General features: G+C 43.1%; 50 protein-coding genes, 1 tRNA gene and 1 pseudogene (1 of these 52 only partly in view). 22 read left to right on the plus strand and 30 right to left on the minus strand.

What is annotated here, in order from left to right; translation table 11 throughout:
• Positions 1-303 carry the 3' portion of a DUF3696 domain-containing protein gene (locus AC1DV1_RS15065; protein WP_477360562.1) on the plus strand. 816 nt of this gene lie to the left of the window's left edge, so the window shows 303 of its 1,119 coding nt (coding positions 817-1,119); its start codon lies off the left edge, out of view; the stop codon is at positions 301-303.
• A gap of 12 nt (positions 304-315) precedes the next feature.
• Positions 316-1,230, plus strand: coding sequence for a hypothetical protein (locus tag AC1DV1_RS15070; protein WP_477360564.1), 915 nt, complete (start codon positions 316-318; stop codon positions 1,228-1,230).
• Between the two features lie 749 nt (positions 1,231-1,979).
• Here the strand turns inward: AC1DV1_RS15070 and AC1DV1_RS15075 are convergent.
• On the minus strand, positions 1,980-3,290 hold the full coding sequence (locus tag AC1DV1_RS15075) for a hypothetical protein (RefSeq protein WP_477360566.1): 1,311 nt from the start codon (positions 3,288-3,290) through the stop codon (positions 1,980-1,982).
• A gap of 836 nt (positions 3,291-4,126) precedes the next feature.
• Here AC1DV1_RS15075 and AC1DV1_RS15080 point away from each other — a divergent pair.
• Together AC1DV1_RS15080 and AC1DV1_RS15085 are read left to right on the plus strand one after the other, a co-directional pair.
• Positions 4,127-4,891 (plus strand): putative periplasmic lipoprotein, encoded by a 765-nt coding sequence (locus AC1DV1_RS15080; RefSeq protein WP_477360568.1) that lies wholly within the window; start codon positions 4,127-4,129, stop codon positions 4,889-4,891.
• Between the two features lie 110 nt (positions 4,892-5,001).
• Complete coding sequence (locus AC1DV1_RS15085; RefSeq protein ID WP_477360570.1) at positions 5,002-5,781, plus strand: hypothetical protein; 780 nt, start codon at positions 5,002-5,004, stop codon at positions 5,779-5,781.
• Between the two features lie 154 nt (positions 5,782-5,935).
• Here AC1DV1_RS15085 and AC1DV1_RS15090 read toward each other — a convergent pair whose 3' ends face one another.
• From AC1DV1_RS15090 to AC1DV1_RS15120, 7 genes and pseudogenes are all read right to left on the minus strand, one after another.
• Positions 5,936-6,409, minus strand: coding sequence for an SRPBCC family protein (locus tag AC1DV1_RS15090; protein ID WP_477360572.1), 474 nt, complete (start codon positions 6,407-6,409; stop codon positions 5,936-5,938).
• A 40-nt stretch (positions 6,410-6,449) separates the two neighbouring features.
• Positions 6,450-7,286 (minus strand): sulfurtransferase, encoded by an 837-nt coding sequence (locus AC1DV1_RS15095; RefSeq protein ID WP_477360574.1) that lies wholly within the window; start codon positions 7,284-7,286, stop codon positions 6,450-6,452.
• 62 nt (positions 7,287-7,348) lie between these two features.
• A complete protein-coding gene (locus AC1DV1_RS15100; protein ID WP_090652302.1) occupies positions 7,349-7,822 on the minus strand; it encodes a ribonuclease H-like YkuK family protein in 474 nt (157 codons plus the stop codon).
• A 298-nt stretch (positions 7,823-8,120) separates the two neighbouring features.
• A complete protein-coding gene (locus tag AC1DV1_RS15105; protein WP_477360577.1) occupies positions 8,121-8,855 on the minus strand; it encodes a lysophospholipid acyltransferase family protein in 735 nt (244 codons plus the stop codon).
• A 39-nt stretch (positions 8,856-8,894) separates the two neighbouring features.
• The gene (locus AC1DV1_RS15110; RefSeq protein WP_477360579.1) at positions 8,895-9,455 is read right to left on the minus strand and encodes an NUDIX domain-containing protein; all 561 of its coding nucleotides are present in this window, start codon (positions 9,453-9,455) and stop codon (positions 8,895-8,897) included.
• 80 nt (positions 9,456-9,535) lie between these two features.
• Positions 9,536-10,054 carry a protease gene (locus tag AC1DV1_RS15115; protein ID WP_477360581.1) on the minus strand — a complete coding sequence of 173 codons (519 nt, stop codon included), beginning with the start codon at positions 10,052-10,054 and terminating at the stop codon, positions 9,536-9,538.
• Between the two features lie 192 nt (positions 10,055-10,246).
• A pseudogene (locus AC1DV1_RS15120) lies at positions 10,247-10,377 on the minus strand (IS630 family transposase); the annotation flags it as partial.
• 58 nt (positions 10,378-10,435) lie between these two features.
• On the opposite strand from AC1DV1_RS15120, the gene AC1DV1_RS15125 reads away from it, so the two are divergent.
• The 3 genes from AC1DV1_RS15125 to AC1DV1_RS15135 all read left to right on the plus strand — a co-directional run bounded on the left by AC1DV1_RS15125 (position 10,436) and on the right by AC1DV1_RS15135 (position 14,822).
• Positions 10,436-10,714, plus strand: coding sequence for a glycoside hydrolase family 95-like protein (locus AC1DV1_RS15125; RefSeq protein WP_477360583.1), 279 nt, complete (start codon positions 10,436-10,438; stop codon positions 10,712-10,714).
• Between the two features lie 419 nt (positions 10,715-11,133).
• Complete coding sequence (locus AC1DV1_RS15130) at positions 11,134-13,080, plus strand: hypothetical protein (protein WP_477360585.1); 1,947 nt, start codon at positions 11,134-11,136, stop codon at positions 13,078-13,080.
• A 302-nt stretch (positions 13,081-13,382) separates the two neighbouring features.
• Entirely contained in the window at positions 13,383-14,822 is a 1,440-nt protein-coding gene (locus AC1DV1_RS15135; protein ID WP_477360587.1) for a glycoside hydrolase family 125 protein, read from the plus strand.
• 124 nt (positions 14,823-14,946) lie between these two features.
• On the opposite strand, the gene AC1DV1_RS15140 is transcribed toward AC1DV1_RS15135, so the two are convergent.
• Entirely contained in the window at positions 14,947-15,351 is a 405-nt protein-coding gene (locus tag AC1DV1_RS15140; RefSeq protein ID WP_477360589.1) for a hypothetical protein, read from the minus strand.
• A 413-nt stretch (positions 15,352-15,764) separates the two neighbouring features.
• Between AC1DV1_RS15140 and AC1DV1_RS15145 the strand changes: the two genes are divergently transcribed.
• Positions 15,765-16,496 carry a hypothetical protein gene (locus AC1DV1_RS15145; RefSeq protein WP_477360591.1) on the plus strand — a complete coding sequence of 244 codons (732 nt, stop codon included), beginning with the start codon at positions 15,765-15,767 and terminating at the stop codon, positions 16,494-16,496.
• 102 nt (positions 16,497-16,598) lie between these two features.
• On the opposite strand, the gene AC1DV1_RS15150 is transcribed toward AC1DV1_RS15145, so the two are convergent.
• From AC1DV1_RS15150 to AC1DV1_RS15160, 3 genes are all read right to left on the minus strand, one after another.
• Positions 16,599-17,363 carry a hypothetical protein gene (locus tag AC1DV1_RS15150; RefSeq protein ID WP_477360593.1) on the minus strand — a complete coding sequence of 255 codons (765 nt, stop codon included), beginning with the start codon at positions 17,361-17,363 and terminating at the stop codon, positions 16,599-16,601.
• Positions 17,360-17,776, minus strand: a complete 417-nt coding sequence (locus tag AC1DV1_RS15155) for an ABA4-like family protein (RefSeq protein WP_477360595.1) — start codon at positions 17,774-17,776, stop codon at positions 17,360-17,362. The genes AC1DV1_RS15150 and AC1DV1_RS15155 overlap by 4 nt, the downstream gene beginning before the upstream one ends.
• 205 nt (positions 17,777-17,981) lie before the next feature.
• On the minus strand, positions 17,982-18,563 hold the full coding sequence (locus tag AC1DV1_RS15160) for a Crp/Fnr family transcriptional regulator (protein WP_477360597.1): 582 nt from the start codon (positions 18,561-18,563) through the stop codon (positions 17,982-17,984).
• A gap of 523 nt (positions 18,564-19,086) precedes the next feature.
• Here AC1DV1_RS15160 and AC1DV1_RS15165 point away from each other — a divergent pair.
• A complete protein-coding gene (locus AC1DV1_RS15165) occupies positions 19,087-19,266 on the plus strand; it encodes a histone H1 (RefSeq protein ID WP_090652322.1) in 180 nt (59 codons plus the stop codon).
• Positions 19,267-19,335: 69 nt separating this feature from the next.
• Here the strand turns inward: AC1DV1_RS15165 and AC1DV1_RS15170 are convergent, their stop codons facing one another.
• The 6 genes from AC1DV1_RS15170 to AC1DV1_RS15195 all read right to left on the minus strand — a co-directional run bounded on the left by AC1DV1_RS15170 (position 19,336) and on the right by AC1DV1_RS15195 (position 27,495).
• On the minus strand, positions 19,336-20,133 hold the full coding sequence (locus AC1DV1_RS15170) for a Fic family protein (protein WP_477360599.1): 798 nt from the start codon (positions 20,131-20,133) through the stop codon (positions 19,336-19,338).
• Positions 20,134-20,235: 102 nt separating this feature from the next.
• Positions 20,236-21,114 carry a 4-hydroxy-tetrahydrodipicolinate synthase gene (dapA, locus tag AC1DV1_RS15175; protein ID WP_477360601.1) on the minus strand — a complete coding sequence of 293 codons (879 nt, stop codon included), beginning with the start codon at positions 21,112-21,114 and terminating at the stop codon, positions 20,236-20,238.
• A gap of 212 nt (positions 21,115-21,326) precedes the next feature.
• Complete coding sequence (locus AC1DV1_RS15180) at positions 21,327-23,777, minus strand: DUF5686 and carboxypeptidase regulatory-like domain-containing protein (protein ID WP_477360603.1); 2,451 nt, start codon at positions 23,775-23,777, stop codon at positions 21,327-21,329.
• Positions 23,778-23,880: 103 nt separating this feature from the next.
• Positions 23,881-24,114 carry a hypothetical protein gene (locus tag AC1DV1_RS15185; protein WP_477360605.1) on the minus strand — a complete coding sequence of 78 codons (234 nt, stop codon included), beginning with the start codon at positions 24,112-24,114 and terminating at the stop codon, positions 23,881-23,883.
• Between the two features lie 165 nt (positions 24,115-24,279).
• The gene (gene ligA / locus AC1DV1_RS15190; RefSeq protein ID WP_477360607.1) at positions 24,280-26,295 is read right to left on the minus strand and encodes an NAD-dependent DNA ligase LigA; all 2,016 of its coding nucleotides are present in this window, start codon (positions 26,293-26,295) and stop codon (positions 24,280-24,282) included.
• A 294-nt stretch (positions 26,296-26,589) separates the two neighbouring features.
• A complete protein-coding gene (locus tag AC1DV1_RS15195) occupies positions 26,590-27,495 on the minus strand; it encodes a DUF6263 family protein (RefSeq protein ID WP_477360609.1) in 906 nt (301 codons plus the stop codon).
• A gap of 153 nt (positions 27,496-27,648) precedes the next feature.
• Here AC1DV1_RS15195 and AC1DV1_RS15200 point away from each other — a divergent pair, with 153 nt between their 5' ends.
• Entirely contained in the window at positions 27,649-27,897 is a 249-nt protein-coding gene (locus AC1DV1_RS15200) for a hypothetical protein (RefSeq protein WP_147053111.1), read from the plus strand.
• Positions 27,898-28,193: 296 nt separating this feature from the next.
• Here the strand turns inward: AC1DV1_RS15200 and AC1DV1_RS15205 are convergent, their stop codons facing one another.
• Positions 28,194-29,978, minus strand: a complete 1,785-nt coding sequence (locus AC1DV1_RS15205; RefSeq protein ID WP_477360611.1) for a DUF885 domain-containing protein — start codon at positions 29,976-29,978, stop codon at positions 28,194-28,196.
• Between the two features lie 88 nt (positions 29,979-30,066).
• Between AC1DV1_RS15205 and AC1DV1_RS15210 the strand changes: the two genes are divergently transcribed.
• Complete coding sequence (locus AC1DV1_RS15210) at positions 30,067-30,537, plus strand: DinB family protein (RefSeq protein ID WP_477360613.1); 471 nt, start codon at positions 30,067-30,069, stop codon at positions 30,535-30,537.
• A 263-nt stretch (positions 30,538-30,800) separates the two neighbouring features.
• Here the strand turns inward: AC1DV1_RS15210 and AC1DV1_RS15215 are convergent, their stop codons facing one another.
• Positions 30,801-32,117: an alpha/beta hydrolase gene (locus AC1DV1_RS15215; protein WP_477360615.1), complete on the minus strand. Its 1,317-nt coding sequence runs from the start codon at positions 32,115-32,117 to the stop codon at positions 30,801-30,803.
• Between the two features lie 277 nt (positions 32,118-32,394).
• Between AC1DV1_RS15215 and AC1DV1_RS15220 the strand changes: the two genes are divergently transcribed.
• Positions 32,395-34,833: a TonB-dependent receptor domain-containing protein gene (locus AC1DV1_RS15220; RefSeq protein ID WP_477360617.1), complete on the plus strand. Its 2,439-nt coding sequence runs from the start codon at positions 32,395-32,397 to the stop codon at positions 34,831-34,833.
• Between the two features lie 103 nt (positions 34,834-34,936).
• On the opposite strand, the gene AC1DV1_RS15225 is transcribed toward AC1DV1_RS15220, so the two are convergent.
• The 4 genes from AC1DV1_RS15225 to AC1DV1_RS15240 form a co-directional block, all read right to left on the minus strand.
• Positions 34,937-35,167, minus strand: coding sequence for a KTSC domain-containing protein (locus AC1DV1_RS15225; RefSeq protein WP_477360619.1), 231 nt, complete (start codon positions 35,165-35,167; stop codon positions 34,937-34,939).
• Positions 35,168-35,219: 52 nt separating this feature from the next.
• Positions 35,220-35,600, minus strand: coding sequence for a DUF1634 domain-containing protein (locus tag AC1DV1_RS15230; protein ID WP_477360621.1), 381 nt, complete (start codon positions 35,598-35,600; stop codon positions 35,220-35,222).
• Positions 35,601-35,798: 198 nt separating this feature from the next.
• Positions 35,799-36,635, minus strand: coding sequence for a sulfite exporter TauE/SafE family protein (locus AC1DV1_RS15235; protein WP_477360623.1), 837 nt, complete (start codon positions 36,633-36,635; stop codon positions 35,799-35,801).
• A gap of 126 nt (positions 36,636-36,761) precedes the next feature.
• A complete protein-coding gene (locus AC1DV1_RS15240) occupies positions 36,762-37,154 on the minus strand; it encodes a rhodanese-like domain-containing protein (protein ID WP_477360625.1) in 393 nt (130 codons plus the stop codon).
• A gap of 123 nt (positions 37,155-37,277) precedes the next feature.
• On the opposite strand from AC1DV1_RS15240, the gene AC1DV1_RS15245 reads away from it, so the two are divergent.
• From AC1DV1_RS15245 to AC1DV1_RS15265, 5 genes are all read left to right on the plus strand, one after another.
• Complete coding sequence (locus AC1DV1_RS15245; protein WP_477360627.1) at positions 37,278-38,165, plus strand: LysR family transcriptional regulator; 888 nt, start codon at positions 37,278-37,280, stop codon at positions 38,163-38,165.
• The gene (locus AC1DV1_RS15250; protein ID WP_477360629.1) at positions 38,155-38,619 is read left to right on the plus strand and encodes an N-acetyltransferase family protein; all 465 of its coding nucleotides are present in this window, start codon (positions 38,155-38,157) and stop codon (positions 38,617-38,619) included. Before AC1DV1_RS15245 ends, AC1DV1_RS15250 begins: the two co-directional genes overlap by 11 nt.
• Positions 38,620-38,748: 129 nt before the next feature.
• Positions 38,749-40,122 (plus strand): M16 family metallopeptidase, encoded by a 1,374-nt coding sequence (locus AC1DV1_RS15255; RefSeq protein WP_477360631.1) that lies wholly within the window; start codon positions 38,749-38,751, stop codon positions 40,120-40,122.
• Positions 40,123-40,222: 100 nt separating this feature from the next.
• Positions 40,223-41,524 (plus strand): M16 family metallopeptidase, encoded by a 1,302-nt coding sequence (locus tag AC1DV1_RS15260; protein WP_477360633.1) that lies wholly within the window; start codon positions 40,223-40,225, stop codon positions 41,522-41,524.
• Positions 41,525-41,680: 156 nt separating this feature from the next.
• Positions 41,681-43,528 carry a UbiD family decarboxylase gene (locus AC1DV1_RS15265; RefSeq protein WP_477360635.1) on the plus strand — a complete coding sequence of 616 codons (1,848 nt, stop codon included), beginning with the start codon at positions 41,681-41,683 and terminating at the stop codon, positions 43,526-43,528.
• A gap of 59 nt (positions 43,529-43,587) precedes the next feature.
• Here AC1DV1_RS15265 and AC1DV1_RS15270 read toward each other — a convergent pair whose 3' ends face one another.
• On the minus strand, positions 43,588-44,631 hold the full coding sequence (locus AC1DV1_RS15270; protein ID WP_477360637.1) for a quinone-dependent dihydroorotate dehydrogenase: 1,044 nt from the start codon (positions 44,629-44,631) through the stop codon (positions 43,588-43,590).
• Between the two features lie 168 nt (positions 44,632-44,799).
• Between AC1DV1_RS15270 and AC1DV1_RS15275 the strand changes: the two genes are divergently transcribed.
• The 5 genes from AC1DV1_RS15275 (at position 44,800) to AC1DV1_RS15295 (ending at position 53,462) form a co-directional block, all read left to right on the plus strand.
• On the plus strand, positions 44,800-45,570 hold the full coding sequence (locus tag AC1DV1_RS15275; RefSeq protein WP_477360639.1) for an SGNH/GDSL hydrolase family protein: 771 nt from the start codon (positions 44,800-44,802) through the stop codon (positions 45,568-45,570).
• Positions 45,571-45,706: 136 nt separating this feature from the next.
• Positions 45,707-47,629: an ABC-F family ATP-binding cassette domain-containing protein gene (locus AC1DV1_RS15280; RefSeq protein WP_477360641.1), complete on the plus strand. Its 1,923-nt coding sequence runs from the start codon at positions 45,707-45,709 to the stop codon at positions 47,627-47,629.
• Positions 47,630-47,755: 126 nt separating this feature from the next.
• Positions 47,756-49,117 (plus strand): type IX secretion system plug protein, encoded by a 1,362-nt coding sequence (locus AC1DV1_RS15285; RefSeq protein ID WP_477360643.1) that lies wholly within the window; start codon positions 47,756-47,758, stop codon positions 49,115-49,117.
• A 664-nt stretch (positions 49,118-49,781) separates the two neighbouring features.
• Positions 49,782-52,214: a beta-galactosidase GalB gene (gene galB / locus AC1DV1_RS15290; RefSeq protein WP_477360645.1), complete on the plus strand. Its 2,433-nt coding sequence runs from the start codon at positions 49,782-49,784 to the stop codon at positions 52,212-52,214.
• Between the two features lie 150 nt (positions 52,215-52,364).
• Positions 52,365-53,462: an AI-2E family transporter gene (locus AC1DV1_RS15295; protein ID WP_477360647.1), complete on the plus strand. Its 1,098-nt coding sequence runs from the start codon at positions 52,365-52,367 to the stop codon at positions 53,460-53,462.
• A 123-nt stretch (positions 53,463-53,585) separates the two neighbouring features.
• On the opposite strand, the gene AC1DV1_RS15300 is transcribed toward AC1DV1_RS15295, so the two are convergent.
• The 5 genes from AC1DV1_RS15300 to AC1DV1_RS15320 all read right to left on the minus strand — a co-directional run bounded on the left by AC1DV1_RS15300 (position 53,586) and on the right by AC1DV1_RS15320 (position 57,665).
• A complete protein-coding gene (locus AC1DV1_RS15300; protein WP_477360649.1) occupies positions 53,586-54,923 on the minus strand; it encodes a M16 family metallopeptidase in 1,338 nt (445 codons plus the stop codon).
• Positions 54,924-54,939: 16 nt separating this feature from the next.
• A complete protein-coding gene (locus AC1DV1_RS15305; RefSeq protein WP_477360651.1) occupies positions 54,940-56,319 on the minus strand; it encodes a M16 family metallopeptidase in 1,380 nt (459 codons plus the stop codon).
• Between the two features lie 119 nt (positions 56,320-56,438).
• Positions 56,439-57,137: a hypothetical protein gene (locus AC1DV1_RS15310; RefSeq protein ID WP_477360653.1), complete on the minus strand. Its 699-nt coding sequence runs from the start codon at positions 57,135-57,137 to the stop codon at positions 56,439-56,441.
• Positions 57,138-57,387: 250 nt separating this feature from the next.
• Complete coding sequence (locus AC1DV1_RS15315; protein ID WP_090652361.1) at positions 57,388-57,561, minus strand: spore protein; 174 nt, start codon at positions 57,559-57,561, stop codon at positions 57,388-57,390.
• A gap of 33 nt (positions 57,562-57,594) precedes the next feature.
• A tRNA-Cys gene (locus AC1DV1_RS15320) sits at positions 57,595-57,665 on the minus strand.
• Between the last annotated feature and the right edge of the window lie 6 nt (positions 57,666-57,671).

A 57,671-nucleotide genomic window follows, 5' to 3' on the forward strand; every position in this document is an offset into this window, starting at 1 on the left:
CACCCATATGGCCAAGGAAAAATGGCAGAATTGATGTGTTTGGCTGCGCAAGCGGGTATACAGTTAATTGTTGAAACACATTCTGACCATATCATTAATGGTATTTTGGTACAGTCTAAAAATTATGAACAACAACAAGCAGGCATAAATAAAGAAAATATTAAAGTCTATTCATTCGAACGAAACGAAGCTGAACATAGAACAGTCGCAACAGAGGTATTAATTGATGAACGGGGGCGTTTAAAAAATCGACCAAATACTTTTTTCGATCAGGCCGGAAAAGATTTGCGAGCTTTAATTTAACCTACAAAAACCTTGGATACAATTTATTTCTACATTCATTTTACTGAATTTCCAGAGAGGATAGTCACATCACCAACAGAATATGAAGAACTGGTTGGACAGGTTACTTATCTGCTCGACAGAGCTGACTGCGAAAGGGGCGCAGTTTTATCCATTGAAGAAAGTAACGCTACGCAATTTGTCGCTAATTTGGAAGCACTAAGCCAGTTTGAGGAATTCATTGGAACCTATTCATCTGCTGAAGCTATCACACTGGTACTTCAAGAACTGAGTGTTCAAAACTGGCGAGATAAGCAATTACACGAAACATCTGAGTGGAAAAAATTCTATAGGCACTTTTCCCCTGATACTAAACTTGTATCGGATAGTTGCCCAGATGTCCTGAAAGAGACGGCCGAAAGAATAGCCATGAACATTCAACAAGGTAGAGACAAGCTATTAATTATTGATATTGGAAACTCTTTTCCTGACTTTGACCATCTATCGGTTATTAGAGGAGAGCTTGGTGGGCAACCGCAAATGATAAACATCAGCAAGGTCAACAATTTCATAGAACTCGAGAAATGGATATATGCAAATATTCCCGAAAGAAGTTATAACTATAGTGATAACCGACATACTGAGGGGCATCCAGATTATATTGGGGGGAAGTCGCCTATACTGGGAGGCATTGGTGGCAAACCAAGGCTAGCTGAATTACTTAAGAAAGCTATTGGAGATGCCCGGCAAAGACCTTTACTGGTGAATTACGATCCTGAAAATGGCGCTTATATTAGGTACGAGTACGAAAATGTCGAGCATCAGAATCGATACCATGGATATCATCTGGTTCTACCAAATACACATGAGATAGATGAACGGGAGATCAGGAAACTTCCTCATAGGATAATCAAGTTGTTGAATTATAGGTTAGAAGTCGAAAAATAATTGATTTATTCTTTACTGTATCAGGCTGCGGATCTTCGTTAAACTTCAGCCTACGTGATAATTAACGAGTATAGGCTGTCCGCACTTTGTTGTGTTGCCACCTCCAACAATGGCATCGCTTAAATTTTCCGTATTCTTCCGCGAAAGGGATAGCAGCGAATACCGGCCTCGCGCCTAATGCCTGAGGCCGTATAAGCGTATAGCCCGACACCGCTTCTATCGGCGGTGTTACGCCATAATCATTATTGCCTGCATAGTTCAATTAACCCCTACCTTCCCTTCCCAAGGGAAGGAATCGCACGTGTCCGCGGCTTTTTTTTATAGTCGAAATCGATGGAGACAACAGCAACAAAGGAAAAGGGGAGCGATCTGTGAGGACACAGATTGCGGAGAAAGCCTTTTGCTAAATCGTTCTCCCTAAAAATAAAAAGTTCATTAAACCCCTCCCTGCCTTTGCCCGCATTTCCATTGCGCCCCTGCCGGGGGCTACTGTGTGTACACATCATTAAAACAAAAGAAAATGTCATTTCGAACGAGGTACGAGGAGAAATCCTATACGTCATGCTTTCAACCACGCAAGTTTGCAAGCATGACGTATAGGATTTCTCCTCACGCCAACACTCAAAGCCCTCCCCGGTTCGTTCGAAATGACTTTTTTTATTATTGGTACGTTTCCAAAAGATGTGTAGACACAGTAGCTCCCGAGGGAGGGAATTGAAAAAAAGCGATTTTGGAAACAGGAACAATACTTAATTTACCACTTTCACCGGTACCGCAGCAACCCAAACCGCCTTCCTGTCGTGTGTTTTAGCAAATTGCTTTTTGAAAAAATTGTCATCAGCCTTTACTTTGCCGGTAAAAGCTGTTTTTCCGTTTACTATTATTTTTACTTCTTTGGTTATATCAACCATTTGCGGGCTTATTAAAACTTCAAAAGCGGTTACCCGCGAGGTGTAAATTTCAAATACGTTGTTATTGTAAGCCCCTTTTATAGCGGCACTGGGGTTATAATCGTAATTGTTTCTGTTGTACCAGGTCTTGTTGATTTTATTGTAACTGTTTACAAAATAGGATTTGTGCCACCCGGCTGTAGGTAAGGCAAGGTCCCAATTATTGATGACGAGCCAATCGCAGCTATTAAAGATATGGCTGCCGGTTTCCCAGAACACGGTATGGGGGTATGGGTTCCGCCCGGTGCTTTTTATAAACTCGAGGGCGTTGGGATAGTCCAGGTCCAGGTGTTTATCAAAGTGCTGGTAACCATAGTATTCCTTATATTTAACGTTTACCCTTAACGAATCGAGCACTTTAATAATTGCCCTTGCCTGTTCAATGGGCCGTATATCGTCTTGATCAGAATGAACGGCATACAGCGGCCGGTTGCCAGCATTGGGCAGGTAAATATCATTGGCAAAAATATTGGTCAGCATAGAATTATAGCACAAAAAGCCCGCAAACGGCGTGGGATTATACACATCTAACGCAAATGTCCCGTCGGACCCATCAGAATGCCCCATTGCAAAAACCTTATCATCGTCGATATTTACAGATCGTTTAACTTCATTGATGATATTGAGCAGTGTTTTAAAAGTGAGATTATCCCCGGGCCTCCATTGGTTAACCACCCAGCTAAACTTTTTGGTTGCATCGCCGTAAGGCATAATAATGATGTTGCCTGTTTTACACAAATGGCCAATAAAGGGATCGTCGTCGGCCTCGGTGGCCTTGTGCTGTCCCATGGCGTCGCTAAAATGAGATGCCCCGACAGCCCCGTGCAGCAATAAAACCAGCGGCGTTGCCACCGATGGGTCATACGTTTGGGGGATAAACAACCTGAAGGGCACCGCGCCAAAAACAGAATCGTTGATGGTAAAAATGTGCATATCGCGGTATTCCTTGAGCAAAGGAAAATGGCTGTGGCCGAGATCGGCAGGCTTACCGTTTTTCAACAGCTTGTCTGAATTGCTTTTAGGAATGCTGTTAAAATCGGTTACCTGGGCAAATGCCGGCCCCGTAAATAACAGGAATAAGGTAGCAATAAGGCGGTAATATTTTAACACAGGCAATGTTTTTTAAGGTGCAACCATTAGGTAACTGCGTTGGTAAAATAGTTAATATTTGATGGAATGGCAAATTGGTGGAGGGGGAAGCGGGTGGTGTTACCCGATGGAGTAGTTGGTTTTACCTTAACATTGGCTTTGAACGCCGGCGAAGACTCACCCGGTCGAGGCTACGCCCGACCACCCTCTCTCCGGCTGCGCCGGAAAGAGGGTTGAGATCGTTTTTTGTTTCTTTTGCCCCTCTATGCGACGCGCTATTTCTTTGTTTTCTCGAAAGTATCTCGTTTTACTCAAAGTGTCAGCAGAGGGAGCTTCGGGCGAAAACGTCCAAAACAATGGTGGGCTTGTGCGGCTGCAGGGCATAGGAAGTCCAGAGGCACGAAGGATCTATCAGTTGTACATCACCGATAGAAAAGTCTGCGAATAGATCCTTCGTGCCTACTCATGACATGTTGTACTTTCGAGGTGCGCAGGCCTGTCACCCTGAGCCTGTCGAAGGGTCGCGCGGAGAGGCCTTTGCCCGCTATGCTTCGACGGGGCTCAGCATGACAACGCTCTTTAGTATATCATTCTACCTTTAAAGTTTCTTGAAATTTTACAATTCAGTATTGACAGTCTTTTATTTTCCAACGTCATTTCCCCTTTATAATTCGTAAATTTTATCATTAGGTGTTACCATAGCCTTTAATCCCGACACTTAATTCTTGACGCTATTCAAAAAAATTTGTAACATCGTATTACATCTTGCATCTAAATAAAAAACAAATACAAAAAAAGCCAGCCGGCGTAACCCAAACCAGAAACCGCCATGCCGGCAAACAACCCATAAAATCATCATGAAAAAAATATTCATAGCGCTTACAGGTTTAGTGGTTAGTCTTTCGGCCTGCAGCCAAAACCCGCCGCAGCAAAACAACGTTACTATCGAAAACAATACTACTGCCGGTTTTGACGTAAATAAGCTTGCCCAGTTTGTAAAAAACAGTACCGACCCGCAAACTCTTGAAAAAGCCATTAACAACCCCGCCAACCAGATCAACAATCTGGACCTGGATAAGGACGGCAACATTGATTACCTGAAGGTACAGGAGGCCGATAACAACAAGCTGAACATTATTGACGATGTTAGCAATTCGCAATCGGTAACGGTGGCCAGTGTTAATATTCAGCCTACCGGCAATAATAGTACCGCCAACCTGGATATCCAGGGTAACCCAACTTACGTGGGGTATAACAACTATTATCACTCGTCATTTGGCTTAACCGACTTTTTGATATTAAGCTACTTTTTGCGCCCGCACAGCTACTATGTACCGATGTACCATTATGGATATTATCCGCATTATTATACCCGCACGCGTACCTATACTACATTCAGGCCAACTACCTCGTCTTACATGTCGTCGAGGAGCAGCAACCGGAGCAGTTTGAGCCAGCCAACCAGGTCGCAAAGATCATTCAGCAACCGCAGCTCGGGCAGCAGGGTAAGGAGTGGTGGTTTTGGCAGCAGCAGTTCGGGCAGCAGCTTTGGCAGCGGCAGAAGTTCGGGCAGCAGGTCCGGGTTCGGTCGTAGCCGTGGTGGTTTTGGCCGCAGGCGATAATCTCATTTTTCAAATTAGTTTTACATTTTAATTAGCTTGAATTCCGGGCAATCCTGAAGTCTCCCCTACCGCGGAAGATTTAGAGGGGGCTTACATTACCAATAATAGATATGGCTATCCAATTAAGAAAAAATACCCTTTTATCTGACGATAATAAAAAAACGTTTAAAGCAATTATCGTTTTAAACGAAATGATAAATGGCAACCACCAGTTTAGCAGCAGTGCTTATGGCGACGATGCCGTACTGCAGCCGCTGTTTCATGAGCTTGTTGCCAATGGCTACATTATCAGCTCGGGCTCGGTTTATAAGCTGAGCTCAAAAGGCCGCGGCGTATTTGACACCTTCATGAAGCGCTATAGCGAATACCTGAAAGTTTATAACGTTTTTTCGTTTGTCGACCTGGAAAAAGGCGAATTTGCCTTTAGCAGCTATTTCGACTTTGATACCGACGATGACTGGTTCAACTTTACCGACAATGAGCGTTTTGATGATTTGCGCATTGCCGTAGCCATGTTTAAAAAGGCCGATCCGGCCGAAATTGTGTTTATGTCGTTCATCAACGAAAACAGGTTTGATACCAGCGTATCGGGCTGGCAAAATGATTTGATGGCCGACACCGCCTGGGGCGAAATAGAAGAAATTTGCAACACCGCCATAAAGCCCGAAGATGTTGGTGAAGATGCCATGGTAGATATGATAAACCAGGGATCGGAGCTGATGATTAAACTGATGGAGGAAGAGCAAAAACAGAATAACAATAACAACAATTACGGCGGCGGCACTACCACCACTACCATTGTTGAAGAAGAAACCATCGAGTACTACGAACCCTACTACGACCCTTATTACATCTCGCCAATTTGGCTGGTACCGTTGTTTATCTGGTAATGATTATAAATGGATTATGACCTTCTTCCGCGGTATGTGTTCTCACATACCGCTGTCCACGTGTTATGAGATGAGGGAAGATGGCTGTGGGCACACAGCCATTGGAGAAGTGATACAAACGATAACAAAAACCCGCATTAACGGCCGGCTTTTGTTATCCTTTATAAACGCCAAAAAGTTTTTCGATCGCCTTCTCGCGATAGGCAAAAATCTTGTTCACTTCCTTACTTACAAAAACCTTATTTGCGATAGTGCCTATAAAGCCATATGGTATGGCATAGTGCAAAATATCATTCATCTGCACGCCGCCTTCAATGGCTTTAAAATGATGCTGGTGATGCCATAAAGCATATGGTCCAAAACGCTGTTCGTCAACAAAATACTGTTTATCAGCAACCTGGGTAATCTCGGTCATCCAGTTCATTTTGATACCTGCCACCGGCGAAATTTTGTAGGTAATGATCATACCGGGATACATTTTGGTATCGGCAGTATAATCGGATGTTACTACAAAGCTCATATCGGGCGGGGTAATTTTAGCCAGGTTTAAGGGCGAGGAAAAAAAATCCCAGGCCTCATCTAATCCAATCGGGATCCTTTGTTCGGTTTTTAAAACGTATGTTTTCACAATCAACTATAAAGTACAACATTGCTGCAAATATACATTTTTATCTCATAGTTGTACCAATTGGCAATTTACGCCTGGACCATTCACTCCACGATCCTACATATAATTGCGGCCCGGTAATGCCCGCGTACTCCATACCCAGCAAGGTATGGCAAGCCGTAACCCCTGATCCACAGTGAACTATGATTTCCTGGTGGGCCACATTACCTATGGCATCGTCATAAACTTTGCGCAATGTATCAGCATCCAGGTATTTACCATCGGCACCCAGGTTGGTAACATAAGGCAGGTTAAATGCGCCTGGTATATGGCCGGCAATCAAATCTAAAGGCTCGGTTTGGCCTAAATAGCGTGGAGTTTCACGCACATCTATCACAATCCGGTTTGCATCATGGGCGGCAATGGCTACTTCGCCAATGGCCACGGTGCCGGTATAGGTTGCCGGTACCGGGTAAGCATCAACCGGGGTTGGGATAAATTCTTCGGCACTTAATTCAATGCCGGCATCTTTGGCAGCCTGCAGGCCTCCGTTCAATACCTGTACATTATCGTGACCAATTGCCTTCAGCATCCACCAAAAGCGGGCGCCGCCAAAAGCTGCAGATTTATCGTCATAAACTACCACATGGCTTGCGGGTGTAATACCTAAACGGCCCAAAAGGGCGGCAAAATCTTCAATTGGAGGTAAAGGATGACGTCCGCCTTGGGCGGCGTCGGTAACGTGGGCTGCTAAATCGCGATCCAGGTCAACGTAGGCAGCGTTTTTAAGGTGACCGACTAGGTAGCGGTCACGGGTATCTTTACCGGCGCGGGCGTCGATAAGTATAGTGTTCGGGCCGGCAAGGGCCGGATCGTTAATTTCAATTAGTGGCGACATAGTTTGTTCGGTCTTGTGGTAAAAGACCAAATATAAATACCACGCCGTTTACTTCAAGGCTTTTACTGCACTATTTTATTGGCGCAGTATGAGCTTGCAAAAGCTTCGGGCTTGGCTTTAAATACAAACCCCATGCTCAAAATGTACCCCATTGCTTCGTGCAGTGCTGCATTTGATTTAAACATTGGGTTGGTGTTAATGTCGGCATGTACTTCCAGTTCCACATCATACAGGTCAAGCAGGTCGCAAAGCTTATAGGCAATGTCAATTGATTTCTGTACCTCGCTCAGCATCCTTTCCTTAATGGTCATTTTTTGCGAGGTCCTTTCCTGGTGGATAAACATGAAAGCGCCACGTTTCTCGCGTAAAAACACGATAACTGTAGCAAAATCGGTTACACTACCTTTTACCTGCGAATCTGTTCCGATACATACTTTGAGCTTATTGCCGAGGGCGGCTTCGCGTTCAATCGCCTTTTCAACCTCCTCCATGATGGGTGTTTGGATCACCTCACCGCTAAATTTTCTCCAGGTCATAAAAATTGTTTTTAGTAAATTTTAACTGACCCATTTTATAGGTCTATAAAAATAAGCGATAACGTTTCATATAAACGTAAAGATGATGTGATTTATTTGTTAACATTTGGCTGAATATCAACATGATTGAAGAGAATTTGAAAATTCGAGGATTTGAAAATTTGAAAATGCAATAGGGGAATGGTTTTCATTTGAAGATTTTAAACCGCATAGCCTCTACCCAATAAATATTACATCGGGCACAATCTGAAATATGCACATCTCTCCCCCTGCATTTTCAAATCCTCAAATTTTCAAATTAAGAAGCCAGCGCAGCCCTGATCTGGTTCTCGGCTTCCAATACCACTTCTTCTATCGGGCGGCCGGCTGGTTCAATGGGGGTAAGTACTTCCCACTTCATGGGCGTAAATGTATTAAGGGGGTACTGCCCATAGCGGATCATTTTCCATGAATCCTTAATAGCTATAGGCACCAATAACGCCTCGGGGCATTTTTTCAGTATCGTGGCTATGCCTCCTACCTGGAAAGTTTTTATTGTGCCGTCTGTTGAGCGTGTGCCTTCGGGAAATATCACGGCCGACCAATTATTTTCCTTCATCCGCACACCAAGCTTCATGATTTCGGTAATGGATTGACGCTGGTCTTTACGATCGATATTAGCCCCGCCACCATGCCTGAGGTTGTAGGATATCGAGGGGATGTTTTTGGTAAGTTCAATTTTGGATATAAACTTGGCGTGGTATTTACGCAGGTACCAGATCATTGGCGGTATATCCAACAAACCCTGGTGGTTAGCTAAAAATATGATGGGACGCCCAACCGGCAGGTTTTGCTTGTTGATAAAAGTTACCGTATTACCCAGTAAGTAAACCGACCGCAACAGAAACAGATTCAGGATATCAACCGATTTTTTATGTGCCGAATAGCCAAAAAAACGGAAACACGCCCATTGAATAGGCTGAAATATAACCAGTATCAATAAAAATACTCCCGTTGCCACGGGGGTAAGAAAATAGCCTAAAAACTTTTTCATCAACTGCCAAATTTAGGCATTTTTTGTAAACGTGTAAGGTTACAAAAGGTTTTCTGAAAGCAATAATTGCACTTTTAGCACCGCAGCAACGGTCATAGCATCAGTAATCTGGCCGTTGCAAACCATTTTATACATTTGGGCAAAGGGGATTTTTTTGATGACGAGTTGCTCGGTATCTTCCGGTTCGGCTTCGTGTTGGGTAAGGTTACGGGCTAAGTATATAATACTAAGTTCATCACTCACCGAGTTACTTAAATGCAGCCGCATCAACTCCGTCCAGTTACCAGCTTTCAGGCCGGTTTCTTCCATGAGTTCGCGTTTGGCTGATTCCAGGGGATCAGTTTCCTCCGGCCCTCCCCCTTCAGGCATTTCCCAGCTGTACTGGTTAAGGAGGAAACGGTATTGACCAACAATATAAGTATTAAGGTCATCATCCAATGGCAAAACGCCTATAGCCAGGTTCTTGAAATGAACTTTACCGTAGATGCCCGGATTACCCGATGGGTTAATTACCTGGTACTCGGTAAGGCTGATCCAGGGGTTATCGTAAACTGATTTCTCGGAGGTTATTTTCCAGGGGTTTTCTTCAGGATGATGCATGGGGGATTCTTTTGATGAAAGATAAAGTATTGTTAGGTAAAGTAAAAAACTGGGGCAGATAGCGCTTTATCCCATCAAAATCATTTTAAATAAACAAATGATATGCTCTTATTTACCACCAGGCCGCTCATATTTTGGCCAACATAGGTAACGGTGTATTTACCCGGTTTGGTAATGGCGAAGCCTTTAAGCAGATCAACATTTGCCGAAAGGGTATCCTTTGAATTAAGCTTTATATAACTACTTGCCGGCGGCGGCATAATCCTTTTAGCCATGGCACCCTTGTAATCAGCCTCCACGCCTGCTTCGTTCACAATTTCTAAATATTTGCTCATCAAGGGTTCAAACGGCGTATGCCATTTGCAAAACTGCTGCGCGGTATCGGCAAGGTTACGCACGGTAAATTTCAGCAACACCGAATCGCCTGTTTTAATGGTATCTTTTATGCTCAATTCGGCTATAACACCTTGCACGATAGCTTTAACAGAAGTTTCTTGTATCGTAGAGTCGGATTTAACACTGCTCGTTTTATTAGTATTAACACTGCAGGCAGATAGCGCGAACATTGCAGCAAATAGCATGATTTGGTAGCTTTTCATCGGGCAAAAGTAAACCTTTTATTGTTGAGTTATTGTTAAGGAGTGGTAAAAACAGGTTTGATACCAGGACGCAATTCAGTTTAAGCTTTATATCCCCCTGATACAAAACTAATCGCATTGGTACACAAATATGTTACAACATCTTACTATCTATACTAAACCTATCCGCCCACTTTTCGTACTAGTGTCATGTCAATCTAAAATTGTCGGATAACGCCTTTTTAGTTTAATCCGCGCATCCTCGTTGGTAAATTGCGAGTTAATGGTAGCTTCTTTGTTATTCGATGCGTTTGCCAGGCCTTGACTTCCTTTTGCATTTTTTGCTCTGTCAATAGTTTTCATTTAAACGGCGATCAAACCAAATCAGGCTATTCAAAATTTGTGTACAGGCCCTTTACATTGGAAGGTAACTTCGCTTTTGCATCCGGCCTGCAGGAAATGCTGATACAAAGCTCTGCTGGCTTTATAGAAGTACTGCCCGCCACACCGGCAAGCTGGCAAAACCTGGCCTTTGAAAACCTGCGCACCGAAGGCGCGTTTTTAGTAAGCCTTAAAAAAGCCGATGGCCAGGTTACCGAAATAAAAATAGTTGCAGAAAAAGGCGGCAAAACCAAACTCAAACTCCCTTTTTTGCCTCACGACAAAAAAAAGTGCAGGTGAGGCCCGCCGAAACGGGCTTTATAAATTTAAACTTTAAACCCGGCGCAGCGCTGGTGCTAAAAACGGATATGAATAGTATATACCGATGTCTTTGGCAGGTCCCTGCGCAAAATCTTTCTGAACTCAGATTAAACGGAATGATCGGATCTTTGGATTTTGATTTGCAGCCGCATAGGTTGATCGTTTATAAAATCCTGTACTTCTTTCTAATCTGTTTAATCTGAGTTTCATACAAACAAAACAATTTGCACATCAGAAAGAGCATTCATTCACAATTAAACAAACCCGAGAGATAAGGTCTTGTGTCTCCCCCTTAATTTGATTGATCCAGGTTCAGAATACCCGCTTTTAGGTATTTTTCAACTGATTTTTTGTGATTAATTTGTGATTAATTTGTAAAAGCTAAACCCTATCCCGAAATGAAAAAGCACAGTCTTAAATGCAGAACCAGTTTTAACAGCAATAAACTCATTGCACGCACTTTAATTTTATTTATATGCTTAGGTGTTTTATATAGCTGTAAAAAGGATGGTACTAACTCCAAAATTGATAACGCCCCCACGACAAAAGAACTGGCCAAAGGCGACTCTATTAATAACGCAGGACTGGTTGATAACCTGGGAAATGTTTACCTCACCCAAAAATACGCGCCAAATACTGTAAATATCCCGCTCGCCATATTTTCATTTGGCGCTGATAGTCTTAGTTGTATGGGAAATACAGACCAGGATGGAAAAATAGCTGGTGTTACGGGCTACATTTTTTACAACGCAGCCGATGGCATCAGGTATACGTATGCAAAAGCAGCCGATGAAAACACCATAATTTTAGGCACAATTAACCCTGATAACAAAGCAGATAAATTCGCGATCAGCATAGGCACCTACAACGATACACTTGTACGTACAGTTGGCTACGATATTGATTATACGGCTAATACAAAAGAAGTATTATTTGATCTGGTACAAACCAAAGCGGGTGAGTACACACAGCCCGAAGGCAACTTAAGGGTGTTTGACTCACGGGATGCTGTAGTTGACAATAATAAAGACAACCTTGTGCCGCAAATCCAGGACCTGGTACTTGCAAGTTTTAAATGCCTTCCCGATTATAAAATAAGTTATACCATAGGTAAACTAACCCAAAGTTATGGCGCCGACCTGGAGCGTTTAAACATAGATAAAGGAAAGCTTGTAAACATGCTTAATATCCAGCAAATAGCTGCTGCTAAATTTGAAACGCTGTCGCAAAAGATAACAAATATTAAAGCCACGGCTAAGACAAGCCTAACTGGAAAATTTGATAAAATAGTAAGCCAGTTTGATATCTTACAACAAAAATTAAGCAGCTATAAAGCTTCGCTTTCTTATACCATCGAAAAATCATCGGGTGATAACCAGGTGGTTTATTATGGCGATAAGTTAAATGATCTTGTGGTAAAAACCACTAAAGCAGATGGCTCGCCAATTGCATTGAGTGGCACCTGTATGGCTACCTCGTCAACAGGTAATTCACTAAGTATAAAAGTTAAAACAAATGCCGACGGACTTTCGACAGTGCATATGGGCACCGTTGATCCGGCAATTGACAACGGCACTCAAAAAACGCTTACCGTGGTTTTTACATTTGGCAATCTTTTCAATAAAAAATCGGCAACATTTACCATTACTGTTAAATCCAAGCCACAACTGAGCATTTTGGCAGATAATACAACCAACAACCAAACGGCAGCAACAGGCTCCGCTGTTTTAAAACCATTAAAGGTGCAGGTGCTTGATGCTAATTTGAAGCCCGTGCAAAATATAAAAATCAATTGGACAGAAAATACCGCCGGAATAACCGGTACAGGATTAGGGGCGGCACAAACAGTAACCGATGCCAGCGGCTATACCACCAATCGTTGGGTGCTAAAGGGTGCGGCTGGTACTAAACATGTAGCAAAAGCCACCATTGTTACCGGCAGTAGCTACATAATTAATGTATCATCAGTAAACTTTAATGCTACATCAGTAAAAATTGACTCTACCACTTTATATACAAATGCGGCAAAAGGATCATGGGAAGGTGATTGGAGCAAACCTTACGATGGCCAAATAGATATTTACACACTTAACAGCGATGGCAGAGGGCAGCGGGTTTTTACCGGAACAGCAGCCTCGCTTGAGCAAATACCGCTAAATGATGGTTACAATACCGTAACCTGGATAGTATATAAAAAAGACGATGATTATTATATCAGTATTCCTTACACCGGCAGAAACATTGCCTTTGGGGGCAAGCTGTCTAATTATCCGCATTTAGAGTTTACCGCCCACCCAGTTTACGGCGACGATAGTATTACAACTAAGTTTAAAAAGATTGACTAAAATACTTAAATCGGATATCATTAAAAGCGATATAGATTGGTTCTACGGTCAACCAATCTATATCGCTTTTTTTTGGATCACGATTCATTAGATTATGGGATGAGAAAGATTTGATTTGCTGGATGGAGACTGATTCAAAATTGATAGGCACAAAAAACCCTGTGGCTCGTTTAATCCGAGTTCAGACTAAGAACCCGCGCATTAAAAATCTTACTATCTGGTACTCTCTAAAACAATTTAGCACGTTTTTTTTCGGATTGTAAAACGCTTTTATATTTTTACATCTACCATTTAAACTACTTATGATCACCAGAAGACATTTTATTAAAATTAACAGCGTGGCCACCGCCGGTTTAGGCCTTGGCGTTGTGCCTGCTACAAGTTGGCTGGGCAAAGCCACCCCTGTATTTGAAAGCCATCGCCCCAAACTGGCCGACCGTAAATTTACAAGCAAAGCGGTTGAAGCCACTATTCAAAAAGTTAAAGCGGATATAAAAGATCCGGAAATAGCCTGGCTTTTTGAAAACTGCTATCCAAATACCTTAGATACTACCGTAAATTATTCAGAAAAAGACGGCAAGCCCGATACGTTTGTAATCACCGGCGATATTTTTGCCATGTGGATGCGCGATTCTTCGGCACAGGTTTGGCCGTATCTGCCATTGATTAAAAACGACCCGGCACTTAAAAAAGTGATACAGGGTGTGTTAAGCCGCCAGGCTAAATGTGTACTGATTGACCCGTATGCCAACGCATTTAACGAAGGCCCAACCGGCAGCGAATGGGACAGCGACGTTACCGATATGAAACCCGAACTGCATGAGCGCAAATGGGAAATTGATTCCCTTTGCTACCCTGTACGTTTGGCCTATAACTACTGGAAAATAAGCGGCGATAGCAGCTTTTTTGACGAAACCTGGCAAAAAGCAGGCAAAACTATATTAGATACTTTTAAAGTACAGCAACGCAAAAACGGCAAAGGCCCATACCATTTTCAGCGTAAAACAGAAACCGCCAGCGATACTGCACCAAACAGGGGTTATGGCAACCCGGTGAAACCCGTCGGGCTTATCTGCAGCATCTTCCGCCCATCTGATGATGCTACTATATACCCCTTCCTGGTACCATCCAACTATTTTGCGGTTACCAGCTTAAAGCAAATGGCCGAAATGTTTAGTGTTATAGGTAAAGATGCCAAAACAGCCGCCGAATGCACAGCGCTTGCTGCCGAAGTAGAAGCCGCCCTTAAAAAATATGCGGTTGTAAATCATCCAAAATATGGCAAAATTTTAGCCTTTGAGGTTGATGGTTATGGCAACCAGTTACTGATGGATGATAGCAACGTGCCCAGCCTGCTGGCACTGCCCTACCTCGATTCGTTGCCGGTAACCGATCCGTTATATCAAAACACCCGTCGCTTTGTATTGAGTTTAGATAACCCCTACTTTTTTAAAGGCAAAGCTGCGGAAGGCATTGGCGGCCCGCACGTAGGTATTGATTTTATATGGCCAATGGCTATCACCATGCGTGCCCTTACCTCGACAGATAAATTAGAGATTACCCGCTGCCTGCATATGCTTAAAAATACCCACGCCGGCACCGGTTTTATGCACGAAGGTTTCCATAAGGATAATGCAAATAACTTTACCCGTAAATGGTTTGCCTGGGCAAATACCCTGTTTGGCGAACTGATTGTGAAGCTGCACGCGCACCATCCTGATTTGTTGCAGAAGATTTTTTAAGGGAACTGAAGAAGCATAAAAATGCAGAAGCTGTCACTTTTAAGCGGCAGCTTCTTTTTTTGCCTGTGTCGCGGCCAAACATCCGTTAACCAGGCGTAATAAAGTTTAGGTTTGTTGTTTGATATTAAGCCGGATTTACCGGGCAAAAAGCCTTAATACCTATTGATAAAATATATTTTATAATAGGCTTAACCAAAAGGTTTATAATGATGCCGCCCGGAATAACTGAAGCAATTGCCTGTAGTATGGCATCAATAATTTGCTGCGTAGTTGAGCCCTCATTTACAATACCACAAATGAATTTGCGGATAGCATCCAATATGCTTCCTATACCCGGAAAAGCGGGAGCCGCAAATGAGGCCGTGAAACCACGGTGGGCACCCTCAAGCTGCAATGCCTGTTTATAATAATCCTGTAATATGGCTTCAACTTCGTCGTCTGTTGGGGTTGCAACATCATCAAGGTTGGCCAGGTCGGCAGCTACAGCATCCGCGTTTAGTTGCTCGTGTTTTTCATTAAATAGTAACATTGTTTTATGATTTTTAATGGTGATTGAATACACCAAATCTCGGTAGCGGGCTGAGGGTATAACGCCGTAAATAGCACCTTTTTAACCGGGTGTTTTTACGGTAAATAATTTCGCCGCATTAAGGATTGCAGCGGATACAGGCTACGTGCGTAATGCCTGCAGGTGTATGAGCGTAAAGCCCGGGTGCCAACTTCTACCGGTTGGGGCAATGCCCTGATTTCCGGGGATGTATTTTAACATATAATTAATAGCATACCTGTTAAATATCCTTACCTTTAATTGGGCCTAGCCAATTAGCAATTTAAGACCCATAAACCTAAACAGTTATCAAAATTAACCTTACAAGTACAAAAAATGAGAAAAACAATTAAAGCGGTAATCACATCGGTGGTGTTATTATTGCTGGCCGCCCTTTGGCTGCCCAATCCGTTTCCTACAAATCGGGGATGCTTAGCGTTGATGGCAAAGAGATTGCCAAGATAGTAAAGCTTAAAGCGGGGTTTGCCCAGCCCGCCAATTATGAACTGTATTCCATGAGCGGCGAAAAACTAATCATAGCCGTTTTAGCCAGCGATTTACCAACCGATCCTCAAAATAATACTGACTTTTACTATCGCTTCTCTTTTTTAACAACCAGCCAGGTGGGCTTATTTACACTGAGTATATTAAGTGCCGAAAAATCTTTTGCTAAACTAATAGGCCAAAGCGGGATAATAGTTGACGATAAGCTTAACGAGGCAAAAATAAACGAATTTATAGCGCTGAAAAGCAAAAACCCCATTGTACGAACAGAATACAATATTGTAAAAAGAAACATGATGTTTCCTGTTATGATAAAAGACGATAACATGATTTACCAGGGATTGGAACCCATTGGCAAGTTTAAAAATACTTCGTCGGGCCCGGAGGGCGACACTTACGAATTTAGCCTGCCCGATGGTTTGATAGTTGCCAAAGTAAGTTTTACGGGTGGTAACAGCGCATCTAAATTTATCATAAACACAAAAAAGGATAACCAAATTATGCCTTATACCATTGCGCCCGATGGATTTGGCAAAACTATTCTTGCTTCTGCTGGGGTAGATAAAAATGAACATACTATATTACGGATAGCCAAGTGGCTGGTAAACGGGAAATATATGTAGTCTAAAGTCTGAAGTACCAAGTCTGAAGTCTGAAAAGCAAAACTGACTTAAGACTTCAGACTCCAGACTTCGGACTCCAGACTTAGTACTAAATTTGGTTTTCTAAAACAACGGCCTGCCCAACATGGCATTATAAAACAACAACGAAACCAGCACAAAATAAATTAAGGCGAAAATAACCGACGGCCTGGCACTTTTAATCCCGCTGAAAATAACAAACAGCGGTACAATCTGCAGTGCATGCAGGCCCATAAAATGGGCTATCCGTAAATCGCCGGCTATACGGCTCCAGTTAAAAAGCGGCAGGCCGGAGGCTCCGTCGGCAGCGCCCACTGTGTGGGCCAGGCGCGATGCCATTACACCACCTTCAAGTGCGAAGATGCAGGCCATAATTATACCCAGGCGGATGGCCCACAGCAACGCGGGTGTTAATTGCACCGCCTTCACCTTAAAAAACTTTATGCCCATATATAAGGCAAACAGGGTTTGGGAAACTATCACTATCCCCATCATACTAAATACCAGTGCATTATAAGCACCCGAAGTATTATAGTGCGATAGCTGCCCCCTTGCAGCCTGCGTGGCGATGGCCAGCATCTCAAAACTCATGGCAAACACGGTAAAATTCACAAAGCGCCTTTTGAGCTGTTCATAAGGCAGGTATTGTAATAACAGGGGCCATGTTAGGCAGTATATAGCGATGGAGATAGCAAATTTGATGGGCTTTGTCCACAAGTTAATCCCCATCAGTTGGCGGTGATCAAATTGCGCGATGATGAGCATCAGTATAAATAAAGCTAAATGACCCAAAGCGCAGTAATAAAGAAAGGGACTAATAGTCTTGATACGGACGAATAAGGTTTTCATTTGGATGATTTGATTTTGTTGACAATTTGATAAAGTAAATAGCCGCAAGGGCCAAACATAAAGGTGAGCACCAGGCAGGGTATAACCAGCCAATGCGGGACCGCCGAAGCCGGGGCCGATTTAACGATGGAAAAGCCAATCAATAAATCAAAAGCGAGGTAATGAACCCAGCCGGCAAGCAACAGGTTATCGTTACCAAAGAGTGTACGTACCTCCTGTACCGACCCAAAACCACCGCCATGGATACCAAAAAAACCGGCAACGTAAATGCAGTAAATTACCGAAAGCAATAAGGGAACAGCTCCGTGGTTAACCAACCACCGCGTAACTTTCCATTTAGGCATTACAATTAACAAAAGCCACTGCAAAGCTGCCATGGCACTAACGATAGAAAAAACCTGTGCCGGATTCATATTATTTTTGATTTAGTGGTGTTGTTTTTATTTAAAAGCCTGCTAATTAACTCCAGCCCGGTAACGTTGACCCGGCTAAAATCAAGCACTTTAAGCTTTGTACATTCTGCTTTAAGCTTTGTAAAGCGCAGCACAAAACTGGGGCTAATAGCTCAGCCCTGAAATGATATGAGGTTAAAAAGCGATGTTAATTTATTAACCTGAGTTAATTTTTTGCGTTTGATAGCCTGGCCCGGATACGGCTAAGGCTTTGCGGCTGAATGCCCAGGTACGAAGCAATTAAATGCTGGGGCAGCCTTTCAAATATACGGGGCTGTTTGGTAAGCAGGTCGAGATACCGGTCTTCGGCCGATTGCATTTTTAAATTCCGGTTGTTTCTGGCGGTGTCAATAAACAGTCTTTCGGCTATCATGCGGCCAAAGCGTTCAAAGCGCTGGCTATGGTTATACAAAGCCTGCATATCGGCGTAGCTCAGGGTAAACAGTTCACAATCTTCCAGGGCTTCAATAAAATCGGGCGATGGGGTTTGTAATAAAAAACTTTCATAATCGCCAATCCATTCGCCCTCAAATGCAAAACCTAAAGTATTGTCGCCCTTCTCGCTGCGCGAAAAATATCTTAACCCGCCCCTAAATACAATCACCATGCTTTTGCAAACCTGGCCTTCTTTTAAGTAAAAAGCATACTTTTTTAAGTTGAGCGGCTTAAGCCTCTGCATAAATAAAAAAAGCTCCTCGTCGGTAAAATCAACCAGTGCGCGTAATGATTGGGTAATAACTTCGTACATGGTAAAACCTGCTGACCGATGGGTAAATTTTTAGTAAAAACTACTATACCAAAGATACACGAATAATTGAAATGGACTATTGAATCTGTCCCTTGGGCAGAGCAACCTGTTCTGACAAGAACAACTCTGCATAATTGCCAATAAAAATTTTAAACGCGGTTGTCCCAACACCAGCCTTTAAACCCAGGAACATTACATAAATTTGTTGTTTTCAATTAATAAATTAAAAAAAATGAAATAATATGTTAAATGAATGCCATACTTCAGCTTTAATAGTATTTATAATACGTATTATTGAAATATGCATTTAATCAACTAAGCATAGCCATAATATACTAAGGCAAAACTCCTGTTTTCATACTATATAATTAAGGCTTAAATACCTGCGTCAGCTTCAAAATGTGGAAAAAAACCACTGTAAAGGCACTATTTTTCGACTTTAAAAATTTTTAATTAAAAAAAAACCTTATAGCTTAGCTTTAATTAAAAACAATAGACCTCATAATTTAAAAGGAGTAATTAAATGAAAAAATTTACTGAAGTAAAGGAGCTTGTAGCTTCTTTAGAGGCTGACGCCGACAAATTCTACAACAAAGGAAACAGCGCTGCCGGAACCCGTGTTCGCAAAGGTATGCAAGATCTTAAAAACCTGGCACAGGCTATCCGCCTTGAGGTTCAGGAGGCGAAAAACAAAGAAAGCTAAGGAAGATTTTTTGATCAATCTTATTCCCCTGATAAAAACCCGGTTACAATCAATAACCGGGTTTTTTATTTAAAAAAGAAAAGTAAATCCGCCGCCTTTTGATGGCTTGCTCATCTCCTCAAACTTTGTTATATCTTTGCCAAGCAACAATGCATATTCGCTATTCATAAAATCACGAAAGACCTGAACATCCTCTTGCTCACGGGTATCAACCAGGGCCTGAATATAAGCCGCCTTGTTTTCGCTTTGCACTATCGCCAAAGGCAAATTATAATAAGCCTGTATGTAATTCATTAACAAACGCGAGGTACGCCCGTTGCCATCATAATAAGGATAGATGCTGACCAGGTTAAAATGGGCATCAAAAGAAAGATTTAATTGCTCTTGAACAGATAGAGGTTTACCCATCTCATCATTTAGTTTCCTCACCAAATCGCCGGTTAACCTTTCCACTTTATCAAAATTCGGGAAATAAGAAACCCCTGCGGTAACGTTACCTTTACGAAAAGCACCTGTAGCCGAATCCACCGTACCTAACATGGTATTATAAACTTTTCTGGTGCTTTTCATTACCAGCGCATTCACTTGCTGCAAAAGGCTTACCGAAAGTTTATTTTTTGCTTTGGCGTTTTGTATAGTAAACAAAAGGGCGGCATGATGATCGGTTACCATAAGGCTTTCCTGTAAAGGTTTACCATTAGGTGTGCGGCCTTCATTAATAAGTACCTGTGTTTCTATCTCAGTAAGGGTTGATCCTTCAATCCGGGTAGAATGATGGTCAATAGCGATCAGGTTAAACTTGTCATGGTCTATCACTTCGGCTATGCCGAGGTCGTTATATTTTGCTATGAGTTTAACACAATCCATTTTATGAATACTAAAATAGGTATAAATTGTTATTTACAATATCCCAACAAAAAAGCCACATCAAAACTGACGTGGCTTTTTTGCTAAATTAGTTTAGCTATTTTAAGCTAAACTTTTCGTTTCCTTAATTATGGCTTCTGCCGCTGCACTGCCAACCTGCACAAGCGGTAATCTTACCGTATCGCCGCAAATACCCAATTGCTTCAAGGCTGTTTTTACACCGGCTGGGCTGCCATCGGCAAACATCAGGTGGGTAAATTCAATCAGGCTGTAATGGGCTTTGTGAGCACCTTTGTAATCGTTATTGAGCAGCAGGCGCACCATATCTGACAGTTGGCGGGGCAACGCATTACCAATTACCGATATTACGCCCACAGCGCCTAAAGCCATCATAGGCAAAGTAACCGGATCATCGCCCGATATGAATAAGAACTCTTCAGGCTTATCCCTCATCAGTTGGTTAAACAAATCAAAATTACCGGATGCTTCCTTAATGCCGATTATATTTTTAAAATCGTTTGCAAGGCGCACGGTTGTAGCGGCACTAATGGTACTGCCCGTACGGCTGGGTACATTATACAAAATAATGGGCAGCTGCGTATTCTGCGCTATCGCCTTATAATGCTGGTAAATACCCTCTTGCGTTGGTTTATTATAATGCGGGCTCGATGACAAAATAGCATCGTAACCGGCTGTGTTAAATGATTTTATTTGCTCAACAACTTCGTGTGTATTGTTGCCGCCAATACCGGCAACTAAACCCACGCGCTTATTTACTGCTTCGGCGGTAAAGGCCCAAACCTGCTTTCGCTCAGCCTCGCTCAATGTGGCACTTTCGCCGGTTGTACCTAATGATACCAGGTATTCCACCCCGCCATCAATCAAATGTTCAATCAGGTTGCTCAACCCGTCGTAGTCAACTTGACCATCCGCATGAAAAGGGGTCACCATGGCTACCCCCGTTCCGTAAAATATATTCATGAGTTAAATTAAAGGATGCTAATATAAGGGGAAAGTATCAAGTAGTGAGTATCTTTTTTTTAGTATCAAGTAGTAAGTATCAAGTAGCAAGATTTGATTGGGGTTTAGCACTAATACAATCTGCAAATAAATGCAGCTGTCTTGATACTTGATACTTACTACTTGATACTTAAAATGCAGCAGTCTTGATTCTTGATACTAACTACTTGATACTATAAAGATATCCCCACCCTTAACGCATTCCTGATGTTACTGCCCGTATTGTAGCTGCGGCCGTACATTACGCGTACTAAGCCGCGCTGTATGCCAAAACCCAGTTCGGTATAGTTTTTAAGCGCCGGGGTTGATAGGTAGTTAATGTTGATGATCTCCTGCAACTTCAGGTTTCTTAAAATGGGAATCTTGTTGGTTATAAAACCCGAAAAGTTGTGTTCCAGGTGGCCTTCCAGGTATTTATCGGCTGTACTGAAGGTGTAATAATCTAACAGCAAAAAACGGTTGAACGATGGTTTGTACACGTGGGTTTGGTCGCCGTCAAAGTGTTTATAATCGGGGAAGTATATTTTGCTTGCGTTGATAAACTTACCGGCGCCAATAAAAAACGAGGTTTGGCCGTAAAACCCAAGGTCGATATCTGATTTAGAAATATCGGCGCTTAGCTGGTCGTAGTCTACATCGCTGCCCAGTACACCACTTACACCTTTTGTATAGTTAATACCGATGGTTGGATACTTTGAAGGCAGGTACCTGCGGCCAAATGGGTAGGTTTCATACCTATTACTAAAATCGTAGCTGGTGCGGGCGCTTATTTTAAAAGATTGGTTTTCGGGAAACAACGGCACATCCTGTGCTGGCAACAGCGGGTTATTTGAAGTAAACTGCCTGTTATTTTTATTAAAAAAGCTGTAATCGGTTGTGTTGGGCAACCATTTACGATTGGCCCATTCCACATAGGCACTGGCCTGCCAGCCGCCGCTGATACGACCGGCAAATGATGCCGATGCAAATTGTTTTTGGTAAAGTTTCTGGAAATTCTCCCGCCTGAAAAGCGTATAAACCGAATTTACAAATGCTGATACCGGCTGCAGGTTATTAAGATCGGTAACGTCCGATCCCGCGTTAAAACTCAGCGTCATCCGTTTTACCGGGAGCGAAACACCGGCAACGCCGCCAAACAAGTGATTGCCAAAACCATAACGTACCCTGGCGTTTACGGCTATAAAGCGGTTATCAACCGTATCAATCATCTTGGTAAACCCTACCCCGTAGTTAATAGCCAAACCTTCAACAGTATTATATAGCACCGAGTTGAGGACGCTGCTGTAATGAAAAGATTCTTTTTTGTAACGGTTGCGGGTATCAATACCTGTGAGCAGCAGGTTGCTTAATTTAAAGGTGTTATTGGCCTTATCCAACGAATCAAGATATGGTTTTGATTCCCGTTTAATGGCCAGTTTTCCCTTAACTTCGTAATCTTTCTTTTCTTCGTCGGTAAGTGGGATAGGCCGCTCCTGTGCCCAGTAAACCGAGTCTTTATCGTGGCCTTTGGTAATGTTAATGCGTTCGGCAAAATCTTTTTTGTTAAGCACCGGGGCCAGGTTGTAATTTTTATATACACTTATAAAATATCCGCCCAGTTTAAAACCAAACACACCGCCTGTAAACTCAAACTTAATGGTGGCGGGCATCCAGATCCCGGCATCAACCGGATAAAACCGCTGGCTTATCTTCAGCGTGTCTACATAATTAATGTTGGATTTTTTGGTGATAAAAAGCTGTAGAGAGGCAATACGCCAGCTATCGTCCAAAATATAAATATATCCTTCAAAACAGGGGTCGTAACCACGCTTGGGTGTTACCTGTATTTTGTTGATAGTTTCGCCGTTTTCGATGGTCACCCCAATAAGTTTATAGTTATAATAAAACAGGGCATTTTCGGCAATTGGCGATACCAGCGGGCGGTTGCTCAAACGTTTCCAGCTTTCAAAATTCTGGTAAAAGTTTACCAGCATATCTGATGCTCGGTTAAAGCTGAAGGCGCGGTTATAGCCCGATACCTTTGAGGATACCTGCACCTCGTGCACCAGGTCGGGCTGCATAAAGCTGTATTTCGATTCGGATTCCGACAGGTAAACAATACCGGTTCGGCTGGAATCGAGCCCGGCCTCGCTGGTGGCTTTTTGCACATCAAAACCCATAAATTTTTTAGGAGCGGCCAGTAATTTTTGCAAACCCTTGATATAAATATCGCAGGTATACGCTTTCACCTCGTTTAAATAGGTTTTACGCTTTTTGATGGCTTTACGGATAATGGCGTAGGCGGGGTCTTCGCCACCCGCGTGTATGGTAATATCTTTCAGCTGGTATGTTTCTGTTTTCAGGCTGATGTTGATAACCTGGTTTTGGGCGAGCGTTAATTGTTTGATTTGCTGCCCATACCCCACTGCTTTAAACTGCAGCTCATAATTACCGGGTGCTAATTGCAGGGAATATATACCCTCGCTATTAGCCGAAACCCCTTTGGTAGTGTTTTTTACATATACGGAAGCAAACGGAATTGGATGGTTGCCCTCATCGGTAATTTTACCACTAATAGCAAACTGTTGTGAAAAGGCAGCTATACTGAAACTAAACAGCAGGAGCAATAGTGTGGTAAACTTCATTTAGGCAGTATTTACACTAAGATGTAGCTTATTTACCAAATGTTACAACAGTTAATTGTTAAATTGTGTGAAATATGAATGGCATATATTAACAAGTCTTAACTCAGGATGCCTCTTTTGAGGGTTTTGTATCCTTAGCGCCTAACGAAGTATGCACTTTGTTTTTAAGGTTCCAGTCGTTAATATCAGCTAACCCTGGTTTGGTTTGATAGTGACTGTTGTGTTTAGGACATCTAACTATAAACAGCCCTTTCTGTTGCTCAACCACGGGCCTTTCGCCGCAATCTTTACAAGGCTCAACAAAAATACTGTCCTGAATTTGTGTAAAACCTTTCATATCCTGATGTTTTAAAAGCGTATAACTGCACAACCAGAGGCGGGCATTATTTAAACTTACGTAAATATTGCTGTTCGGGTTTTTACTTATTCAAAAAAAGCATTTAAAGTCATTATTGTATCACCCCAGGAATATTTTTAATTTTCTACTTAAAAAAATTAAAAACTAGGAAATCAAATCCAATAATTCCTGGTCGCCGATGATTGGAATATTCAGCTTTTGGGCCTTTTCGAGTTTGGCGGGGCCCATGTTATCGCCGGCAACAAGATAATTCAGCTTTGCCGAAATGCTGCTCAAAATTTTGCCGCCATTTTGTTCAATGATATCTTTTAGCTCATCGCGCGAAAACTTTTCAAACACGCCCGAAATGATAAAGCTTTGGCCAGCCAATTTTTCGCTGGCCAGGGTCACTTCTTTTTCAACAGCTACAAATTGTAGTCCGGCGGCTTTCAATTTCTCTATCTCCTGCTTATGTTTTTCATCGCTAAAGTATCCGGCAATGCTCTGGGCAATCCGGCCGCCAATTTCATCGGCGGCGGTAAGTTCCTCTTCGGTGGCAGCTATCAGTTTATGAATGGTTTTAAAATGGAAGGCGAGTTTCCTGGCTACAGTTTCGCCAACGTACCTAATCCCCAATCCAAACAGTACTTTTTCAAATGGCATCTGTTTTGATTTTTCAATGCCATCCAACATATTGCTGATAGATTTTTCGCCAAAGCGCCCCATCTGCTTTAATTCTGCCGCATGGGTATGCAAATCATAAATATCGCTGATGTGGTTGATAAACCCGCGCGAGTGCAGTGTTTCGATGGTTTCGTCGCCCAGGCCATCAATATTCATAGCTTTCCGGCCTATAAAATGCTGCATTTTACCCACAATTTGCGGCGGGCAGCCTTCGTCATTAGGGCAGTACCACGCGGCTTCGCCTTCGGTGCGCAGTAAGGGCGTGTCACATGCCGGGCAATGGGTTATGTATGCTATAGGTTTGGCATCGGGCTTTCGCTTATCCAAATTAACGCTAATGATCTTGGGGATAATCTCCCCTCCTTTTTCTACAAATACGGTATCGTGCTCGTGCAATTTAAGGCGCTCGGTAATTTCATCGGCATTGTGCAGGGTGGCGCGTTTTACGGTTGTGCCCGCCAGCAACACCGGTTTTAAATTGGCAACCGGGGTAACGGCACCTGTGCGGCCTACCTGGTAAGTTACCTGCAATAATTCAGTTTCTACCCGCTCGGCCTTAAATTTATAGGATATAGCCCAGCGCGGCGATTTGGATGTAAAGCCCAGCTCCTGCTGCTGCGAGTAGTTGTTAACTTTTATAACAATGCCATCGATATCATAGCTCAGGTTAAACCGCTCTTTATCCCAGTGGCTTATAAATTCCAGTACACCGCTAATATCGCTGCAAAGCCTGCTATGGTTATCTACATGAAAGCCCCAGCTTTTAACAGCTTCCAGGCTTTCCCAATGGGTTTTAAATAACGTTTTTTCGGTATATAAACCATACAGGAAACAATCCAGCGGCCGCCTGGCCACCTCGGCCGAATCCTGTAGTTTCATAGTGCCCGATGCAAAATTACGGGGATTGGCGTAGGTCATTTCGCCGTTATCAGTACGCTCTTTATTCAAACGTTCAAAAGCTTTCAGGTGCATAAATACCTCGCCCCGAATCTCAAACAGGTCGGGATATTCACCAGATGTCAGTTTTTTAGGTATGCTGTGTATGGTGCGTACATTGGTGGTTACTTCATCGCCTTGTGTACCGTCGCCCCGGGTTACTGCGCGTACCAATTTGCCGTTTTCGTAGGTTAAGCTCATGCTCAGGCCGTCAAACTTAAGTTCACAAACGTATTCAAAACTATCGCCAATAGCTTTGCGGATGCGCTGGTCGAAATCCAGCAATTCCTGTTCATTGTAGGTATTACCTAACGATAGCATTGGCCAGCGGTGCCTTACCGTTACAAACTCTTTGGTGACCTCGCCGCCAACCTTTTGCGTAGGCGAATCGGGATCTAAAAATTCAGGGAACTCCTTTTCCAGTTTGTTTAACTCTTCCAGCTTTTTATCAAAATCAAAATCGCTGATGGTAGGCATAGCCAGCACATAATAATTGTAATTGTGCTGCTTCAATTCGGCGCTGATGGCCAGGATCTGGTTTTTAGCTTCGGCGGGTGACATGGTACGAAGGTAATAAATTGGTTCATTAGTTCATTGGTTCATTGGTTCATTGGTTCATTGGTTCATTGGTTCATTGGTTCATTGGTTCATTGGTTCATTGGTTCATTGGTTCATTGGTTCATTGGTTCATTGGTTCATTGGTTCATTGGAACGCGGGCATAGCGAACACAGTGCGCTGTTATTTTTTTGCTGAATGCTCCTACCTGGTAATCCAACCAGGCAAGACCAATGAACCAGTGAACCAATGAACGAAAAGACAGTACCAATGAACTAATGAACCAGTGAACCAATGAACTACCTATCAGTAATAACCGTCTGGCTCACCATGCTCATCGGGAAGGCGGCGCCACCCGGGGTGTCGGGGGTATCTTTTATGGCTACCGTACCGCCTATGCTTTGCTTTATTTTTGATTCGGTGATCCACCCGGTTGCACGGTCGGCTTTAACATCAGATACCATGGTGCCTTTCATATTATATTTCATCTGGGCATCCGGCGCGGCGGGGATGGTAGTAATGCTGCCTTCGCCATGAATGATGTAGCTGGCCGGCGTGGCATCGGTTAACTGATATACCATGGCTACGTTGGCCTTCATGGTACTTTGAAGGGTTGTGTTTATTGTCCATTTATCATTCCGGGCAACCGCCGTTTCGGGGAATACAGCGGTAGACATTTCGATGCTGCCTTTAATAGCATTGCTGCCAAACGATTGGATGAATTTTGCCTTTAATTCCTCTTTCTGCACGCCCTGAATTTCCTGGAAACCATCCAGTACCGATGATATCATCCGCTCCACATTGTTAACCGACCGGATTTTGCCGCTCCTGGTAAACGTTGCCGTAAAAGGCTTATCAATTAACGCGCCCATCATTGACGACATCAAATCAGCTGGGTCTCTTTTTTCTGAATCAAAGTTAACCGGTCCTTCGGGTAGCTGCATCTTCATAGTCAGGAACTTGTAGGTAACTTCCATATAGTACAGCGAATCGTCGGCACTAAGCACCTTGAAGGCTGTTGTGCCCGTTACCGTAACGTCAACATGGTTTACCTGCCCGTTTAGGGTTTGCGTTATGGCCGATGTGGTGGCCGTAACCATATTGTAAGTATTGCCTTTTGTGAGGTTTAAAACAAGCTTAAGTTTTTGCCCCTGGCACGAAAGTGCAGCAAAAAACAGCAAAAACAGGTTAAACAAATACTTCATAGCTGGCAGCGTATAATTAGGCTAAGATATTATAATATTTTGGCTAAAAAATATGCTAAAACATAGCAATTTATTAAAACTAATTTCGTTAACTTTATGGTAACCAATTGACTTTTATTTTTCAGGCAATTTATTAACCGAAAGGAGGGTTTTATGTTACAGCAAATAGCATTTATACCACAGCATCAGTTTCACGTGCTAATCAATTTTAAAAATGATGAACGCGCGGTAGCTGTTTTACCCAACGAAGCAGGAAAGTTCCGCGTGGTTGACCAGGGTAAAGTTATTGCAGAAGTTAATTTTGATAAAAACCGCAGCAATGTGGTTTGCAGCAGGGGCAAGTTAGGCGCCTATGTTATGGCTCAATTGGCCAACCAGATAAAAAACCACTACGCATCCTAAGTAAAACAGGTAACAAAGACTTTGATAGTTCATGGATAATGGCTCATGGTTCATAGTCCATGGGAATTTTTGTTCATGGGCTATCTTTTTTTTGACCACGTTTATGGCGTTGCCTTCGGCCCTGGCTGTGCGCTCATACTGCTCAGGCCTTAAGCACATTGGCCGGTATCCGCTACCATCCCTAACGCTTTTTCCGAATCAGAATTTTCAGGATTTTAGAATTAACAGAATTTGGTTTATTCGGCTTCAACCGGTACAATGACCTTGCAGTTCCGTTGGCCATAAAACAGTATCCTTTATTCCTTCTTCGCTGGCTGCTTGGCCAGCATAGCATCCTTTATAAATTTTACCGGTGCGCTGCCGTAGCTTAAAAACTTTTCGTTAAACTCTTTTAGCTTGTATTTATCGCCCATTTTTTCTTTGTAGGCGTCCCGCAAATCGGTAATTTCTTTATAGCCCGTGTAGTAGCTGGTGAGCTGTACGCTGGTAACACTTACACGCTTCCATTTGCCATCGGCTTCGGCCTGCTGCTGAAAAGCTTCGGTGGTGAGCATTTTAATGGCCTGCTCCTTAGTCATGCTGCCGCTGTGCACACTATAATCTAAAATAGTATTACATACCGATCGCAGGTTCCATTTATACCACATGAGCAGCATTTCGGGTTCGTTGTTGCCATAACCGGCGTTCAGCATCATTTCTTCTGCATATACCGCCCAGCCTTCCTGCATAGCACCATTGCCAAATACCGCTTTTATAATACTTGGCGCCTTGTTGGCGTATACACCCTGCACATAATGCCCCGGAACGGCCTCGTGGATACTCAGTATCTGGATAATGTACTGGTTATACTCGCGTAGGTAACTCTCTGCTTTTTCTTTAGGCCAGCCAGAAAGGCTGCCTACGTTATAGTACGAATTACCGTCTTTATCATACGGGCCGGGGCCACTCATGGATGCGCCGGCAACACCGGCCATATAGCCAGGCTCTTTGCGGATGATGAGTGGCTTTGTTGCATCAAGCGTTAACAGGTCTTTTGTCCGCACAAAATTATTCAGCTTAGGGATCAGCTGTACAATGGCCGATTGAAAATCATCCGGCTTCACGTGATTTCCAGATAGGGTATCTATCATCTGGCTTATCATTTCCAGGCTATCGGCTGGCATTACTTTTTTACCAAAATATTTTGGCCAAAGCTGCCTGCTGATTTTGGCCATTTGCTGATGAACATATTTTTTACGCTGTACAGCAGCGTTGTAAACCTGCTGCGCGGTTTTGGCTGCAACAACTTCGTACTTAAACTTATCTTCATACAAATCGCGCCCCAGCCTGAAGTTACGGGGATGGTCGTTTTTTAAATTCTTCAGCCATTCAGCATAATCTTTTATGGCTGTAACCGTAACTGCGGCCCTGTCAACCATCAGTTTTTGTTCGGCCTTGGGGATGGTTGTTTTTTGCAGCGAATCGGCGAAATCTTTTGCAATCACATCTACCCCGCCCAGGTTTTGCTCAATGGCCAGGCTCACCAGTTCGGCTACGGGGTTTTTAATCTGCTTTTCTGCATCTTTATAAAACAGCGGCACATTTAACATGCGCTGGTAAAAGTTGCGCAAGCGTTTTGACAATGGCGCGTAGTGTTCGTTAAGTATATAGGCAAATGTGCCAATCACATTATATGACGATGGATCCCACTCGTAGCTTTTTAATTGTTTTATCTGCCACTGCGCATAATCTAACTGGTTTTGCATCATGTTGTAATCAATGCGGTTACCTTCGTTAAGCGTGTTTACATCAAAACGACTCAGCGAGTCCATTTGCACTTTAGCAAAATCAAGCATTTTATCCCGGCTCTGGTCGTTAGGAATATACAGCAAGCTATCATATTTATGGTATCCGGCAGTGGTTGCCCAATCGGAGTTTAGCTTCCATAAATTTTCCAGGAACGAATTTTCATAAATGGTAAAAGCCTCATCATCTTTTGCAAAATTGGGACCGCGGCTGGCGCTGTCTTTTTTACAACCGGTTAAAGCCACCATGAAAAGTACAACGGCCAGTGCTATTTTTAATAAAACGTTTTTGATCACGGGATAATTTGAATTAAAATGCCGCATAAACTTAAAACATTTAAGCCGAATAAATCAAACCCTAAGCTAATTTGTTACCTTGGGTATAATGAATGATAATCATAACATACTGGTGGGCGAGATAGTTCATTTGCTGCAAGGCGGCAATGCCCACGCCGATATAAAAAAAGCATTACAAAATTTACCCAAAGAGCTTAGGAGTGCAAAGCCCGACAAACTCCCTTACAGCATTTGGCAGCTTACAGAACATATCCGGATTGCCCAATGGGATATGCTGGAGTTTTGTAAAGATGGCAACCATCAATCGCCAAAATGGCCCGAAGGTTACTGGCCAAAAGAAACCGGGCCAGAAAGCGACGAGGCCTGGGAAAATTCGGTTCAACAAATTGATAAAGACCTTAATGAGTTGGTAAGCCTTGTTAAAACCGGCGATTTGTTTACAAAAATACCCCATGGTGAGGGGCAAAATATATTACGCGAGGCCCTGCAGGTAGCAGACCATACAGCTTACCACGTGGCAGAGATTATAATAATCAGGCGGTTGCTGGGAGCGTGGTGAGGCCCCCTAACCCCCTTAAGGGGGAACGAAGCGTTGAATTTTGGCTATTTGTTTTAAAGCCTTCCCCTTCAGGGCTACCGTGTACCCACATCTTTTAATAAAAGAAAATTGTCATTTCGATAGAGCAGCAGGGGCATGAGCGGGGGCGCGAAAGAGACTCCGCCCGGTTCGTTCGAAATGACATTTTTTTTATCTATTGATACGTTTTCAAAAGATGTGGGTAGACAGTAGCTCTTCAGCGAAGGATTGAGTGGGGCTTGTGGCTACCTCACTTTCTTCACAAAACTAATAACCGCCTTTATAAATTCGGGCTTGAGTGGTAAATCGGGTTCGTTATAGGTGGCCATGTTTTTATCCTTATCGGCCGGCGCTTCTTTTAAAACGTGGTTCATTTCGGGGATAATTTCCAGCACGGCATCTGATTTGGCTTTCTTCAGTTTTTCTGCATTGGATACTTTTACCTGCAAATCGGTAGTGCCTTGCACTATCAGTATAGGAATTTTAAGCCTCTTGATAGCGCGGGTCGGATCGTACCTGAACCACGACATCAGGTACTTTTGAATGCCTGGTCTTGCTATAAAATAAAGGGATGGGTCGATGTTATCGGTGGTTTTACCTTTTTTTAAACTATCAAGCATTCGCTTAAAGCCTTCTGAGATATGTGTTGGCTGGGATTTCATTTGCTCGGTAAGGATATTATCAGCCGAATCGCCGGCACCGGCAACGGATATAAAGCCTTTAACCGGCTGGTCTATTGACGATAGCATACCCACCAATGAACCCTCGCTATGCCCCAGTATAATGATCCTCGAAAAACGCTCATCGTCTGTTAAAAAGTTAATCAGGTTTACACCATCTTCCACATAATCTTCAAAACGTAACTGGTCTTCTGTGGTCGAACTTACGCTTTTGCCAACCAGGCGTTTATCATAGCGCAGCGAAGCTATTCCGTTTTTACCCAATTCATTGGCAATCATTTTATAGGCGTTGGTGGCCAGTCCCAATTTAGGGCTGTTGCCATCCCTATCAGTAGGGCCCGATCCCGCTATAATAATCACCACAGGTATTTTGCCGGTTACATTTTTGGGCATAGCTAAAGTGCCCGATATGCTGCCTGCAAGGTTTTTTACCAGTACTGGTGTCTCCTGGATAGATGGATCCATGGCGAATGTTACAGCAGCAGCAGGGGCTGGAGCAGCTACATCGGCAGGTACGCTTTCAAACGGCTTTAAAAACAAACCTGTAAACTGGTTTTTATCATTTAACGCTATATTTAATAAGTAAGTCCCCTTGCTAAACGTTGCTTTGTACGAAGCAATCGGGCTTGCAAATTTCACAAAGTCGGTACGGTCGAGGCTCCCCATTTGTGCTCTTAACTGCAAGGTTGTGGTTTTAAAGCTTTCCAGCGGCAGGGCAGCTTTCATTTCGGGGCTAAAGTAGTTGAAAATGCTATCGGGCTGGTTGGCATTATACAAGTGTATAAACCTGTTAAGTGCAACCTTGTAATTTGCCGGTTCTGTTTGTGCAAATATGCGGCCTGCAAAACAAAGCATCAGTACTAAAAAACTAACTTTTTTCATGTTATGATATTCAAAAAGGGCTATTGCCGGTTTGATGCGAAATTAAGAAAAATCGTATCGGTTTCCTTTTTATTGATTTACTATATTTATATTGATGAAGCATTGCTACCGGCACTTGTTGCATTATACACAAATTATAAATAACATAGCCGACTACACCAATATTAATATATCATAAAAAACAAATTATAATCATATTATCAGTTTAGTATTTTGTGTTATATTGCGTTACATTTTCTAAACGTTACTTTATCGCAAATTTCTACATCAACTATTAATGAAGGTTTTATTCGGAGGCATTTTTTTTGCGATCCTTACCGGAGTGTGCTATGGTTCTTTTGCCCAAACAAGATCTTCGGTAATTCAGGGTAAAGTTTTGACAGAAACCAACAGCCCTGCCGAGGCGGCAACTGTTGTGCTCATGCTGGCAGCCGATTCGGCCATCATTAAATCAACCCTGGCCGATAAATCGGGATTGTACCAGCTAACCAATATAAAACCCGGCAATTACATTCTTTTGGCAAGCCAGATAGGCAGCACTAAAGCTTATGCAGGTCCTTTTGGTTTAGTTGCCGGGCAAACATTTGTTGCGCCAAACATCACCCTTAAACAAACAAACACCCAGCTTAAAGATGTAACCGTTGTGGCCCGCAGGCCTTACATACAGGTTAAGCCGGGCAAAATTGTACTTAATGTACAAAACAGCATCCTTGCCGATGGAAATTCGGCGTATGAAGTACTGCGCCAGTCGCCCGGCGTACACGTGGGGGGCGATAAAGAATCATTAAGTATTACCGGCAGACAACCGGCCCTTATCACTATTGACGGCCGCGCCACTAATTTAACCGGCGATGACCTTAACAACCTGCTGCGCAGCATGCAAAGCAGCACTATCGACCAGATAGAAATTATTAGTACCACATCGGCAAAGTACGATGCATCAGGCGGCGGCGTTATCAACATTGTGCTAAAAAAGGGTAAAAATATAGGCACAAACGGTACGTTAACTGCCGGGGCCGGGTATGGTAAATATGCCAAAGGCAGGGCCGGTATCGTTTTCAATAACCGGTCGGCAAAGGTTAATGTTTTTGGCAACTATAGCTTTGATGACAATAAAACTACCCGCATTATTAACACCGACAGGAATATCATCTACCATGATACTTTAAGTAACTACAACGTAGCCTATCATAATATCCAAAAAACGCAGAGCCACAATTTTAAAGCGGGGCTTGATTATACGCTGTCGCCCGGGCAAAGTATTGGCTTTTTGGTAGGCGGTGTTATAACCGATAGTAAATTTATAAAAGATAATACTTTAAAAATATCCAATCAAAATAAGCTGGACTCTATCATCATTTCACAATCCAACCTTGACAGGGGCAGTAGTTTTTTAAATTACAATATTAATTATAACGCCGGGCTTGATAAAAGCGGCAAAAATCTTTCGGCCGATGCTACCTACTCTACTTATAGCCGCCACTCCAACGAGTTTATTACCAACAATTTTTACACGCCTGGTGGCATCAATTATAGGGACGCCCAGCAATTGGAAAACATTTCGCCTTCCAGCATCCACATCTGGACGTTTAAAGCCGACTATGTAAACCCGCTTAACAAAGCCTCGCGTATTGAGGCGGGAGCAAAATACAACTATGCCAAAAGCGATAACAACCTTACGTTTGGCCCCAAAATTGGCAACGTTTATCAGGCAGACCCGAATTTTAGCAACCGTTTTTTGTACATCGAAAAAGTAAGCGCAGGATATATTAACTACATCAACAAAATTGGTAAATGGGATATTACCGCCGGCTTGCGGGCCGAAAACACCAACTCAAAAGGAAGTTCGGTAAGTACAGCATGGGTAACTACGTCGTATGAGTATTTCAATTTGTTTCCGCAAACACAGGTAAGTTATACTTACAACGAGAAAAACGTTTTCGGCATCAGCTATAACCGTGGAATTCACCGCCCCGATTACCAGGACATTAACCCGTTTTTATATTATACCGATCCGTATGATTACCGGTCGGGCAACAAAAACTTAAAACCCGAATATACCGATGCCATCCAGTTGTCGCATACCTATAACGATACTTTTATCACTACGCTATATTACAACCAAACCAATGATGCATATGATTTTCCGGTTTACCGCCAAAACGATACCACCAAGGTTAACATAACCGAGCGTAAAAACTTTGGCCATATCTACGTATACGGCCTATCGTTTTACGCGCCTGTACAGTTTACCAAATGGTGGTCGGCAAATTTTAATTTAGATGCATCGTACCTGCGCTACAAGGCATACCCGGCTAATGGCAGTTTTAATAAAGCATCGCAGGATATTATTTTTAACAGTACCCAAACATTTGCTATCAGCAGCACCATAGCTGCCGAAATTACCGGCCGGTATGAATCGCCAACTTTATACGGTGTAAACCAGCTTAAGCAAAGCTATGCGGTTAATGCCGGCATAAGCAAAAGTATTTTTAACAAACGCGCAAGTATTAAAATAAATTTGAACGATGTTTTCAATACAGATCGCGACCGCAATCATGCCGCGTACCAAAACATCGACCTATCGGAATACAACAAAAAAGAAACGCGGGTACTAAGAATAGGGTTTTCGTATCGTTTTGGTAAAACATCGGTTAAATCGGCCACCAAACACAATACCGGCAGTGATGATGAGCAGCGTAGAACTGGTAATTAAAGAAGTGCGATGTTAAGATAGGATTCAGCCGAAAGGCTGATGCTATAATCGAAAAAGAAAGATACCGGCTTAGCATTTCAGACTAAACACTTATCACTTGTGGCTACCTGATCCGGATTTCCGGGTATTTACCTTTTATTTGGGTAACAAAAAAATTCCCTAATGATTCGGCACTCATGAACTTTTTGAAGGAAGCATTTGAAAAGCCAAAGTATTGCCATACCCCTCCGCTATCCCTAAATTCAAGTTCCAATATTTTAGAAGAAGGATCGTAGCCTGCGCTATTCAATGCCGATGACTGTACCGACTGCCTTTGCATAACTTGCTTTTGCATAATACTTTATAGTTAATACAATGCGCAAAAGGCAAAAAGGTTTTAAATACTTTTATCCTGCATGCCCGCTCAGCATGCTGGCCAGGATAATGAGCAACACCAGCATGGTGATGCCCAGGTACAAATAATCCTTTTCAATCACAAAACCAATGGCCGAAAACACCACCCGTATAATAGGCGTAGCTATTAACAATATGATACCCGCCTGGATAATGGCACGGCCCCTGCCGGTAAAAATACCATGCACAATACCGCCCACGCTACCCACAAAATCGGGCACACCTTTAAAGGTGCTATAATCTACATGGGTTTGCCCGTGCCTGTACAAGTATAGCGCCCCACCTATAAACACCACGCTCATGGATATAAATACCCCCGCGCGTAATATCCAGCCTATAATGGCTTGCATGTCGGTATCCTTAAATTTAGTCATTAGTCATTAGTCATTAGTCATTAGTCATTAGTCATTAGTCATTAGTCATTAGTCATTAGTCATTAGTCATTAGTCATTAGTCATTAGTGGGAATTGACCTCACCTTTTATTGTTTTAATTAGTTCAACCTATTTTCACAAACTATGCAGATACCAATGACTAATGACTGCGCAGCAAAATGACAGCGAAGCGGAATGACTATATCTTCCCGGTAAATCCGTTATATATCATTTGTGATGCTAAAAAGGTTACTACTACGGCAAAAACCCAGCGCAGCCAGCCTGATGAGCTGGTGTGTACCAGTATTTTAGAACCGCTTAGCGCACCTAATAAAACACCTATGGCCACGGGCATGGATAATCCGGGGTCAATATATCCGCGTTGCAGGTAAACTACCGCGCTTGCCGCGGCGGTAACACCTATCATAAAATTACTTGTTGTGGTTGATACTTTAAAGGGGATACGCATAATGGTATCCATAGCCAGTACCTTTAAAGCGCCCGATCCTATGCCTAACAAACCGGAGATAGTGCCTGCAAACATCATCATAAAAAAACCGCCGCCTACGTTTTTTACTTTATAGGCAACCGCCCCATTAGCAGTTGGATAAGTGCTGTTCAGCTTCAGTTTTTCGGCCAGTACACTGGGTTCCTGGTTTACAGATTCAACCTTTTTCTTTAACGACATGATGGCCGAAAGGATAAGGATAACCCCGAATAAAATGGCAATAAAATGGGTGGGGATATAAACTGCTATCAGCGCACCTACCATGGCACCGGCCGTAGTAGCTATCTCCAGAAACATGCCCAGCCTGATGTTGGTAATACCCTCTTTAACATAAGCCGCCGCCGAGCCCGACGATGTTGCAATTACAGATACCAGCGATGCGCCGATGGCGTAATGAATATCTACTTTCAACAGCAAGGTAAGCAAAGGAATAATAACCACTCCCCCACCCAGGCCGGTTAATGAGCCCAGCAATCCCGCAAAATACGAGCCGATAAGTATAATAAGCGTTAGTACAATTACCGACATAATTTGCAGTAGTATTGAACTGCGAAAGTAGCAATAACTTTTTTAGATAAACATAACCGGCTTTCCACACATGTAAGCAAATGCACCATTTTTTTTAACATTTTAGTGCATCTGCTTGTCAATTCATCAGCATGCACATTGTATTTGAAGGCCGGCTGTTTGGTGCGTCCCCTCGGTTTCGTAGCCATCAAATTTCCACCATTCAATACCGCCTATCAGTTCGCGCACGTTAAAACCAAGCTTTGCCATGTTTAATGCACCTTTGGTAGATGCGTTGCAGCCTATGCCATCGCAGTAAGTTACATACAAGGCATTCTTGTCGAAACCCGCGGTGGTTTGTTCATTCATATCGCGATGATTAAGGTTAATTGCACCGGGAATATGCTCTTTAAAAAAGGCAAAATCTTTACGGGCATCTATTACAATGACGTTTGCTTTGGCTTCGAGTGCCGAAAAAAGGTCGGACGGATCCATTTCAAACGAGAGTTTGTTTTGATAGTGATTAATTGCTGCGTTCATATTTGTTTGTTTTGATTGATTCAAAGGTAGGGCTCGTTTTGGGTGAATTTGTATGAGAATTGCAGCATGCGCGCATGTATAATATACATATCCCGGTGTTGGCAACTTATGTATATTTACCCTATGGAAACCAGGCACCTCCGCTTAATTAAAACCATTGCCGATGAAAAAGGGATCACAAAATCGCTCGATAAGCTATTTTTAACACAATCGGCAGTAAGCCATCAACTGCGCGATATTGAAGAACGACTGGGAGCTAAAATCTTTTATCGCACCAAAAACCAATGGGAGCTTACCGAAGAGGGGAAGATACTGTATGAAACAGCTGAAAAAGTACTTGCAGAAATAGATAAAGCTACCCTGCGCATCAACAACATGCGGCAGGGCCATGCCGGCACCATCCGCCTGAGTACCGAATGCTTGACTACTTACCACTGGCTACCAGGCTTTATGGTGAGGATGAAAATGTTGTACCCCAGCCTGGAAGTGAAAATTATAATGGAGGGTACTCATAAGCCACTTCAAAAGCTACTTGACAACGAGCTTGACCTGGCCATTACTACCGACCCATGGGATAATAAAAGCATTAAATATGTTGAATTATTTAAAGACGAGGTTGTGGCGATTTTACCGGCAGGTCATCGACTGACCAACAAAAAGTTCATCAGCGAGGATGACTTTATGGATGAAACACTGATCATCCACTCCTACCCTTTAGAGACTGTTACCGTACACCAACATTTTTTAAGGCACAAAAAAATATCGCCCAAAAACATGATCGCCATGCCAATTACCGAAGGTGCCCTGGCTATGGTTAAAGCCGGCATGGGTATCATGACTTTACCAAAATGGGCGTTGAAAGCATTTGTTTCGTCGCCTGATTTGGCCATTGTTAAGATTGGGGCAAAAGGCCTGGTTCGTGCCAATTATGCTGCCATCAGGCATGAAGATGCGGGTAAAAAATATTTACAGGATTTTATTAAAAACCTAAAAGAAGAACTTGAAAAATAACACCGATCATATTATTCGCCCCGTTGAACCCACAGACCTGGATGAACTTTTAATAATGATGCAGGAGCATACCGATTTTGAACGCGCAGCATTTACTCCCGATGGAAAAAAAGAGAATCTTTATAAAGCATTGTTTCAGCAGCCCGTAAAACTATATTGCCAGGTGGTTGCCATTGGCCATGAATTAGTTGGCTTTGTTTCTTATACTTTTGATTACTCTACCTGGGATGCAGCCGATTTTATGTACATGGATTGCCTGTTCCTGCGCGAGCCAACACGCGGCCGCGGAATTGGCACCGAAATAATCCAGCTACTCACCACCATAGCTACCACGCATAATTGCATTAATATTCAATGGCAAACGCCTTCGTTTAATGAGCCCGCAATCCGGTTTTACCATAAAAACAGGGCTTCTTCAGCCCAAAAGGTGAGGTTTAGTTTAAAACTACGTTAGCAGCTCAATTGTCATTATCAACAACACTTTTCTTACTCAATTAAACGATGCAATATTTTAATATATAACAGGGATAATACAATAGTGATTAATTTGTTTTGTTATTTTAAGCCCTTTAATATTAAATACATGAACAAGAAAGCTTGCCTGCTTACCATCCTATCTGCATTACTACCCGCCCTGCTTTTAGCCCAATTGAAACTACCGGCCAATATGTTTTTAAAAAAGCTTCCCAATGGCCTGGATGTATTGGTCGTTGAAGATAATAGCGTACCCCTGGCTACCATTATGATAACTACCAAAAATGGTTCATATACCGAAACGCCCAAATTTAACGGACTAAGCCATTTATATGAACACATGTTTTTTAAAGCCAATAAAGACTATAAAAACCAGGAAGATTTTTTAGACCGCGTAAGTGAACTGGGGATGCAGTTTAACGGATCGACTACTTATGAAAACGTGAACTATTATTTCACCCTGCCCAAGTTTAACCTAAACCAGGGCCTTGGTTTTATGAATTCGGCCATTCGCTACCCCTCCTTTAACGCCGAAGAGATGGCGAGGGAAAACGTGGTTGTGGATGGTGAGTTTCAACGCCAGGAATCGAGCCCGACATATGCTTTGAGCGATGCTATGGACCATCACATGTGGGGCGATTTGTACAGCCGAAAAAATGCTATAGGTAACCACGATGTCATCCGCTCGGCTACGCCCGATTTGATGGATTCGATCAAAAACAAATACTATTATCCAAATAACTCCCTGCTAACCGTTGCCGGCGATGTGGAACACGAAGATGTTTTTAAAAAGGTGGAGGCCATTTATGGCAGCTGGAAACCATCAAAGTTTGACCCGTTTAAAAAATGGCCGATACCCGAATTCAAGCCGCTGGTAAAGCCCGATTATTTTATAGCAGAGTCGGCACTGAGCAACGTACCACTGATTATGATTGACTGGCAGGGCCCCGATACGCGTAACGATGTACAATCAACCTACGCCGCGGATGTGTTCAGTTACATCTTAAATCAAAATTCATCAACCCTTAAAAAGGCACTGGTACAATCGGGGCTGGCGCTTGACGTAAGTATCAGTTATTTAACGCTAAGCCACGTTGGGCCTATTACTTTATTTGTAGTACCCAACCCCAATAAAATTAAGGAATGCATGGCCGAAGTAAAGCGGCAGCTGGAATTAATGGATAAGAACGATTACGTTACCGACGAACAAATTACTACATCTAAACAAAAGCTGGGCATTTTAAAGATACAGGAAGAAGAGGTAGCCTCGGATTTTGTGCAGGTATTATCGTTCTGGTGGTCATCAGCATCGTTAGATTATTATACCACCTACAACACGCGGCTAAACCAGGTAACCCGAGCCGATCTGCAAAACTATGTGCGCAAGTACATTAAAAACAAACCCTACTGTGCGGGCATGCTCATTAACCCCGAACTGGCAAGCCAGGTAAACCCTAAAACTTTTTTCAACGCATCAAACTAAATGAAGTCACGAGTATTGAGTTTTAAGTTGTGAGTTTTCTTAAAGCTTTTGATTCATCTTACCGACTACAGATTCTTAACTTCCAAACTATTTATCACCAATGAAAAAGATACTAACTGCCATACTGTTTATCTGCGGAAGCCTGTCTGTTATGGCCCAGTCAGAAACAACATCGTTTGATGTGGATGGGATAAAGGTAATTTTTAAGCCTACGCTAAAAGATATTATCAACGTGCGCATGTTTTACCGCGGCGGCGTAACCAATTATCCGGCCAGCCAGGCGGGTATTGAAAAATTCGCGCTGGAAGCTACCACCGAGTGTGGCACCAAAAAATATTCGGGCAACGTATACCGCGACAGGGCCGATGTTTACGGCATCGACGTGGCCTCGGAGGGCGAATATGATTATGGTAATATCCAGATGCAATGCATCACCAAATATTTTAACGAGGGTTGGGACTTATTTACCGAATCGGTAGTAAACCCGGTTTTTGACGCGGGCGAGGTAGAATTGTTGCGGAGCAAAATAGTGGCCAAAATGCGCGAAGATCAATCAAACCCCGATAAACGTGCAGAGCAATTGGTTTTGCAAAGCGCCTTTGAAGGTACCCCTTACGCTACCGATCCTGATGGCACCGAAGAGATACTGAGCAAATTAACAGCTGCCGATATTAAAAATTATTACGCCTCCATCTTCAATAAAAACAGGATGTTTATTGTAGTGGCCGGTAAAATCAGCAAAGAGGTACTTATTGCCAAAATAAAGGCATCGTTTGCCAACCTGCCATCGGCACCATACACACCGGTTGCCTTACACGAGCCAACATGGAACGATTACAAAGTGGTTAAAGAAGACCGCAACCTGCAAACCAACTACATAGATGCCATCATGAACGGACCAACATTCAACAGCCCCGATTATGTGGCTTACCGTGTAGGCATTTCAGCACTCGGAGGGTCGTTGTTCAGCGAATTGCGCACCAAGCTAAACCTGTCATATGATCCGGGTACCTATTCGGTAATGCAGCATATGCCCTATGCGCTGATGTATGTAAGTACAACCAGCCCTAAGGAGGCTGTAACAGCCATGAACCAGCAACTGAACAAAGTATTAAGCTACGGGCTGAGCCCCGAAGGCCTTAAGCGGATAAAAAGCAGTTTTATAACCTCAAACTACATCAAACAACAAAGCACCGCCTCTATAACCGGTAGCCTGGGCATTGCCGAAATTTTGGGCGGCTGGCAACTTGCCGAAGACCTGCCCAAAGCCATCGAAAACGTAACCGTTACCCAGATAAATGACGCCATGCAAAAATATATCGTCGGCCTGCGCTGGAGCTACTTAGGCGACCTGAAAAAAGCCGAAGAAGCTGATGCCGCGTTTAGGATGACTGTTCATTGAGTCATTGAGTCATTGGGTCATTGGGTCATTGGGTCATTGGGTCATTGGGTCATTGGGTCATTAATTGAATCGTTGTAATTGAGATTGTTTCATTAATCGAAAATATTCAATGACCTAATGACGTGCAACAAATGACCTAATGACTACCTTTGCGCGATGGGTTATAAGAGTTTACAGGCTTGTATTGCCGACCTGGAGAAACATGGTCATTTGGTGCGGATTAAAGAGGAAGTTGATCCTCATTTACAAATGGCGGCCATACACCTGCGGGTGTTTGAAAACCAGGGACCGGCTATCCTTTTCGAAAATGTAAAGGGGAGCAAGTTTCCGGCGATATCTAATCTATTTGGTACGCTGGAGCGGTCTAAATTTATCTTCCGGGACACGCTGGAGAAGATTAAAACGCTCGTCGAATTAAAAAACGACCCGATTAAGGCAATTAAAAATCCATTCAAATACGCTAATGTGGCGCTTACGGCCTTATCGGCATTGCCCATGAAAGGTAGTGGCAGCAGTGCCCCTGTAAACTTTGGCAAATGTACTATCAGCGATATCCCGCAGATAGTAAACTGGCCTATGGATGGCGGCCCCTTTGTAACCATGCCACAGGTATATACCGAAGATGCCGATAAACCGGGCATTATGAATGCCAACCTGGGCATGTACCGTATACAGCTTGCCGGTAACGATTATATTTTGAATAAAGAGATAGGCTTGCATTACCAGCTGCACCGCGGCATAGGCGTTCACCAAACTAAAGCCAATGCAAAAGGCCAGCCTTTAAAGGTGAGCATTTTTGTAGGTGGCCCGCCAAGTCACCCGGTAGCTGCTGTTATGCCGCTGCCCGAAGGTTTATCCGAAATGACGTTTGCAGGAGCTTTGGGCAACCGCCGTTTCCGGTATTTTTATGATGACGAGGGTTTCTGTATTTCATCGGATGCCGATTTTGTGATAACAGGCACCGTGATGCCAATGGAAAATAAACCGGAAGGCCCTTTTGGCGATCACCTGGGTTATTACAGCCTGGCTCACGATTTTCCATTATTAAAAGTGCACAATGTATACCACCGTAAGGACGCCATCTGGTCGTTCACGGTAGTAGGCCGCCCACCGCAGGAGGATACCAGTTTTGGGGCATTGATACACGAGATTAGCGGGGCAGCGCTACCGAAAGAAATTCCGGGCCTGCATGCCGTTAACGCCGTTGATGCGGCAGGTGTTCACCCATTACTATTTGCAACCGGTAGCGAGCGTTATACCCCTTATGTCAAAGAACGTAAACCGCAGGAGATATTGACCATTGCCAACCATATTTTAGGTAAAAGCCAGTTAAGCCTTGCAAAATACCTGCTGATAGCTGCACAGGAAGATGACCCGAACCTGGATGTAAATAATATAGAAGGATTTCTGCACCATATGCTGCAACGTGTTGATTTTACCCGCGACCTGCATTTTTACACCCGCACCACCATTGATACCCTTGACTACAGCGGCGACGGACTGAATACAGGCAGTAAGGTAGCTATCACCGTAGCCGGTAACATTAAGCGCGAGCTGTGGACAGCATTACCATCATGGTTTGATTTGCCGAGGCCGATAACCAATATCAGGATGGCTATGCCCGGCGTATTGATGGTTGAAGTGCCCAGGCACATAAATCATAGGGATATCGATAATGTTATCAGCATTATTGAGTATCGTTTAAAGGGGGAAGAAGATGAATTGGGTGGCCTGGCGCTTATGGTTCTGTGCGATGACGCAGCCTTTGCGGCAGCCAGCATCAATAACTTTGTATGGGTAACATTTACACGCAGCAACCCATCGCATGATATTTATGGCATAGGCAGTTTTACCGAACACAAACACTGGGGCTGCACGGGGCCGCTCATTATTGACGCACGCATAAAACCCCACCACGCACCTGTATTGGAGCGCGACCCGGAAGTTGAAAAACTGGTTGATAAAATGGGAAGGGTTGGCGGGGCTTTGCATGGCATTATTTAAGGGGAATTGCACCCTCAATCCCTTTAAATTCAATATTACTCAGAAAGTTTAGTACTAAACTACTTCGAAAGAAGTTTCCTGTTTATCCTTCCAATCAACCCTGGTCCTTCGTAAATAAAACCTGTATAAAGCTGCACTAATGATGCGCCTGCATTTAGTTTTTCGATAGCGTCATCGGCAGAGTGTATGCCGCCCACTCCAATTATCGGGAAAGATCCGTTTGATTTTTTATGAATATAGCTGATAACCTCGGTTGAGCGTTTGGTTAGCGGTATGCCGCTTAGCCCGCCCATTTCGTCTTTTAAGGTGGCTGGCGAATTTAAATTCTCCCTGCTGATGGTTGTATTGGTAGCTATAAGCCCTGCAATGCCGGTTTGCTGTACAATCTCTACAATATCATCCAGCTGTGAATCTGTAAGGTCTGGTGCTATTTTAAGCAGGATAGGCCTGCTGATGCCATTTTTTGAATTACGTTGCTGTAGGGTGTTCAGCAGGTTCATTAAAGGTTCTTTTTCCTGCAGCTCGCGCAGGCCGGGCGTATTGGGCGAACTTACATTCACCGCAAAATAATCAACCACATCAAAAAGACGGTCGAAGCATTTGATATAATCACTTACGGCATCTTCATTAGGGGTAACCTTATTTTTGCCAATGTTACCGCCTATGATCAGGCTCCGTTGCGCGCCTTTGGCATTTTTGCGGAAGGTTGCTATCCGTTCGGCTGCTACATCAACTCCAAAATTGTTAAAGCCCATGCGGTTAATGAGCGCGGCATCGGCAGGCAGGCGGAACATGCGTGGCTGCGGGTTGCCTGGCTGGGGCAGTGGGGTAACGGTGCCAATCTCTACAAAGCCAAAGCCAATGTTGGCCATTTCGCCCATCAGTTCGGCATTTTTATCAAAGCCGGCGGCAAGGCCAACAGGATTTTTAAATTTAAGGCCAAACACCTCACGCTCCAGTCGCGGGTTGTTTACATCCCATATAGCCCGGCTTAATGCCGCGCCACCCGGAAAACGGTTAAAGCGCTTTAAATTGCGGGTTACAAAGTAATGTACTTTTTCGGGATCGAACTGAAACAGGATGGGTTTTAATAAAAAATACATGGCGCGAAGTTAACAAATACTGATAGCTGTATAAACCAGAATTTTATGAAAATTAAACCGGCAGCCTATAGTAATACGGCAAATGCTGGTACAAAATTTAACAAAGTTTAAAAAAGCCGGGTAAATCAGTAAATTCGGAAATCCAAAATCAAATCTATCAAACCATTTATGAATAATATTTTTAAACCCAATCGTCGTAATTTTTTAAAAACGGCATCTGTAGGCAGCCTTGCTGTTATGGGAATCCCAGCCATTGTGTCTTCGGCATTAGCTGACGAAAAGCCATCAAAAAAAATCAGTTTTAATACCGGCGATGTGGTGCTTTTCCAGGGCGATTCCATTACCGATTGGGGCCGCGACCATAACAGTACCGAATTTAATACAACCAGCGCCTTAGGATCGGGGTACGCGCTTATCACCGCATCGCAGCTACTGCTTAACCATGCCGATAAAAACCTAAAAATTTATAATAAAGGTGTTAGCGGCAATAAAGTATACCAGCTGGCCGAACGCTGGGATACCGATTGCCTGGCACTAAAACCCAATGTACTAAGCATTCACATAGGCGTAAACGATTTTTGGCATACCCTTACCAATGGCTACACAGGTACTATAGATACCTATATTGCCGACTATAAAAAGCTGATTGACCGTACCAAAGCTGCCCTGCCCGATATTAAAATTGTTATTTGCGAGCCCTTTGCCGAAAAAGGCGTTAAAGCGGTGGATGATAAATGGTACCCTGCTTTCGATTTATACCGCAAGGCCGCTAAAGATGTTGCAGAGCAATATGACGCCGTTTTTGTACCCTATCAGTCGGCATTTGATAAAGCCGAGAAAATTGCCCCTGCCACCTACTGGAACCGCGACGGCGTACACCCCAGTGTAGCCGGCGAAGCCCTGATGGCTCAAACGTGGCTGAAAGCGGTGGGAGCGTAGGGGAACGTTATACGTTATACGTTTTACGTGATACGTGATACGTCTTGGCCTTTGAATTACACGTATAACGTATCACGTAAAACGTACAACCTTAACGCTTCTGCTTTCGGCTCAAAAACCGTATCTTTGCGCCCAAATGATTGCTATAAATAACCTTACGTTTGAGATTGGTGCGCGGGCCCTTTATGATGAAGCCAACTGGCATATAAAACCTGGTGAAAAAATTGGTTTAATAGGTGCCAATGGAACAGGTAAAACTACCCTTCTGAAAATTATTGTGGGCGACTATAAACCTACATCGGGCACCATATCAATGGCTAAGGACCTTACTATGGGTTACCTTAACCAGGATTTGCTGTCATACTCATCTGATAAAAATATTGTGCATGTGGCCATGGAAGCTTTTGAGCGCCAAAACCAGCTGCACGACGAGATAGAGGTTTTACTTAAAAAACTCGAAACAGATTATACCGAAGACCTGATTAACAAACTGAGCGATAAGCAGCATGAGTTTGAAGCGCTTGACGGTTATAACATTGAATACAAAGCACACGAAATTTTAGCCGGTTTGGGCTTTACCGAAGCAGAATGCGAACGCAAGCTCAGCACCTTTTCGGGCGGATGGCGTATGCGGGTAATGCTGGCCAAAATCCTGTTACAGGCACCAGACATTTTGTTACTGGATGAGCCTACCAACCACCTGGATTTACCGTCTATCCAGTGGCTGGAAGATTATTTGAAGGCCTTTAACGGCGCCATCATCATCGTATCGCACGATAGGTGGTTTTTAGATAAGGTTATTAACCGAACGGTTGAATCGCGTAAAGGTAAACTGAACGTGTACGCGGGTAACTATACTTTCTACCTGGAAGAAAAAGCATTACGTGCCGAAATTCAGCGTGGCGAGTTTAAAAACCAGCAATCAAAAATAAAACAGGAGGAGCGTTTGATTGAGCGTTTCCGTGCTAAGGCATCCAAGGCAAAAATGGCGCAATCGCGTATCAAGATGCTGGATAAACTGGAACGTGTTGATGATGTTGATGATGATAACCCGGAGGTTAACTTCAGTTTCAAATTCAGCAGGCAATCTGGTCGCCACGTAACTACTTTGGAGCACATCACCAAAAAATACCCGGCTATTGATATTTTAAATGATGCCGAAGCAATTATTGAAAAAGGCGATAAAATTGCGCTGATAGGTGCCAACGGTAAAGGTAAATCTACCTTGCTGCGTATTGTGGCAGGTGCTGATAAAGAGTTTGAAGGTACAGCTGTAACAGGCCATAACGTTACCCAAACCTTTTTTGCCCAGCACCAGTTAGAGAGCTTGCACCTGGAACACCAGATATTGCAGGAATTACAATCATTTGCACCAAAGCATACAGATACAGAGCTGCGCTCCATATTAGGTTCCTTTTTGTTTACCGGCGATGATGTGTTTAAAAAGATCAAAGTACTATCGGGTGGCGAAAAATCGCGCGTGGCGCTGGCAAAGGCCCTTACTGCCGATGCTAACTTTTTAGTACTGGATGAGCCTACCAATCACCTGGATATGGCATCTGTTAACATATTGATACAGGCGTTGCAACAGTATGAAGGTACTGTTATTGTAGTATCTCACGATAGGTACTTCCTGGATAATGTGGCTAATAAAATTTGGTTTATTGAGGACCAGAAAATTAAACAATACCCGGGCACTTACGCCGAGTATGATGAGTGGAATGCTAAACGCAAGTTAGAGCCAAAAGCCGTAGCACCTGCACCTCAACCTAAAAAAGAGGAAAAGAAACCCGAGCCCGCTAAACAACAGCATAGCGAAAACAAGCATCAGCAGTTGAAAAAACTGAACCAGGACCTGGCTAAAATGGAAGATCAAATTGCTGCGCTTGATAAAACAGTGAAAGAATTTGAAACCAAACTGGCCGATACAAAAATATACACTGATAGCCAAAAGCTAAAAGAAACCAATGCCGCTTACAACCAAAAGCAAGCCGAGCTGAAACAAATTCAGCAAAAATGGGAAACTTTGGCTGAGCAAATTTTGGAACTGGAAGCGTAAGTATTACATACCAAAAACATGTCATTGCGAGGTACGAAGCAATCGCGAACTATGCATATTCGCTTTGCACCCGACGAGGTTGCCACGCTACGCTCGCAATGACATAATTTTAAAGTAAATATATCTATGAAACCCGTCATTGCGAGGCACGAAGCAATCCCCAACTATACAGGGCAACCTTGCAAGGCCGCTTTGCATATCGGGGATTGCTTCGTACATCGCAATGACGCGTGGTTTTTGAGGCTGGTTTACTTATTCCTCTTTACCTGCATCTCAGTTCGGGCATTTGCCCAATCCCCTTACGATAACAATGTTTACAACCCTGCCATTAAAAGTGTGGAGTTTAACGGCACAGGCAAGCAGCCATTCCCGGTTATAAACTTGGGCAGCGATGATAAAGTGCTTTTGGCTTTTGATGACCTGCGTGGCGGTACCCGCAATTACAATTACACTATTGAGCATTGTGATGCCAACTGGAACTCCTCAAACCTTTCGCCGGCCGAGTACCTGCAAAGTTTCCAGGACGATAGGTTTTATACCTTTAGCTACTCCATAGGTACATTTCAAAAATATACCCATTACGAGCAGCAGATCCCCAATGACAATATCGTGCCCAAAATATCCGGCAATTACATCCTGAAGGTTTATGAGGATGGCGATCAATCCAAACTAATCCTAACCCGTCGCTTATACGTGGTAGGCCAAAAAGTTTCAATTGCCGCCAATACGCTTGCTTCGCCAAGCACGCAAACCCGGCAAACCAATCAAAAGTTAAACTTCACTGTCGACTATGGCAGTCTCAGGGTGCAAAATCCATCCTATGATATCCGGGTTTTTGTAATGCAAAATGCACGTACATCAACAGGCATTTTAAATACCCGTCCTACCAACATCCGCGGCACTTCGTTGGTTTATAATGATGTAGCTATTAACGACTTCCCGGGCCGTAACGAATTCAGGCTGTTTGATTTGCGGACGCTTAAGCTCAATTCGCAAAGGGTGGCCAGGATTTATAAGGATACCGCCAACATAGTGGTGCTTATTGGCGACCCATGGCGTAATAACCCCAACTATGTGCAGTACTTTGATAATAACGGCAAGTTTTATATCCTGAACCAGGACGGCAGCGACCCACGTAGCGATGCTGATTATGCCCGCGTGTATTTTAGCCTGGCCGCAAATACCACCGGAAACGATGGTACGCCATACATTGTAGGCATGTTTAACGATTACAAAATTGACGAACGCAGCAAACTTACGCGCGACGAGAATGGCCGCTATTATATCAACCTGTTGCTAAAGCAGGGCGTATATGATTACGAATATGTTTGGGTTGATAACGCAGCCAAAAAAGCCGACGATGTACCCATTGAAGGCAGCCATTTTGAAACCGAAAATGATTACCAGATACTGGTTTACTACCGCCCCCCAACGGCCCGCTGGGACGAGCTGGTAGGCTTTAGTATGGTGAATACGGTAAAGAAGTAATCGTTAAAAATCATACAACATCCCGTCCGTTTTAGTTTATACCACTGTAATTCTGAGGTACGAAGAATCTATTCTACGCCGTGCATAGCAGCTTTGAAAAGTCTGCGAGTAGCCCGGTGATACCTACCCATGACATATTTTCTTTTCGAGGCGCGTGGGCCTGTCACCCTGAGCCTGTCGAAGGGTCGCGCGGAGAGGCCTTTGCCCGCTATACTTCGACAGGCTCAGCACGACAACGCTCTTTAGTAGGTCATTCCCCTTCAGAATTTCGCGAAATTTTACAACTCAGGATGACACAAGACAAGCGCATCAAAATAGCTTATGGAATAAGCTTATGTCGTCGGGAAGATATAAGTATCAAACAGCACCTTGTTTTTATTGGCTGATACAGGTTAAATGATCCGGCTACCGAAGGGACTTGTGTTGGCCAAAAACAGGCACAAATATTTGGATGCGCCTAAATTACGCGATCAGTTTTGTGTTAACCATGTTAAAATATAAAATATTGATTATCAATTTTTTATAAATTTTTTATCTAAAATATGTTAAGTTATGTTAACCCAATTACATGCGTTTGTCCTGGGATAACAGGCTCTTTATTTCCAAATCCCACAATTATTTATAATTTAGTGTCGTAATTACAATTAATCCAATTATTGCCTTTATGTACGCTATAAAATCTTCTTCAAAGGTCATTAAGCTTAGTGGCTTGTTGCTTATCGCGCTGTTTTTTAGCGCCAAAACCTTTGGCCAGCAAACCCGTCAAACACTTGATTTTGACAAGGGCTGGCGCTTTAACCTGGGCGAGGTAGCTGATGCCGAAAAGCCCGCCACCAGCGATACCAAATGGCGCAGCCTTAACCTGCCGCATGACTGGAGCGTTGAAGGCAAATTCAGCAAAGATAATCCTGCAACGCCCGAAGGCGGCGCACTGCCGGGTGGTATAGGCTGGTACCGTAAATCATTTACTGTTCCGGCATCATCAAAAGGCAAATTGGTATACATTGATTTTGACGGTGTTTACCAAAAAAGCAAAGTGTGGATTAACGGGCACCTGCTTGGTTTCAGGCCAAATGGTTATATCTCATTCCGTTATGAGCTTACTCCATATCTAAAATACGGCGGTAATAACGTTATCGCTGTTAAGGTTGATAATTCTGTTCAGCCAAATTCGCGCTGGTATTCCGGTTCTGGTATTTACCGGAATGTATGGCTGGTTACTACCGCTAAAACTGCAATTAATCATTGGGGGACTTTTGTAACCACTACAGATGTAAGCAATGCATCAGCAAAAGTTAATATCAAAGTAAGCGTAAAAAACGGATCATCTCCTGCCGCACTGTCTGTAAAAACTACGTTATATGATGCTCTTGGCAAAGCAGTTGCCGGCGGCGGAGCGATACCATCTAAAACACAATTGCAGGATACTGTATTTGAAACAAGTACTACCCTTGCAGTAAAAAACCCAACTTTATGGAGTGTTGATAAGCCTTATTTATACAAAGCGGTTACGCAGATATTATCTGGCAAAACCGTTATCGACGAGTATACTACTCCAGTAGGCATCCGTTATTTTAATTTTGATGTGGATAAAGGCTTTAGTTTAAATGGTAAAGCCATGAAAATTTTAGGCGTGTGCGATCACCATGACCTGGGCAGCCTTGGCGCGGCCATCAACACGCGTGCATTGGAGCGTCAGCTACAGATATTAAAAGCGATGGGTTGTAATGGTATCCGTACCTCGCACAATCCACCGGCGCCGGAGTTGCTTGACCTTTGCGATAAAATGGGTTTCATTGTAATGGACGAAGCTTTTGATTGCTGGGAATGGGAAAAGGTTAAATACGATTATCACCTGTTTTTTAAAGAATGGCATAAACGCGACCTGGAAGACCAGGTACTGCGCGACCGTAATCACCCCAGCGTAATGATATGGAGTATTGGTAACGAAATTCCGCAACAGCATGATACCACTGCGTTAAGGATAGCACCGGAGCTTGCTGCCATAGTGCATAGCCTTGATACTACCCGCCCTATTACGGCAGCCAATAATAACCCGGATGCAAAAAATAAGATCATAGCTTCGGGCGCGTTAGACCTGGTAGGTTATAACTATCACGAATTTGAATATGCCGGTTTTCATGACCGCTACCCAGGTAAAAAATTCATAGCTACTGAAACTACTTCGGGCCTGGAAACGCGTGGCTATTACGAAATGCCATCAGATAGCATCCGTGTATGGCCCGAAAGATGGGATAAGCCATTTGAAAGAGAAGGTAATAACGTATCGGCTTATGACAACGTACGACCACCATGGGGATCGACCCATGAGATGACCTGGAAAGTGATGAAAAAATATGATTTCCTTTCGGGGATGTTCATCTGGACAGGCTTTGATTATTTAGGCGAACCTACACCATATAGCTGGCCGTCGCGCAGTTCGTACTTTGGTATTGTTGATTTGGCCGGCTTCCCTAAGGATGTGTACTACATGTATCAAAGCGAGTGGACAAACAAGCCGGTATTGCATATCTTCCCGCATTGGAACTGGACTCCGGGCAAGATGGTTGACGTTTGGGCGTACTACAACAATGCCGATGAAGTGGAGCTTTTTCTGAATGGAAAATCATTAGGCACCAAAAAGAAAACCGGCGACGACCTGCACATCATGTGGCGTGTTAAATATGAGCCAGGTACGCTGAAAGCCGTTTCACGTAAGGATGGCAAAGTGGTGTTAACCAAACTTATCCATACCGCCGGCGAGCCGGCTAAGATTGAACTATCGGCCGACCGTAAGCTGATCAAAGCCGACGGAAAAGACCTGTCGTTCATCACCGTAAAAATATTGGATAAAGATGGCAACGTGGTGCCAGATGCAGATAACCTGGTCGACTTTAAAATAAACGGTCCGGCCTTTGTTGCCAGCGTTGATAACGGCGATCCTGTTACACACGATTCCTTCAAGGTATCGTACCGTAAAGCTTTCCATGGCTTAGCACTGGCCATTGTACAGGCAAAGGAAAAAGCGGGAGCAGTTACATTTACAGCAACATCCAAAGGCTTGCCTGCTGCTACAATTACCTTGACTGCGAAGTAGCCAACCGCAATCTAAAGAAATATACATGTGTCATTGCTTTTGTTAGACCAAAGGCAATGACATTTTTATTTTAAATGCATAAACATTTACTGTCCCGTAAAACAATTGGCCGGTTAACCCATTAATTGGTAATACTTTATTACCTTGTTTATGCCTGCCAAAGAATACCCGTTTTATCTTAAGAGCACCGTTATCATGTTCGGGCTCATTTTATTGGTTTATATACTTTACCAACTGGCCGATGTTTTTGTACCGATAGCTTACGCCTTATTCATCGCCATTTTGTTGAACCCGGTTTGCAATTGGCTGGAAAAGAAAAAGGTACCTAAAGCGTTAGCTATTTCCATTACCTTGTTATTGGCATCCATAGCCATAGCCGGATTGTTTTATTTTCTATCTACCCAAATAATCCAGTTTGGCGATTCACTGCCCGTGCTGAAGCAAAAATTTGCAAGTATATCGGCTTCGGCGCAAACATGGGTGGCAACAACGTTTGGTTATCCCATACAAAAACAAAATCTGCTTATTAAAGAGGCAATGAATAACAGCCAATCGCTATTGGGCAGTACCCTGGGTTCGGTATTAGGAATCTTTGGGTTGGTATTTATTATACCGGTTTATGTTTTCCTGGTACTGTATTACAAAACTTTACTGCTCAACTTTTTTTACGAAGTATTTTCTGAGGAAAACTCCAAACGCGTAGCCGACGTTTTACATGAAACCAAAGCAGCTGTACAAAGCTACATTATAGGCTTGTTAATTGAGATGATAATTGTGGCGGCGCTGAATTCGCTGGCCCTTATTCTGCTTGGCGTAAAGTATGGCATCCTGATTGGGGTTATTGGCGCTATCCTTAACCTGGTGCCTTACTTAGGCGGTATTATTGCCATAGCCTTGCCCGTATTGATGGCTACGGTCACCAAAGATGGCTACACCACGCAATTGGGCGTAATTGGGGCCTACATGGTAATCCAGTTTATTGACAACAATATCCTGGTGCCAAATATCGTATCATCAAAGGTTCAGATCAACGCCCTCATGTCTATAATCGTGGTGTTTTTGGGTAACATGCTATGGGGACTATCTGGCATGTTTCTTTCCATTCCCTTCCTGGCAGTACTTAAAATTATTTTCGATCGGATAGATGGCCTTAAACCATGGGGCAAACTACTTGGTGATACCGTACCCACCCGCCACAAGGGTGAGATATGGAAAAGGAGGAAGAAAGTTATTTTGCCGACCGAGTAAGTCAAAATTCAAAAGTAAAAATTCAAAAAAGAAGCAAAGCGATCCATGTAATGGAGGGGATAAAAATCAAAAGCCAAAATCGCTATGCAATTTTGACTTTTGATTTTTTAATTTTGACTTAAATTAATGGCTGACACCATTTTCGCCTTTATTCAAGGTTCCGTTGATGTATAACACCTGGTTCACTTTTTTAGGGTCGCCTTGGTACACCCACACAATATTGTTGATGTAGGTTTTAAAGGCGTTGTTAACCTGCTCTACGGTTAATTTTTTAACATCATCAACCAAAGTTAATGAGCGTTTCCAGTTATCAAATAACACTTCGTTTGATGCTATAGATGATGCCTGGGCACTGTTGGTTTCGTTTTTATAGTAAAAACCGGTTAGGTAGGTAACCTTCATATTGGCTACTTCTTCGGGTTTAAATCCTTCTGTTTTCACTTTATCAACAAGTTTGTCAAATACAGCTATATATTTATCCGGTTGCGTGGTTGATACCGAGAAGCGGGCGGTTGACGTTTGCCCAACACTAAACCAGGCCTGCGGTGCGTATGATAAACCGTTATTGGTACGCACATCTAAAAAATGGCGGTTAGCAAAAATTCGCATGGCCACGTTAAAGGCGTCAAAATCTTCTGTACCAGGTATAGGGCCGCTGGTGATACCTTCCACATAGTTGGTAGCCAAATCGCGCTGCTCTACATTAATGCTGTTTTTGTAAACTTTAAATGACGCTTTTTTGAAGGTAAAGGCAGGGCCTTTTTTAACACCATCCAGCATCGCTTTTACTTTAGCCTCGATAGTGGCCTGGTCAAGATCGGCCACTACAACAATAAGCAAACGCGATTTGGTGAAGATTGAGCTATAATAAGCTTTAGTCTCCTCAGGAGTTAACTTGGTCAGGATATCCACTGTACCCATAGGGTCTTTGGCATAGTCGCGATTAACAAAGGCAACTTTATCTGCAAATTTGTCAATAGCGTTATCCGGCCTCGAATCCAGGCTTTTTAACTGGGTAATAGCGTCTGTTTTAATACGGGCAAACTCCTTGGCATCAAAACGCGGCTGGGTCATGGCCTCAACATATAGCGGCCAAACCACATCCAAATCGCTTTTAATACAGTTCATGCGTACTACCGAAAAGTTTTTGTTGCTATAACCATAAATGGTTGAACTAACTTTATCCAGGATATCCTTAAATGCGTTTTTATCGTGCTTAACGGTACCGCATTCGGTCAGGGCATTCATAGCCATCGATTCGATACCCATTTTTTCGGCAGTATAATTTTGTACGCCACCTTTAATAATGGTTTGTATCTCTACAATATCGTTGCCGCTTGGCTGTACAATTACCTTAACGCCATCAACCGATGTTTCGTAAGCTGCTTTTTGTGCCTGTACCGTTTTTATATTTCCTATCGCCGCTACAATCAGCAGGCCGAACATATATTTCTTCATCATGATAAGATCTTTTAAATTACTTAGCTACAAAAAATGAAGCTGCATTCAGTTGTTTACTCAAATCGGGCGATATAATTAAGCCGGCCGCATATGGCTTACCGATAATGTAGGTATCCACAAATTTCTTGATATCGGCACGGGTTACTTTCTGGTAATTGCTATCCAGGTCGGTAGCAAAATTAAGCGATGTGCTGCACCATTGGTAACTTAACTGGCTGGCCAGGGTTGATGGTTTTTCTTTACGGTGAATGCTGTTACGCAATAAAATAGCCTTTGCGTCTTTCAGCTGCTCATCGGTGTAGTAATCGTCTTTTGCCCATAGGCTTATCTGGTTTATTACCTCGTCATAGCACTCTTTAAGCTTGGTAGGGTTCGGCTCAATACCCATATCAATTGGGCCAACATATTTGCTGGTTGTGTAGCTTACATAAATGCTGCTGGCCAAACCTTTATCAACCAAAGCCTGCTGTAGTTTTGATGAGTTTAAACCTACAATGGTACCAAACAAATCTGCAGCTACGGTAGATGCAGAATCGGTAAGGTATGATGGGCCTTGCCATGAAATTTGCATCGATGGTGTTTGCGCTATGGTAGTTTCTTTAATAAAATATTCCTTTTTGGTTAATGGCTTAAACGGCGGGATAGGGTATTTTTCGTGCGGATTGAAGCCACTGCTTTCCCAATCGCCAAATATTTTTTCGGCCATGGCAAAAGCTGCGTCATGCTTTACGTCGCCGCAAATGGTAAGCAAGCTGTTGTTAGGGAAATAATACTTGTTTTTGATAACCATCATTTTCTCGGGTGTAGCGGTGTTGATCACTTCGTGAATCCCGATTGGGTTTTTTCGGGTGATAAGGTCGCCCCATAATTTTTGCTGAATACCATACCACAACTGGAAACCCGGATCGCTTTCGGCACGCTGGAACTCCCCATCAACAACGGGGCGCTCTTTTTTCATGTCCTCTTCGCGGTAAATAGGGAAACGAATGGCGGCGTTCATGAATTTTAAACCGGCGCTAAGGCTATCCCTGTCAAAAGTAAAAAAGTAGTTTACACGTTCCACATCGGTTGTGCCATTCCATATCGCGCCAAGTTCTTGCGTACGTTTCAGGAACGATGCCTGGTCAGGATAATCTTTATTGGCTTTAAAAAACATATGCTCGAACATATGCGACAGGCCGCTAAATTCCGGGCCTTCGGTATAAGCACCGTTTTTTACGGCAATTTCGATGGTAGCCAAAGGCACTTTGCTGTTTTCAATAACAACAACTTCCAGTCCGTTTGGAAGTTTTTTCCAGAAGTAACCTTCCGGCAGGCGAGGCTGGGCGATTGCAAGGCAAAAGCTAAAAACCCCAATAACACTCAGTGTTAAGGTTTTAATAAGATTTTGGGTCATAGATATATTAATAATGTTTTAAACACTATAAATATATTGGTATAAATTATGAAAAGGAAAAATTTATCCTTTTTTAACTTAGTTTTTAGTTAAAACGAGTAAAGCGATCACAGATATTATTACAAGCCCGATTTGATACTATTGTAAGGCATGCCCAAATCATCGATGGAATATTGGGTAAGTATGCTATCTTTTATGGTGATATAATCTCCGCGGTCGGTAACAAACCATTTTTCGATACCATCCTTAGTAACCACAGTTGGGATAGTTGCAGATACCACTTTGCCGGTTGTATCTAATTCCAGGATGTAAAATTCCTTTTTCGGGTCTGTTAAATCCCTGAAGGGAATGATGACGGTATGGTTGTTATCATCAATAAAGTGTCCGAAAAAGTTCTGATCTTTTAATTCCTTTGGATGAAAATTAATCAGTTTTTGGGCCATTTGGGCAGATACGCCGGTTATTTTCAGCCTTACCACGTTGCCTTCCGAATCTTTTAAAGTATCCTGCATGGTTGCCGTTTGGGCGCTGGGATATTTGGCAATCGCGTAAAAATTATTCGACCCGGTATTTTTATCATTATGGCCGGGTAGCATGTAGCACAGTTGCAGGTTGGGCAAAGCAGCACTGTCCGATTTTATTTTTCCGGCGATGCCAAGCAGTTGTTCTTTAGTAAGCCGGGTTTTAATATTAACGATAACCTTACTGGCAGTATCTGATTTGGTTACCTTGGATATACTGTAATAAGCAACGTCTTTTTTTGTACAGGCGGATGCCAGCAAGACAACCGATAATATATATACAGATAGATTTTTCATAGTGGGCAAAGATAAACACGATTTTTCACTCATGCTCATTTTTTAAAGGTGTTCAAGAGGGCTGCGCGATTCAACATCTGGCAGCATTTGCAAAATTTTTGTTAGGTGGATGAATGGATAAAATCCCGTAACTATTGCCAGGAAAATCCCGGCCAGGAAAATTTCGCCCAATAAAAAAATCCCACCGGTTTCTGAAACCAGCAGGATTTATAAGATCTTTTTAAGCGCCAGGCGCCTTAAAACAGATAGATTATTTACCGGCAGCGATAGCCAAAGCTTCGTTGTTTTTTTGGATTTGGTTGCCTTTTTTCTCGGCAGAACGGCTTCCGTACTCAAGGTTAGTAGCCAGTTTTAAAAACTGAACTTCTAAACGTGAAGTAGTTTTGTTTTTTCTATCTTTTCTTTTTAAACGTGTAACGCCCATGGTGTTGTTATTTTAATGTTTTTAATACCCTTGAGGTCGGGAGCGGATTCGAACCGCTGTAAAAGGTTTTGCAGACCTCTGCCTAGCCACTCGGCCACCCGACCCTAATT

The sequence above is a fragment of the Mucilaginibacter sp. P4_D1 genome, assembly GCF_056401935.1.

Coding starts and splice junctions, on each gene's coding strand:
- AC1DV1_RS15115 (WP_477360581.1), bottom strand. CDS start 10,054: ATGAAAAGCTACCAAATCATGCTATTTGCTGCAATGTTCGCGCTATCT.
- AC1DV1_RS15105 (WP_477360577.1), bottom strand. CDS start 8,855: ATGAAAAAGTTTTTAGGCTATTTTCTTACCCCCGTGGCAACGGGAGTA.
- AC1DV1_RS15180 (WP_477360603.1), bottom strand. CDS start 23,777: ATGAAGTTTACCACACTATTGCTCCTGCTGTTTAGTTTCAGTATAGCT.
- AC1DV1_RS15100 (WP_090652302.1), bottom strand. CDS start 7,822: ATGACCTGGAGAAAATTTAGCGGTGAGGTGATCCAAACACCCATCATG.
- AC1DV1_RS15230 (WP_477360621.1), bottom strand. CDS start 35,600: ATGACTAAATTTAAGGATACCGACATGCAAGCCATTATAGGCTGGATA.
- AC1DV1_RS15160 (WP_477360597.1), bottom strand. CDS start 18,563: ATGTACGAAGTTATTACCCAATCATTACGCGCACTGGTTGATTTTACC.
- AC1DV1_RS15085 (WP_477360570.1), top strand. CDS start 5,002: ATGGCTATCCAATTAAGAAAAAATACCCTTTTATCTGACGATAATAAA.
- AC1DV1_RS15310 (WP_477360653.1), bottom strand. CDS start 57,137: ATGAAAAATCTATCTGTATATATATTATCGGTTGTCTTGCTGGCATCC.
- AC1DV1_RS15210 (WP_477360613.1), top strand. CDS start 30,067: ATGAATGATAATCATAACATACTGGTGGGCGAGATAGTTCATTTGCTG.
- AC1DV1_RS15195 (WP_477360609.1), bottom strand. CDS start 27,495: ATGAAGTATTTGTTTAACCTGTTTTTGCTGTTTTTTGCTGCACTTTCG.
- AC1DV1_RS15200 (WP_147053111.1), top strand. CDS start 27,649: ATGTTACAGCAAATAGCATTTATACCACAGCATCAGTTTCACGTGCTA.
- AC1DV1_RS15170 (WP_477360599.1), bottom strand. CDS start 20,133: ATGGATTGTGTTAAACTCATAGCAAAATATAACGACCTCGGCATAGCC.
- AC1DV1_RS15155 (WP_477360595.1), bottom strand. CDS start 17,776: ATGAATCCGGCACAGGTTTTTTCTATCGTTAGTGCCATGGCAGCTTTG.
- AC1DV1_RS15255 (WP_477360631.1), top strand. CDS start 38,749: ATGAACAAGAAAGCTTGCCTGCTTACCATCCTATCTGCATTACTACCC.
- AC1DV1_RS15285 (WP_477360643.1), top strand. CDS start 47,756: ATGAAACCCGTCATTGCGAGGCACGAAGCAATCCCCAACTATACAGGG.
- AC1DV1_RS15315 (WP_090652361.1), bottom strand. CDS start 57,561: ATGGGCGTTACACGTTTAAAAAGAAAAGATAGAAAAAACAAAACTACT.
- AC1DV1_RS15140 (WP_477360589.1), bottom strand. CDS start 15,351: ATGTTACTATTTAATGAAAAACACGAGCAACTAAACGCGGATGCTGTA.
- AC1DV1_RS15235 (WP_477360623.1), bottom strand. CDS start 36,635: ATGTCGGTAATTGTACTAACGCTTATTATACTTATCGGCTCGTATTTT.
- ligA (WP_477360607.1), bottom strand. CDS start 26,295: ATGTCACCCGCCGAAGCTAAAAACCAGATCCTGGCCATCAGCGCCGAA.
- dapA (WP_477360601.1), bottom strand. CDS start 21,114: ATGAATATATTTTACGGAACGGGGGTAGCCATGGTGACCCCTTTTCAT.
- AC1DV1_RS15295 (WP_477360647.1), top strand. CDS start 52,365: ATGCCTGCCAAAGAATACCCGTTTTATCTTAAGAGCACCGTTATCATG.
- AC1DV1_RS15185 (WP_477360605.1), bottom strand. CDS start 24,114: ATGAAAGGTTTTACACAAATTCAGGACAGTATTTTTGTTGAGCCTTGT.
- AC1DV1_RS15260 (WP_477360633.1), top strand. CDS start 40,223: ATGAAAAAGATACTAACTGCCATACTGTTTATCTGCGGAAGCCTGTCT.
- AC1DV1_RS15245 (WP_477360627.1), top strand. CDS start 37,278: ATGGAAACCAGGCACCTCCGCTTAATTAAAACCATTGCCGATGAAAAA.
- AC1DV1_RS15265 (WP_477360635.1), top strand. CDS start 41,681: ATGGGTTATAAGAGTTTACAGGCTTGTATTGCCGACCTGGAGAAACAT.
- AC1DV1_RS15150 (WP_477360593.1), bottom strand. CDS start 17,363: ATGAAAACCTTATTCGTCCGTATCAAGACTATTAGTCCCTTTCTTTAT.
- AC1DV1_RS15080 (WP_477360568.1), top strand. CDS start 4,127: ATGAAAAAAATATTCATAGCGCTTACAGGTTTAGTGGTTAGTCTTTCG.
- AC1DV1_RS15095 (WP_477360574.1), bottom strand. CDS start 7,286: ATGTCGCCACTAATTGAAATTAACGATCCGGCCCTTGCCGGCCCGAAC.
- AC1DV1_RS15225 (WP_477360619.1), bottom strand. CDS start 35,167: ATGCAAAAGCAAGTTATGCAAAGGCAGTCGGTACAGTCATCGGCATTG.
- galB (WP_477360645.1), top strand. CDS start 49,782: ATGTACGCTATAAAATCTTCTTCAAAGGTCATTAAGCTTAGTGGCTTG.
- AC1DV1_RS15130 (WP_477360585.1), top strand. CDS start 11,134: ATGAAAAAGCACAGTCTTAAATGCAGAACCAGTTTTAACAGCAATAAA.
- AC1DV1_RS15240 (WP_477360625.1), bottom strand. CDS start 37,154: ATGAACGCAGCAATTAATCACTATCAAAACAAACTCTCGTTTGAAATG.
- AC1DV1_RS15220 (WP_477360617.1), top strand. CDS start 32,395: ATGAAGGTTTTATTCGGAGGCATTTTTTTTGCGATCCTTACCGGAGTG.
- AC1DV1_RS15215 (WP_477360615.1), bottom strand. CDS start 32,117: ATGAAAAAAGTTAGTTTTTTAGTACTGATGCTTTGTTTTGCAGGCCGC.
- AC1DV1_RS15305 (WP_477360651.1), bottom strand. CDS start 56,319: ATGACCCAAAATCTTATTAAAACCTTAACACTGAGTGTTATTGGGGTT.
- AC1DV1_RS15135 (WP_477360587.1), top strand. CDS start 13,383: ATGATCACCAGAAGACATTTTATTAAAATTAACAGCGTGGCCACCGCC.
- AC1DV1_RS15280 (WP_477360641.1), top strand. CDS start 45,707: ATGATTGCTATAAATAACCTTACGTTTGAGATTGGTGCGCGGGCCCTT.
- AC1DV1_RS15275 (WP_477360639.1), top strand. CDS start 44,800: ATGAATAATATTTTTAAACCCAATCGTCGTAATTTTTTAAAAACGGCA.
- AC1DV1_RS15270 (WP_477360637.1), bottom strand. CDS start 44,631: ATGTATTTTTTATTAAAACCCATCCTGTTTCAGTTCGATCCCGAAAAA.
- AC1DV1_RS15165 (WP_090652322.1), top strand. CDS start 19,087: ATGAAAAAATTTACTGAAGTAAAGGAGCTTGTAGCTTCTTTAGAGGCT.
- AC1DV1_RS15300 (WP_477360649.1), bottom strand. CDS start 54,923: ATGATGAAGAAATATATGTTCGGCCTGCTGATTGTAGCGGCGATAGGA.
- AC1DV1_RS15110 (WP_477360579.1), bottom strand. CDS start 9,455: ATGCATCATCCTGAAGAAAACCCCTGGAAAATAACCTCCGAGAAATCA.